Source organism: Amycolatopsis sp. NPDC088138, assembly GCF_044741685.1.
GTDB lineage: Bacteria > Actinomycetota > Actinomycetes > Mycobacteriales > Pseudonocardiaceae > Amycolatopsis.
On sequence record NZ_JBIUTB010000002.1, the window covers coordinates 1,235,033 to 1,290,425 of the forward strand.

The window sequence follows — 55,393 nt, forward strand, 5'->3', positions numbered from 1 at the left end:
GCCACCCCCCCCCCCCACGGCCCCGGGGGGGGGGCCGCCCGTCCCGCGGTGCGGCACCCGCGGGCTTTTGGGGCGGGGGGGTGCCGCCCCCGGGGGGGGGGGGGGGGGGCCGGGCCCCCCCCGCTTCAGGTCAGGGTTTGGGCAACGCCGGCCTCGGTCGCTGCCTGCCGCGGCCAATACGCCGCCGCGATAGCCGACACCCCGCCGGTGATGGCCGACACGCATCCGGTATGGCCAACACGCTGCCGGAAACGGCCGACACACCGCCCGCCGCGGCCAACACGGTGCCGGCAATCCCCGACACGCCGCCCGGAGTGGCCATCACAGCGGCCGGAGTCAGCGGCCGAGCGTGATCGTCGGCGTGTTGGCCGGTTCGGTCGTCATCGCGGCCCGCCCGGCGGCGCCCGGGTGGTCCGGGCACCGCCGCTTCACGCGTGGGGGATCAGCTCAGCAGGGGCCGGCGACCCCGTCGAAGGAGGCGCAGTCGTCCTGGTCCCAGGGGGTCGACTGCCACTGCTGGGCGGTGAGCGAGCGTGAGGTGTCGCCCGCGACGAAGGTCCACGGGCCGTAGTAGGCGTTGCTGAACCAGTAGTTGCCCTGGTCGTGGGTGATCGCGTCCTGGACGACCGTGCCCTGGTAGGGCGACCAGGTCGGGTACGTGCCGTAGTTGGCCAGCAACGCCATCCGGCCGCAGAGGCCGGTGGTGCAGCCGACGTGCGCCGGGTCGAACCGGAACGTGTTGTCGTGCACCTCGACGAGCTGGGTCTTCCAGCGGCAGTCGTCGTAGAGCGGCCGGGTGGCGATGCCGGGCGCGGAACACAGGGTGCGGTCGGCGACCAGCTTGGTGCAGGTGTTGCTGGACGTGTTGGCGGGGCTGTTGCAGAACCGGTCGGCGTTCTCCCACGCCGTGATCCCGGACCAGTTGTCCTCGAACGTGTTGTCGTAGATGTCGATCAGGTGAGTACGGGCCGGCACCCGCCGCTCGCCGCCGGATTCCGAGAGGTACACGCTGGCGACGGGGAAGTTGTCACCCCGGTCGGACTTCAGCTTGCCGGAGACGAGCGCGTTGCGCCGCAGGACGTTGTCGCGGAAGATCAGGTTGTAGCTGATCTCGTAGAACATGCCTTCGGCGTCATTGTCCTCGATGAGGTTGTACTCGACGAGGAAGTCGTTGTTGTTGGTGTCGGCCCACAATCCGGCACCGCGGTTGTCGTGCACCCAGTTCCCGCGGACATCGGCCTTGTTGACCGCCCAGAACTTGATTCCGCCGCTGCAGCCGCAACCGGGCGCGCGGTTTTCCCAGTCGTCGGTGTTGTTTCCGACGATCTCGTTGCTTTCGACGACCAGCCCGGTGATCGTGTTGTCCGAACGGTAGGCGTTCATGCCGTACTGCCCGTTGTTCCGCAGGCAGCTGTGCCGCACCACCTGCCGGGCGCCGGCCATCAGCCCGGCACCGGCGTTGTTCTGCACGGTCGTGTTCTCGATGGTCCAGTGCTCGCCCGAATCGTGGTTGACGACGCCCTGGTCCTGCGGCGGCACGAAGTTCTGGACGGTCAGCCCGCGGATCGTCACGTCCTTCGCCTGCTGGGTGAAGGCGGCCAGGTTGACCCGCTGCCCGTCGAGCACGGCGCCCGGCGCGCCGAGGTAGACGTCCCCGTCCTTGGGGATGACCTGGCCGAACGGGTCGGTGGCGAGGGTGTGCGTGCCCGGCGGGAGCCAGAACGTCGTGCCGGCCGGGGAATCCTGCGTCTTGTGGTAGAGGTCGCCGGGCACCGCGGGGTCGATCACGACGGCGCCGGGTGGCGCCGTGACGTTCGCGACCGGCTGGTGGTCGCACACCGGCCCCGGCGTCGGCGCTTTCGCCGCGCCGGCGGTGCCGGGCGGAACGAGCAGGGCGGCCAGTACTGCGGCTGCGAATACGAAACCGGTGCGGGACATGGGGACGAACTTACGGAGTCCGCCTCGAAATGCGCATAGCCCAGCCGTGTTCGCCTTCGCCGCTTTCGAGTGTACGAGGTAACACAATCCGTCGTGATCAAAGAACGTCGTGACAATTGCCGCAAATCAACCGGGGTCACCTTCACGCGCCGGGAAAATTGCCGTTTCGCGCCGCGGTTCAGACCTGGTCGGTGGGGCGGATGACGATTTCGGCGACGGCCCGGCGGCGCGGGCTGGTGACGATGTATTCCACGGCCTCGGCGATGTCGCCGGGGTGCAGTTGTTCGACGTCGGCGAACCGGGCGGCCATCCGTTCCTGGACGGCGCTCTGCTGGTGGCTCTGCAGCTCGGTCTCGACGAGCCCCGGCTCGACGACGGAGAACCGGACGTTGCGGCGGGCGTACTCCTGCCGCCAGGCCTCGGTCGCGGCGGTGACGCCGAACTTGGTGGCGTTGTAGACCGCGGCACCGGGGATGGTCCAGCGGCCGGCGATGGAACTGACGTTGACGACGTCGGCGACCTGCCGCGGGCTGGTGGCGGCGGCTTCGACGAGGTGCGGCAGGGCGGCCTTGGTGACGTACAGCAGGCCGGTGACGTTGATGTCGACCATCTGCTGCCACTCCGTCAGCGGCGACGCGATCGAGTCGCCGGTGAGCATGACGCCGGCCGCGTTGACCAGGGTGTCCAGCCGGCCGAGCCGGTCGACGGCGGTGCCGACCACGGCGGTGGCGGCGTCGGCGTCGGTCAGGTCGGCCGCCAGCGCGACCGCCTGGCCGCCCTCGGCGGCGATCTCCTTGGCGAGCACCTCGATCCGGTCCTGACGACGGGCGACCAGCACGACGGTGGCGCCCCGGGCCGCGAGCGCGCGGGCGGTGGCCTGGCCGATGCCGCTGCTGGCCCCCGTGACCAGGGCGACCGTCGACAACAAGGGGGTGGGCATGGAGACCTCCGGAAGGGTGACGAGTGACTGAGATCAACTCTCCGCCGCGCGTTATCCAGGTGCCAGAGTGTGCTTATGGGGGTATCCGCACCACCTGGCACCAGGCTCGGCGCGGTGGCACAGTGGACCCGTGACGACGTCCGAGCTGCGGGGCAAGCGCGAGGAACTGGCCTCCTTCCTGCGCAGCAGGCGGGAACGCATCTCCCCGGAGCAGGCCGGCCTGCCGCTCACGGGCCGCCGTCGCACGCCGGGGCTGCGCCGCGAGGAGGTCGCGCACCTCGCGGGCATGGGGGTGACCTGGTACACGTGGCTGGAGCAGGGCCGGGACATCAACGTCTCCGAGCCGGTGCTGGCCGCGATCGCGCGCACGCTGCGGCTCGACCCGTACGAGCGGGCCCACCTCTACACCCTGGCCGGGCACCCCGGGCCGCCGCCGGCCCGCGGCCACGCGGCCGTCCCGGACGCCGTGCTGGTGATGGTGCACCACCTCGAGCCGATCCCGGTCGTCGTGATCGACGCCCGGTTCGACCTGCTCGCCTGGAACCGCACCTACGAGCAGCTGGTCGGCGGGGTCGACCACCTGCCGTTCGAGGACCGCAACTGGCTGCTGCTGGTGTTCACCTCACCCAGGTGGCGGAACGCCATCCTCGACTGGGAGGACGCCGCGGCGCGCCTGGTCGGCCGGTTCCGCGCCGGGATGGCGGCCCACGCCGGCGAGCCCGGCTGGAAGAGCCTGGTCACCCGGCTGCGGCGGGAGTCACCGGACTTCGAGCGCGTGTGGGACCGGCACGGGGTGCGTGGGCCGGAGAACTTCACCAAGCACTACCTCCACCCCGAGGTCGGCCTGCTGAAGCTGGACTACACGCAGCTGTCGGTCGGCGAGGGTTCAGGGCTCAAGCTCGCCACGCACACCCCGGTGGACGACGACACCTGGGCGAAGGTCCGGCTCCTGCAGGAAAAAGCCGAAGGGCGAGCGGACCGGGTCACGGCGCCGGAGTAAGCGTGTCGAGGATCCGCTCGAGGCCGACCCCGAACAGGTCGTCGTCGGACCACTCCTGGTCGACGAAGCCGGACGTGCTGAGCGTCGGGTAGATGTCCCGCCGGGCGGTGATGTGCGCCCGGGCCTTGGTGACGACCTCGGGATCGTCGAGCCGCCGCCAGGTGGCGTCGGTCATCGCCGTGCCGATGACGAAGCCGGTCAGCAGGTGGGTGGCGGACGCGAGCTCGAGGCCGCTCAGCCCGGCGCGGGTCAGCGTCGCCTGCACGAACTCGGTGCGCGCCAGCACGTTCGGGCCCAGCAGGGGGCGGCCCAGCAGGCCGGGTGACCACGGGTGCGCGAGCATCGCGGCGCGCCAGCCGAGCAGCAGCGCGCGCAGTGCGGCGCGGGGTCCGGGGCCGGGCTGGGGGAGCGGCACCTCGCCGAGGACGTGGTCGACCGCCAGGTCGAGCAGGTCCTCCTTGGTCGAGACGTGCCAGTAGAGCGCTGTCGACGTCACGTCGAGGCGCTGCGCCAGCCGCCGCATCGTCAGCCGCTCGGCCCCGTGGGCGTCGAGCTCCGCGACGGCCTCGGTGACGATCCGCTCCAGGGTGAGCGGCGCGGCCCGCCGCGCCGGGCGGTCCCGCTCGCCGCGCAGCCACAGGACGTCGCTGGTGGCGGGCGGCGTTCCGCCGTCGGGGTCTCCCGTGGTCACGAGCAGCCACCTTACTCATCGCGACGGGCTGGGTTACCGTCGGTCGCTTAACTTACCATTGATAAGTTAGACCTACCGATGTTAAGTTGACGGCGGTTCCCCTCACGGATCGAAGGTCGAAATGAACCCTGCCGACGGCTCCCGCGCCCCGCACCGCTGGATCGCGCTCGTGGTACTGAGCCTCGCCCAGCTGATGGTCGTCCTGGACTCGACCATCGTGAACATCGCCCTGCCGACCGCCCAGCAGGACCTGGGGTTCTCGGTCGGCAACCGGCAGTGGGTCGTCACCGGGTACGCGCTCGCGTTCGGCAGCCTCCTGCTGCTCGGCGGCCGGCTGTCGGACTTCTTCGGGCGCAAACGGCTGTTCGTCATCGGGCTGGTCGGCTTCGCGGTCGCCTCGGCGCTCGGCGGGGCCGCGAGCGGGTTCGGGATGCTGCTGGTCTCGCGGGTCGCCCAGGGTGCGTTCGGTGCGATGCTCGCGCCGGCGGCGCTGTCGATGGTGTCGGTGACGTTCGCCGACGACGCGAACGAGCGCGGCCGCGCGTTCGGGGTGTTCGGCGCGATCTCGGGGGCCGGCGGTGCGCTGGGCCTGCTGCTGGGCGGCGTCCTCACGCAGGACCTGTCGTGGCGCTGGTGCCTGTACGTGAACCTGGTCATCGCCGCGGTCGCGTTCGCCGGCGCGCTGGTCTTCCTCACCGAGGGGGAGCGGCCGGAACGCACCCGGCTCGACGTCTCGGGAACGGTCACCGCGATCCTCGGCGTGGTCGGCATCGCCTACGGGCTCGGCAACGCCGCGGCCAAGGGCTGGAGCGACCTCTGGACGTGGGGACCGGTGCTCGCCGGCGCCGTGTTCGTGCTCGTCTTCGTGCTGATCGAGCGCCGCGTCCGGAATCCGCTGCTCCCGCTGCCGGTGCTGCTGGACCGCGACCGGGGCGCGGCCTACCTGTCGATCGGGATCTCCGGCATCGGCGGGTTCGCGGTGTTCCTGTTCCTCACCTTCTACCTCGCGGAAACGCTGAAGTTCACGCCGTTCCAGACGGGCGTGGCGTTCCTCCCCATGGTCGGCCTGGTGATGGTCGGCGCGGTGCTCTCCGGATCGGTGCTGCTGCCGCGCGTCGGGCCGCGCCCGCTCGTACCTGCGGGCTGCCTGCTCGCCGCGCTCGGGATGGCGCTGCTCACCGGGATCGGCACGTCGTCCACCTACACCGGCGGTGTCCTGCCCGCCCTGCTCGTCATCGGCCTCGGACTGGGGCTGGTCTTCGGCCCGGGACAGAACGCGGCGACCAGCGGGGTGCGGCCGCACGAGTCCGGGGTGGCGTCCGCGATGGTCAACATCGCCCAGCAGATCGGCGGGTCCATCGGGCTGGCCGTGTTCAGCTCGCTGAGCGCGACGGCGATCACGAGCTACCTCGGTGACCACGCCGCGACGGCGGCGAACCCGGCCACGATCGTCGATGCCACGCTGGCCAGCTACCACTTCGTGTTCTGGATCGCGGCGGCGCTGTTCCTCGGGGGCGCGGTCGTGTCCGCGGTCCTCTTCCGCAGCGGGCCCCTGCCGGTCACCCAGGATGCCGCACCCGCCGTCGTCCACTGAGCGAAAGCGAGAAACACCATGAAAGCCGCACAGTTCAAGCAGTTCGGCGGTCCCGAGGTCCTCGAGATCGTGGACCTCCCCGACCCGCACCCGGGTCCCGGCCAGGTCCGGATCGTCGTCCACGCGGCCGGGGTCAACGCGACGGAGACGAAGCTGCGCAGCGGCGAACTGTCCTTCGGCGCGGGACTCCCGCAGACGACTGGCCGGGACGTCGCGGGGGTGGTCGACGAGCTCGGCGAGGGCGTGACCGACGTCGCCGTCGGCGACCGGGTGTTCGGCATCTCCGACGACGGCGCCGGCGCGGCCGAGCTGGCCCTGCTGACCTACCGCGCGCCCATCCCGCCGTCACTCGGGTTCGTCGACGCGGCCGCGCTCCCGATCGCCCTCGAAACGGCCACGCGCGCGCTGGACCAGCTCACCGTCGCGAGTGGACGGACGCTGTTCGTCAACGGTGCCACCGGCGGGATCGGCGGCACGGCCGTCCAGCTCGCCCTCGCCCGCGGCGCGCGGGTGATCGGCGCCGCCGGTGCCGCCAACCAGAACTACCTCGCCCTGCTCGGCGCGGAGCCCGTGACGTACGGCGAAGGCATGGTCGACCGGATTCGCGCGCTCGCTCCCGGCGGCGTCGACGTCGCGTTGGACGTGGCAGGCAACGGTGTCCTGCCCGAGCTGATCGACCTGGCCGGTGGCGCGCACAACGTCGTGACGCTGGCCGACTTCGAGGGCGCGGAAAAGCACGGGGTGCACTTCAGCAACGGGTTCGTCGACGGTCACGGCTTCCACGCCCTCGGCGAGATCGGCGCGCTGATCGAGGCCGGCCGGTTCTGGCTGCCGGTCGACCGGACCTTCCCGCTCGCCGGGATCGTCGAAGCCCACCGCGCCAGCGAAACCGCCCACGCCCGGGGCCGGCTGGTGCTGGTGATCGGGTGATCAGCGGCCGGCGACGGCGTTGATCAGGGTGTGGGGCGTGCCCTCGCCCAGCATGACGTAGAGGTCGGGGGCCTCGGCGGCGGCCGTGGCGCTGCGCGTGAACATGGCCTGCTCGTACGTGCCGAGCGCGGTCTCGATGTCGCCGGGGTGCGCGGCGATGGCCCGGCCCAGCTCGGCGCCGTCGTACATGGCCAGGTTGGCCCCTTCGCCGTTGGGGACCGTGAGGTGAGCGGCGTCGCCGAGCAGGGTGACGCCGGGGGTCCGGTCCCACCGGTGCTCGGGGGGCAGGGTGTGGATGGTGCGCAGGACCGGCGCGGTCTCGCCGGCGGTGACCAGCGTGGTGAGCTCCGGCGCCCAGCCGTCGAACTCCCGCACGATCCGGGCGGTGGCCGCGGTGGGATCGGTGAAGTCGACGCCCGCGAACCACTCCCGCGACCGGGCGAGCATCACCCAGGTGTGCAGGTTCCCGTCGCGTTCCCGGTGGGCCAGGATCCCCTTTCCCGGCTCCAGCACCATCATCGCGCCGCCGCCGACGGTCTTCGCGCTGGTCGGGTGCCGGTGGTCGCCGTCGAACAGGTGGGTCTCGACGAACCCGATGCCGGTGTACTCGGGGGTCGCGCCGGACAGCAGCGGCCGGACCCGGGACCACGCGCCGTCCGCGCCGACGAGCAGGCTCGTGGTGACGGTGGTGCCGTCGGCGAAAGCCACCTCGTGACGGCCGTCGCCGAGGGCGCGGACACCGGTGACCTTGTGTCCCCAGTGGACGGTGCCGGCCGGGAGCGAGTCGAGCAGCATCCGCCGCAGTTCACCGCGCTGCACCTCGGGGTTGCCGCCCGTGCCGTCGTCGGGCACTTCGAGCAGGACGTGCCCGTCCCGGTCCAGCAGCCGCATCGCCTGGCGGCCTTCCAGGACGAGGTCGCGGAACTCCTGGGTCAGGCCCGCCGCCTCCAGCGCCGGCTGGCCGTTGTAGTCGCGGATGTCGAGCAGCCCGCCCTGTGTGCGCGCCGACGGCGACGATTCCGCCTCGTGAACGACGGACGGGATGCCGTGGATGTGCAGCACGCGGGACAGCACCAGGCCGCCGAGGCCCGCGCCGATGATCGTGACCGGGGTTGTCATGGTTCCTCCGGAGTCGGATTGGATCGTCACTCCAATCAAGCTAGCACGGGTTTGGATCGGCGATCCAGTCGTGCGATGATGAGCACCATGGGCAAGAACACCGCGCCGCGCTCCCCGCGGCGCACGGACAGCCTGTCCCGGGAGCTGATCATCGAAACCGCGACCGAGCTCCTGGACAGCGGCGGCGAGAGCGCGTTGACGCTGCGCGCGCTCACCATCCGGCTGAGCACCGGGTACGGCGCGATCTACCACCACGTCGCGGACAAGGGCGACCTGCTCGCCGCCGCCACCGACGACATCATCACGCGCGTGCTGTCCGGCGCGGCCCTCGACGAGGACCCGCGTGCGACCCTGCGCCGCCTCGCCCTCGGCCTGTTCGACGCGGTCGACGCGCACCCCTGGGTCGGGGCCGAACTCTCCCGGCAGCCGTGGCGGCCCGCGCTGCTGGACTTCTACGAGAGCATCGCCCGGCTGCTGGACGCGCTGGCGGTCCCCGAACGGGCGCGCTTCGACGCGGCCGGCACGCTCACGAACTACGTGCTCGGTGTCGCCGTGCAGAACGCCGCGAACGCCCGGTACCTGGCCGACACCAAGACGGACCGGGCGTCCTTTTTGGACAACGCCGCCGCGCAGTGGGCGCAGGTGGACCCGGCCCGCTACCCGTTCGTGCACGCGTCGGTCACGCAGCTGCGCGAGCACGACGACCGTGAGCAGTTCCTCGCCGGCGTCGACATCTTCCTGGCCGGCATCGCCACCCTGGACTAGCCGGCCCGGAACTCGTAGGTCCCGGAGCCGACCCGGAAGCGGGCGTAGCCGTTCTGCGTGCCTTCCGCCGTCGCGTCGGCCGGAGCGTTGACCCGCTGCCCCCGGGCGACGGGTACGAAGACCTCACCCGTCGCGCCGACGGGCACGCCGACCCGCAACGTGAAGCGGTTCCGGTTGTCCCGGGTCCAGTCCGAGCGCACCTGGCCGAGCGGGGAGTCGACGTGCGCCGACGCCTGCCGCAGGTCGCCCACGGGGGAGGGCTGGATCTTGACCTTCGTGTAGCCCGGCGCCGCGGGCTCGATCCCGGCGACGTCCTGGTACAGCCAGTCGTCGACGGTGCCCATGAAGGCGTGCTGGTGGGACCGCGACCCGGCCTGCCACTCCTCCCACATCGTCGTCGCGCCCAGTGCCTGGAACCAGTAGCCCCAGCCGGGGTACGTCGGGTTCGTGGCGACGCTGTAGGCGAGCTCCGCGTTCCCCGTTTCGGTCAGCACCGGGAGGATGAGCTTCGTGCCCAGCGCCCCGGTGTTCAGGTGGACCCCACGGCCCTTGATGTCGCCGACGAGGTTCGCGACGACACCGGCGCGGGCCGCGGCCGGCACGATGCCGAGGCTCAACGGCAGCAGGTTGCTGGTCTGGCGGTAGCCCGCCGCGGGATCGTCGAAGTACGCCCCCTTCGAGGCGTCGTAGAACGTGGTGTTGAAGGCACCGGCGATCGTGCCGGCGAGCTTGTCGAAGCGCGCCGCGTCGTCGTTGTGCCCGAGGGCACGCGCGATCTCCGCCATCGTCGTGGTGGTCTTGTGGATGTAGGCGGTGCCGGCGAGCCGGGCGCCCTCGGGCGGCTGGGCGAACCCGGGCGCGAGCCAGTCGGCGTAGCTGCCGCCGGTGTAGATGTAGCCGGTCTTGGCGATGTTCTTCTCGAAGAACCCGAGCCACGCCTTCATCGCCTCGTAGTTGTCCGCGAGGGGCTGGATGTCGCCGTAGTACCAGTAGAGATCCCAGTCGACGAGCACGAAGCTCGCGGACCAGACCGGGTCGATCACCTGCTTGGCCCCGACGGTGCCCGGCACGGTCTGGCCGATGTTCCCCTCCGGCGTCTGGTCGTCGCGGTGGGCCCGCATCCAGTTCTCGTAGAAGTTCTCCATGTCGAAGCTGCCGATGGCGGCGTCGGCGGCCAGGAAGGCGTCGGCGGTGTAGGGCCGCTTCTCGTACATCGGGGTGTCGGTCGGCACCGAGTGCAGGTTGTTGAGGATCGTGTTCGCCTCGGCGGTGTGGTAGCGGTTGAGCAGGTCGCTCGAGCTGCTGAAGTCCCCGGTCTTGGCGACCGCCGTGTGGACCCGCTGCCCGGTCACCGCATCGACGGTGACGCCCGCGGGCGCGGCGACCTGGACGTACTGGAACCCGGCGTAGGAGTAGCTCGGCGTGAACGTCTCCGGCCCGCCGCCCTTCAGGATGTAGGTGTACTTCTGCAGCTCCATCCCGAAACCGCCGATGTTGTCGACGGTGCCGTCGGCCTTCAGCTTCTCGCCGTAGGTGATCGTCACCTGGGCACCGGCCGGCCCGTGCACGCCGACCTCCGCCCAGCCCGCGGTCGGGCTGCCGAAGTCGTGCACCGTCGTCCCGGGGGCGGGGGTGGTCACCTTGCCGGTTCCCAGCGTGTCGGTCACCTTGATCGGCGGGAACGACTGCGCCCGCAGCGTTCCCGCGGGCGCCGGGACGACACGCGCCGGGCGCCAAGCGGAGTCGTCGAAGCCCGTGTTGTTCCAGCCCGGCTGCTCGAGCCGGGCGTCGTGGGTTTCGCCGAACCACAACGATTCCGAGGTGGTGGGGCCGTCGGCGAGCGACCAGCTGCCGTCGCTGACGACGCGCCCGCTCGTGCCGTCGGTGTAGGTGACGTCGAGTTCGAGTTTCAGCTTCGGCTCACCGTGCCACGGCGAACTCAGCCACTCGTCGGGGTTCGTCATCGCGTAGTAGCCGCGGCCCAGGCTCACGCCGATCGTGTTGTCCCCGGACCGCAGGGCCTGGGTCACGTCGTAGGTCGCGTAGAGATCCGTCTTGTCGTAGACGGTGAACGCCGGGTCCAGCTCGTGGTCGCCGACCCGGTTGCCGTTGAGGTAGAGCTTGTAGTACCCGAGACCGGCGACGTACGCGCGTGCGGACTTGATCCGCTTGCCCGCCGTGAAGTCCTTGCGCAGCAACGGTTCCGGCGGCGTTGTCGCGGTGACCGAGTTGCCCCACGGACCCGAGCCGTAGGCGGCGGCCACCAGCGCGGCCGGCCACGCCGAGTCGTCGAAGTCCGGCTGCTGCCACCCCGTGGTGTCCGTGTCGGACGCCTTCCAGGAGGCGTCGGTGACGATGTCGACCGGAGCCCCCGCCGACGTCTCGACGTGCAGCTTGCCGACGAGCCCGGACGGGCCGGGCTGGGCGTTGGCGGCCTGGATCGCGAGGACGTTCCGCCCGGGCCGCAGGTCGGCGGTGAGGTCGACGTCGACGGCCGTCCGCCACGAGTCGGTGACCGGCGGCGAGCTCGCGACCTGCTTCCCGTTGAGGGACAGGACGAAGTTGTCGTCGGCGGTGAGCTGGATGTGGGCCGCCGTGACCGTGGCGCCGACGTCGAACGCCCGCCGGAAGTACCGCGTGCCGACCGGCGCGGAGTCCGCCGGATTGCCCTGGGGGTACCAGATCCAGTTCGCGCCCTGCAGCGACGTGGTGACCGGCTCCGCGCGCGCCCCGATCCAGTCGCCGTGGAAGTCGGCGCCGGTCAGGAACGCCGTCTCGAACCACGCGGCGTCGCTCCAGTCCGATGCGCGGCCGGCGGCGTCCCAGACCCGGACGCGCCAGTAGTACCGCGTGCGCGACCGCAGCCCGGCTCCGGCGTAGGCGACGTCGAACGACTTCGCCGACGGCACCCGGCCGCTGTCCCACACGTCGCCCGTCCGGTTCGGGGCCGACGACACCTGCACCTGGTAGGCCGACTGCCGGGCCCCCGGCTGGTCCGCGTCCAGCACCCAGCCGAGCCGGGGCTTGGCCACGTCGACGCCGAGCGGGTCCGCCTGGTGCTCGACCGTCAGCGTCCCGGCGTCCAGGCCCTTCGTGTGCCCGCCCGGGTCGGCCAGGACCGGAGCCGTTCCCAGGCCGGACATGGCCAGCACGACGGCCAGCACGGCCGAGACTCCCGCTACACGCGATCTCATCGCACATCCTCCATTGGCGGGCGACTCTTGAATCGTTTCAATACCGGTGCCGCGCAACGATATAACGCTTACGGCGAGGTGACAAGGGACACGACTCTCCAAGCGTTAGAACGTTCTAAACGAACGTCAGAGCCAGTCGCGGCGCTTGAACAACACGTAGAGCCCGGCGGAGAACACCACGATGACGACCGTGGACACCCAGAACCCCCACGGCTGGTCGACACCCGGGTAAGGGATGTTCTGGCCGTAGAAGCCGGTGATCGCGGTGGGCACCGCGATCACCGCCGCCCAGCCGGTCACCTTCTTCATGATCGTGTTGAGGCGGTTCGCCTGGAGGTTCAGCTGGGTTTCGCGGATGGTCGTGATGAGCTCGCGCAGCGACTCCGTCCACTCCGACGCGCGCAGCACGTGGTCGTAGACGTCCTGGTAGTACGGCATCAGCCCGCTGTCGCAGACGTTGTGGTCGCGGCGCATCAGCGAGTTGACGACCTCGCGCATCGGCAGCACGACCCGCCGGAGCCGGACCAGGCTCTTGCGCAGGTGCAGGGAGCGGCGGTGCATCTCGCGGTGGTCGACGTCGTCGTCGAAGACGAGGTCCTCGAGGGCCTCGATCTGTTCGTCGAGGGACTGCACGGCCTCGAAGTGACTGTCGACGACGTAGTCGAGCAGCCCGTGCAGGAGGTAACCGACGCCGCTCTTGGCGAGCTCGGCGGTCGCGTCCCAGCGGGTGAGGACCTCGGTGATGTCGAAGTCGTCGTTCTCCCGGACGGTCACCAGCGCGCGTTCGGTGATGAACGCGTCCATTTCGATCGCTTCGAGGTCGCCGGTCTTGACGTCGAGCCGCACCGCGTAGGCGGTGAGGAAGGAGTGCGTGTCGTACCGGTCCACCTTGGGTCGCTGGTGGTCCTGCACGACGTCCTCGACCGCCAGCTTGTGCAGCGAGAGCTCCTCGCTGATCGTGGCGAGGTCCGCCTCGGTGGGGGCGCACAGGTCGAGCCAGACGGTGGCCGCCGGGTCGGCGAGGTGGTCGGACACGTCCGCGGCCGGGAAGTCCTCGGCGACGAGGACCCCGTCGCGGTAGAGACGGGTGCGGGCCATGCCGTGGAGGGTAGCGCGTTGAATTCCCGTCAAAGTGCTGGACGCGGGCTGTCCTGGATGGACAGTGTGGAGGCATGCGCACGACCGCCGGCCTCGAATCCGCCGCCGCCGACCTGGTGTGGCTGACCCGGGCGACCGCGGCCGCGATGGAGCGCGCGACCGTCGCCCTCGAGGAAGCCGACGTGGCGCTGGCGGACGACATCGTGGCCGATTCGGTCCGGCTCGACCGGGAGCGCGAAGAGCTGGCCCGCCGCGTGCACACGGTCCTGGCGCTGCGGGCACCGGCCGTGACGGTCCTCGCGGCGATCCACGCGCTGACCGAGCTGGAGCGGCTGAGCGGGTTCGTCCTCCAGGTCGCGCGGGCCGTCCAGCGCGCCTACCCGCACCCGGTGGTGCCGCACGCGCTGACCCCGGCCTTCGTCGAGCTGGGCCGGCTCGCCGTGTGGCTGGTGGAACTGGCCGCCACCGACGACGGGCACGCCCGAGCGTCGATCGGGGTGGAGGACGACCTGGCCGACCTGCGCCGGATCCTGGCCACGCTGGGCGAGCCGGCCGACATCGCCGCACTGAGCCGCGTCTACCAGCGGTTCGCCGAGCACGCGGTCGTCCTCGGCCGCCTCATGAAGTCCGCGGCGCCCGGCAGCCGGGTGACGGGGACCGCCGCCTGAGCGGTGACTTCGACCGTGCGTGCCACGGGTTTCCGGCCGCGCGGTGATGTCCCGGTACAGCTGAGGTGCCGCCACGGGTTACGCCGATCACCCGCGCCGGATGCCTGCTGGGGATCACGCACCTGAGCTGCGGTAAGTCCCTGGCAGCACGGCCCCGGCCGAGCGCGGGACCCCTCCCGGTTCGCCTGGTTACTGTCCGCTCCCGTGACGAAAACCACTCGGCGGAAGAACTCGTGGCGGACCCGGCTGCCGGTCGTGGCGATCGTCGCCGTGGTGACCGCGGGCGTGGGGGCCGCGGTCACCGGCGCCGCGGACTCACTGCCCGGCCTGCGGGTGGTCCCCGGCGGCCACTGGGTCTACAACTCCGTGCTGCACGTGGCCTTCCACGTCGACGGCGGCACCGCGGGCATCGACGTGCAGGCCGCCGTGCCCGGCGACCCGGGCAGTCAGGTGCTGCAGGGTGACACCAGCGGGTACGTCGTCGGCGGCACGCGGATCACGGAGTTCGGCCGGTCGGACCTGACCGCCGGGCCGTCGGTGGTGCCGCCGTCGGCCGAAGTCCCGGTGGGCGTGGAAACCGCGGGCGGCCCGTACGTCGTCTACCGCCACGCCGGCCGGATCGCCCGGCTCGGCGACCCGGCGGCGACGATGTCCGCCGGCGGCCCGGTCGGTGACCCGGTCGCCACCGCCGACGGCACGCTTTGGCTGCCCCGCACCACTTCCGGCCTGCTCTGCCGGGTCGATCGCGGCGCGGCCGGCGTTTCCGCCTGCCCGGTGACCCTCCCGCCCGGCCACGTCGGCGCGCTGACCCTGGTCGGCGACACCCTGCACTTCGTCGACACGACCGACGGCGCCCTGCGCCAGGTCGAAGGCGGCGGGCTCGGCGCAGCGGTGCCGATGAGCGTCACGGCGAGCGCGGACCTGCGCCCGGCTGCCAACGACGTCGCCGGCCGGGTGCCCGTCCTCGACCCGCCGGGGAACCGGCTGTACCTCGTGGATCCCGCAGCGCACCCGCAGAAGCCGATCGTCGTGGACCTGCCGCCGGGGCAGTACGACGGCCCGGTGGCCGGTGGTTCGGTCGTCGCGCTGGTCAACCGCAGCTCCGGCACGCTGCTCACGTTCGACGCCGCCGGGCGGCCTGCCGACGTCAAGCCGGTGCCGCCCGAGGGAACGTCCCGGCTCGTGCGCGGTGAGGACGCCCGCGTCTACGTCGACGGCGGGCAGGGCACCCACGTCCTGGTCGTCGGCAAGGACGGCAAGGTCACCGACGTCCCGGTCGTACCCCCGGCCGGCAAGCCGGACCAGCCGGTGCCGGACCACCCCACGCCGGGACAGCCGACGCCCGGGCAGCAGCCGGGGACCGGGTCCAAGCCGGACGTCGACGCGGGTAACAAGCCGAAGCCGCAGAACCCGCCACCGCCACCGCCGCGAAAGCCGTCGCCGCCCGCGGTGCCGGCCAGCCCGCCGGGCGCCCCGCCCGGGGTGTCGGCCACCGGCGGCGACAGCTCGGCGACGGTGAGCTGGGGCGCGGCGGCGGACAACCGCGCGCCGGTGACCTCCTACCGGATCAGCTGGGCCGGCGGCTCGAAAACCGTCGGCGGCGGGAGCCGTCAGGTCGCCGTCACCGGGCTGGCCAACGGAACTCGCTACACGTTCACCGTCGTCGCGGTGAACAACGCCGGTACCGGGCCGGGTGCTTCGGCGTCGGCGACCCCGGCGGCGGCCGCGTCGGCACCGAAGCTCACCGCGACCTACCGCAACGGCGGCGCGTCGCTGTCGTGGACCCAGCCGGACCTCGGTGGCGGGCAGCTGGTGCACTACGTCGTCACCGGCACGGGGCTGGCGCAGCAGACGGTGTCCGGCACGACGGCGGCGTACTCCGGGCTGAGCGCCGGGAAGACCTACACGTTCACCGTCCGGGCGGTGACCCGAACGTCCGACGGGCAGACGCGGACCGGCGCCGCGGGGTCGAAGTCGCTCACCGTGCCGTCGCCGAAGATCACCATCAGCGAAGGCCGTCCGACCACGAGCGGCAGCTGTGACGCGCCCGACTGCGCGGCCGTGAACGTGACGATGACCGGGTTCGCGCCGAACACGCGCTACGGGATCAGGCTCAGCTCGAACAGCACCGGCAACGTGCAGACCGAATACGCCACGACCAACTCGAGCGGCTCGCTCACCTACAACGAGCTCGACTACGACGAACCCGGCCAGACGATCTGGGTCAGCGTCGTCACCCCGGACGGCACCGTCGAATCCAACCGAATCAAGTGGAAGAAGCCATGACGCAAGCACTCCCGCCCGGCGCCGTCTACGAGCGCATCGCGGCGAACGTCCACAGTGTACTGCGCGGCAAGCCGCAGGTCGTGCGGCTCACGGTCGCCGCACTGTTCGCCGAGGGCCACCTGCTCCTCGAAGACGTGCCCGGCGTCGGCAAGACGACACTGGCGCGGTGCGTGGCGCGCAGCATCGGCGGCTCGTGGAACCGCATCCAGTTCACGCCCGACCTGCTCCCCGGCGACATCACCGGAGTGCCGGTGTACCACCAGAAGGACGAGCGGTTCGAGTTCCACCCCGGCGGCGTGTTCGCCAATGTCGTGGTCGCGGACGAGATCAACCGCGGCACACCGAAGACGCAGTCGGCGCTGCTCGAGGTGATGGCGGAGCGGACCGTCACGGTCGACGCGGTCCGGCACGAGGTGCCGCGGCCGTTCCTGGTGCTCGCCACGCAGAACCCGATCGAGCTGGCCGGCACCTACCGGCTGCCGGAGGCGCAGCTGGACCGGTTCCTGATGCGGCTCGACGTCGGTTACCCCGACCTCGCGTCCGAGGTCATGGTGATCATGGGCGAGTGCGCCGGGGTCGGGCCGGACGAGCTCTCGCCGGTGGTCGACATCCCGACTCTGCAGCAGACGATCCAGCAGGTCCGCGCGGTGCACGTCGACCGCGCGATCTGCGAGTACGCCGCCCGGCTCGCGGCCGCGACGCGCACGCACGCCGCGCTGCGCTACGGCGCCAGCCCGCGCGGCAGCATCGCGTTGATCCGCGCCGCCCAGGGGTACGCCGCGACCGACGGCCGCGCGTTCGTCACGGTCGACGACGTCAAGGACGTCGCCCACGCCGTGCTGGCGCACCGGCTGATCCTCACCTCCGACGCCGAGCTGAACGGCCGTCGCGCCGACGGCGTCGTCGACGAGGTGCTCGCCGCGACCCCCGCGCCGATGAAGGCGGGGTCGCAGGTCTGATGATCCGGCTGACCCGGCGTGGTACCGGGGTGCTCGCGGGCACCGTCGTGCTCTTCGCCTTCGGCCAGTGGGCCGGTTACCCGTTCTTCCTGGCGATCGCGGGTGCCGGGGCCGGTGCCCTGGTGGCCGCGGTGGTGCTGACCGGACGGCGGCCGCGCGTCGCCGTCACCCGCGAGGTCTACCCGGACCGCGTCGAGCGCGGCCGGCCGGCGATGGCCGCGCTGCGGGTGCGGAACCCGACCGGCCGGCGGCAGGGCGCGTTCAGCGCGGGCGACCGGATCGGCGGCGGCGTGCGCGCGGTCCGGATCCGCGCGCTGGCCCCGAACGCCGAAGCCACGCACCACTACGAGCTGCCGACGGCTCGGCGCGGCCGGCACCAGGTCGGCCCGCTCACCCTGGACCGCGGCGACCCGTTCGGGCTCGGCCACCGCCGCCTGACCGCCGGCGAGATCGCGACGCTCTGGGTGCACCCGCGGGTGCACGTCCTGCACCCGCCCGGCGGCGGCCGCCCACGCCACCACCACGAGGGAACCGCCGTCGACGACCGCCTGCGCGGCTCGTACGACCTGCGCGAAGTGCGCGAATACGTGCCCGGCGACGAAGTGCGCCACCTGCACTGGAAGGCGACCGCGCGGACCGGGCAGCTGATGGTCCGCGACTACGCCGACCCCGACCAGCCGCGGTTCACCGCGCTGCTGGACAGCCGCCTGGAGGGCGCGCTGCTGGAGGAGGCGATCGACCTCACCGCGTCCTTGGTGACATCCGCGGCCCACGCGGACCGCCCGGCGCGGCTGGTGTCCTCCGGCGGTCTGGACCTGGACACCTCGGGGGGTGTGCAAGCGGTGCGGCCGCTGCTGGACGCCCTGTGCGTGCTCGAGCCGTCCGCCGCTGCGGGTCTGGTTCCCGAGCAGCTGGCGCGGGGTGGGGTCGGCGGGTTCGCCGTGGTCACGGCGGGTGGCACGGCCGCCGACCGGGCCGCGCTGGCCGCGTTGCGCGACCGGTACGCGCCGCTCGTGGTCTTCGTGTTCGGGCCGGCCGGATCGCTGGCGGGGATTCCCGGCGCGACCGTGCTCGAGGTCTCCGACGCCGCCGACGCGGCTCGGCGCTGGAACGCGGTGTCGCGATGACTCCACACCGCACGACGATGGTCTTGCTTCGCGCTAGCCGGATCGCTCACCTGCGCGAGGCCTCCGGGACGGCACTGGAACGCAGCCGCCTGATGACTCCACGGTGGACACCACGCAAGGCTGTGGCCCTCCTGCTGCTTGTCACCGGTCTGCCCCGGTTGTTCGCCTTTGTGCCCGGCGCGGCGCTGGAATGCGGTGGCGCGATGAATCCACAATGGACGCAGCGCACGACGGCGGCCCTGCTGCTGCTCGGCAACGGTCTGCTCGGAGCGACCTTGCTTCCGGTGTCCAGCGCCGCCCGCCGTTGGAACGCGGTGGCCCAATGACTCTACAGTGGACACAACGCATGACGGCAGCTCTGATGCTGCTCGACACCGGTCTGCTCAGGGCGACCTTGCTTCCGTTGTCGAGCGCCGCCCGCCGTTGGAATGCGGTGGCGCGATGACTCCACGGTGGATACAACGCACGACGGTAGCCCTGCTGCTGTTCGACACCGGTCTGCTCTGGGCGACCTTGCTGCCGGTGTCCAGCGCTGCCCACCGTTGGAAGGCGGTGCCCCGATGACTCCACAGTGGACACAACGCACCACGACAGCCCTCCTCCTGCTCGCCACCGGCCTCCCTGGCCTGTTGTTCACCCCCGTCTTCGGCTTCGGCCCGCTCCTACTGCCGATCGCCGTAGTGGTAGCGGTGTGCTTCGCCGTCACCGAGCTGTGCGCCCGCGTCACCGCCCTGGCGCCGTGGCGGCCGCTGCTGGCCCTCCTCGCCGGGCTGCTCGCCTTGGGGGAGCTGGAGTTCGGCCCGCGCCTGCCCGACGCAACCCTCCTGCGCGGCCTGCTCGACGGCGTGACCCGGTCCTGGCAGCTGACCCTCCAATCCACCTGGCCGGCGCGCCCGGAGCCGGAGCTGCTGCTCTTCGTCCCGCTCGCGGTGCTGGTCGCCGCGGTGCTCGGGGTCGAGCTGTCACGTCGTCCGGTTGTGGCACTGACGCCCGGCCTGGCCGTCGCGGGGCTGAGCCAGGCCTGCACGCCGCTGTCCGGGCCGGTCGCGACGGCGGCCGGGCTGGCCTACTGCGTCGTCGCCGGTGCGCTGCTCGCCGTCACCCGCCGCGGCGCCGGGCGGCTGCTGCTCGTGGTGCCGTCCGCGCTGGTCGCGGTGGCCCTCGCGGCCGGGCTCACCGCGCTCGACCAGGGGAACCGGCCGTCGCTGGCCATCTCGCACAACCCCGTCTCGCCGCCGACCCTGCGGGTCGACGATCCGCTCGACGACGTCGCGGACCGGCTGACCCACCCGGCCCCGCCGGTGTTCAGCTACACGAGCACCGCGCCGGTCGACCGGTGGCGGACGGCCGTCCTCGACGACTTCGACGGCGTCACCTGGCACGCCGACGCTAACTACCTGCGGCTGGGGTCGTCGCTCGGCGAGGCCGCGTTCCACGCGCGGATCACGGTGCCGGCGGGGTCGGGCGGGCCCTGGTTGCCGAGCCAGGCCGAGCCCGCCGCGGTTTCCGGGGTCGCGCCGCTGGTCGACCCGCGCACCGGCACGCTCCTGCTGCCCGGCCGCCAGGGCGCGGTCGGCTACGAGCTCGGCTGGCGCGAACCGGCCGTCGCGCCGGAGGACCTGCTCGACGCCGGCATCGATCCGGCCGCGGTGGCGGGTGGGGTCGGGGAGGTGCCACCCGGCGTGGCCGACCTGGCGAAGACCGCGACCGGCGGGCTGCGACCGTCGTTCCGGAGCGCGCTGGTGCTGGAGCGCTACCTCGCCGAGCACTACCACCAGGCCGTGGGGCCGGTGCTGCCGACCGGCAGCGGCTGGGCGCAGCTGCGCACGTTCCTGTTCGGCACCCGAGCGGGCACCAGCGAGCAGTTCGCCGCCTCCTACGTCGCGCTGGCCCGGATCGTGGGCATCCCCGCCCGGATCGCGGTCGGCTTCCGGGCGCCGCGGGGGAACGGGACGGTGACCGTCCACAATGGAGACACGCTCGCGTGGCCGGAGGTCGCCGTGGCGGGGGTCGGCTGGGTGCCGCTGGACCCGACCGGCAGTGCGGCCAAGGGCGCGGGTGCGGCGCCGGCCGGCCTGTCCCGCGTCACCGAACAGGCGCGCCACGATCTCCCGCCGCAGCCCCAGCTGCAGGACCCGGACGTCGATTCCGCGGCGCCGACGACCGAGGAGCCGGACCGGCCCGAGAAGGTGCTCGCCTGGCCGGCTTTCGGGCTCCTCGCGCTCCTCCTGGTGCTGACCGTGGCGATCCCGGTCCTGCGCGCCGTGCGCACGGCCCGGCGACGTCGCCGCACCGGCGCGGACGCCGTCGTCGCGGCCTGGAAGGAGGCGCGGGACGTGCTGCGGGCGTACGGCTTCGCCACTCCTCGCGGGGCGACCGTGCGCGATCTCGCCCGTGACCTTCCGTCCATTGTGGACAAATCGGTGGCGGAGGGGCTGGTGTGGCTGGCCCGCCTGGTGGACGTCGCGCTGTGGTCCGGTGACACCGTCGATCACCGGACGGTGGAACAGGCGTGGTCGGCCGTGCGGGCCATCCGCAAGGGCCTGACCGGGACGCCGTGGCGCGCCCGGGTGCGGGCCGCCTTCGACGTGCGCAGCCTGCGTGCGGTGCCGAGCTGAGGTGATGGTGATGAACGCGGTGGTGACCGTGCCGGACGAACGCACCCTCGGTGCCGGTCCGGTGGCGACTGTCCACTCCGGAGTGTTCGACGACGTTCCGGTGGCCCTCAAGATCTTCCCGGCCCGCTTCGACCGCGCGACGCTGGCGGAGGTGGAGGACGACCGCGCCCGGCTCCGGGACCTGCCGTCGGTGCTCCCGGTCGACGGCGTCGAGCAGCTGTCCGACGGACGGCACGCGCTCCGGATGGAGCTGTGCCCCCAGTCCCTCGCCGCGCTGGTCGACGGCGGGCGCTGGCTGCTGCCCGGCGAGGCCGTCGTGCTCGGGCACGTGCTGGCGACCGCGCTCGCCGGGGCGCACGCCGCCGGCGTGGTGCACGGCCGGGTGCAGCCCGCGAACGTGCTGTTCCGCCCGACCGGCGAACCGGTGCTGGCCGACTTCGGCGTCGCCGTGCGGCGGGCGTTCCCGCGGGACGTCGCCGGCGAGCTGGAATACCTGGCGCCGGAGACGTTGCGCGAAGAAACCCTCGACGAGCGAACGGATCTCTACGGCCTCGGCGCGCTCCTGTACCGGGTGCTCACCGGCAAACCCCCGCTGCCCGGGCAGCTCGGCGAGCCGGCCGGGGAGCGGATCCTGCGGCTGCTGCGCAGCCCGGTCCCGGCGATCGACGACCCCGGTGTCCCGGTCATCCTGTCCGCGATGGTGGGCCGGATGCTCGCGCCGCACCCGGACAACCGCCCGCCGGACGCGGCGTGGGTCGCCGAGCGGTTCGCCGAGCTGCTGCCGTCGGAAGCCGAATCCGCCGCGGTGGTCTCCGGGTTCTCGTCGGCCGCACTGTCTCCTTTGGACGCCCCGCCCGCGAAACGGCGTCGCCGGAACTTCGTGCTCGGTGGTGCGGTGGCGGTGGTCTGCGTCGCGGGGATCGTTGCGGCGACGCTCATCCCCGACGCCGAGGACAAGCCGCAGCCGGCACCGCCGGCCCCGGCTCCGGAAGCCGCGCTGGAACTGGCCGAGCCCGTGGACCGCGGCAACGAGGTCGTGCTCACCTGGACCAGTTCCCTGGCCGACGCCGACTACGCCGTGATCGTCGCCCCGGAGGGCGAGCCGAACCACGCGGTGCTGGCGTCACGGCTGCACACCGCGACGGTCAAGGTGGATCCCTTGCAGCGCTACTGCTTCGAGGTCCGGGCGACCGACGGGCAGACCGTCTACACGAGCCTGTCCCACTCGATCCGGGGCGCGGTCTGCAGCCGGTGAACCCGTCAGGGCGAGGGCGTGATCCGGAGCGTGACGGTGCGGTCGGACGCCGGATCGGGGAACGGGGGAGCGCCCTGGTCACCACTGGCCAGGGCGAACCGGGTGAGGGGCAGGCCGCTCGCCGCGGCGAGCTCGCGGGCGGCGGCGCGGGCCCGGTCCCAGGCCACCGGTGAACCACCCGACGGCGGCCCGCCGGGCACGGCCACCGTCCAGCCGACCACGGTGATCGTCCCGTCCGTGCGGGACAACGCCGTGCCGAGGTCCCGCAACCGCTGCCGTCCCTGCTCGGTGAGCTGGTCGCCGGCGCGGTAGAGGCCGCCGGGGAACCGGACCTCCACGGCGTCCGGCGCGGTCCGGACGGTCACGCCGGGCCGCGCCACCAGCCGAGCGGTCGCGTTCAGGGCACCTTCGTGCCGGGCGGCGGCGGTTTCCTGTGCGGCCAGCTGCTGTTCGAGTTCGGTCACCCGCGTCGAGTCGCACCGCGCGGTGGCCGCCACCGGCCCGTCCGCAAACGATCCACAGACGACGATCACCCCCGCGACGACGATCATCCCGGCCGCGGTCACCCAGACCGGCCGGAGTAAGGGTCTCCGCAGCCGTCGCCGGGTGCGGATCGCGGTGATCGTGGCCCGGCCCGCGGCCGCGCCGGGGTGCTCGGGGTCGGTGGCCTGCACCCGCGCCCAGCACAGGTCGGCCTGCTCGAGCTCGCCGAGCTGGGCGTGGATCCGGGCCAGCAGGTCGAGCCCGGCGATTCCCGCCGTTTCGGTCGTCGCCAGCACCGCCGCCGCGCCGGCGAGATCACCGGCTCGAGCCAGCGCGGCCGGGGAATGCGCCGTTGACGGCTCGACGCGGAAAGCGGCGTGCTGGCCGCGCTGGCGCAGGTGCGCGAAGAGGGCACGGGTCCGGCGGCGCATGACGGGACGTTAAGCCGGGAACCGCGGGACCCTTCCCGCGCCGATTGCCCGCCGCAATTCCGGGAATGCGGGTCCGCTATGTTCGGTGAATGGATCGTGGTGATCTGGTCGCTGGCCGTTACCGCCTGGAGGAGCAGATCGGGCGGGGCGGCATGGGGGTCGTCTGGCTGGCGACGGACACCACGTTGCGCCGGCTGGTGGCGCTCAAGGCAGGGGTCGGGGACGCCGAACCCGTGGCCGGTGCCCGGCTCGCGCACCCGAACGTGATCGCCGCGTACGACCTGGTCAAGGACGACGAAGGCCGCAACTGCCTGGTGATGGAGTACCTGCCGTCCCGCAGCCTGCGGCAGCTCCGCGAGGAGGACGGCCCGCTGCCGCCGCAGCAGGCCGCGGCCATCGGCGCGCAGATCGCCGCCGCGCTGGCGCACCTGCACGAACGGAACATGGCGCACCGCGACGTCACCCCGGCGAACGTGCTGGTGACCCGGGACCGCACCGCCAAGCTCACCGATTTCGGCATCGCCACCTGGGCCAGCGACACCCAGGCCGAGGACCCGAAAACCGGCGGCGGAACGCACGGGTTCCAGGCGCCCGAGGTCGTGCGCGGGCACCGGGCGACCGCCGAATCGGACGTGTTCTCCCTCGGCATGACCATCCGGAACGCCGTCGACGGACATCCCGCTCCCGACGCCGCGCTCGGCGAGCTGCTGGCCGGTCTCACCCACCGTGATCCCGACGCGCGACCGACCGCCGAGACGGCCCGGCAGCAGTTCGCGGCGCTGGCCAAACCGCGCGCCCGCCGGCGCCGGCAGCTGGTCGCGGCCGCGATCGTCGTGCTCGTCCTGGTGGCGTCCTCGGTGGCCTGGTTCACGACCCGGGGCGACACCTCGGCGGCCGCGCCGCCGCCCGCCGCGCCCTCCGCGGCTCCCGAGTCGATCATGGGCGATCCGCGCACCGCCGACCCGTGCGCGCTGACCTACGCCAACGCGCTCGCCGGCTACGGCGTCGTCGAAACCTCGCACGACTACGGCAACTTCGACCGCTGCGACGCCCTGGTCTACCTGACCAAGGACCGGCAGAACTACGTCGACGTCAACGTGGAGTTCGCGATCGGCGAGCAGGACGACGCCGCGCCGGTGCAGCAGGTCGGCACGGTCGGGATCCAGCGGCTGCCCGCCGAGGACGGCAGCTGCGCCCGGATCCTGCTGCTGCCCGGCTACCAGGTCGTCATCAACGCGGACCTGACCGGGGACGGGAAGGTCGACCTGTGCGGGATGGCGGAGGCGATCACCAGCAGCGCGCTGGTCTCCCTGAACGCCGGCCGGATCGCCCGCCGCACGGCCCCCGCCGGGGCGCTGGCCGCCAAGGACGCGTGCGCGCTGCTGGACACCGCGGCCGTGACGTCGGCGCTCGGCCCGGGGCCGCTGAACCAGGTCCGCTACTTCGGCGACTGGGAATGCCAGTGGAGCTTCACCGACCGGTCGGGCGTCGCGAAGGTCGTCTTCGACCGGACACCCGCCGAAAGCTTCGCCACCTCCGGAAGCACGCCGCTGAAGGTCGGCGGTTACGACGCCCGGGTGACGCCCCAGGGGCGCAGTGACACCGACTGCGAGGTGGCCATCGCCTACCGCAGCTACGTCGAGGGCACCAAGCCACGGGTTTACGAGCTGGCGCTGGTCGACGTCGAAGACAGCGAGAAGCAGCCCGATCAGCTGTGCGGGCCCGCGCAGCGCCTGGCCGCCACGGTGGCGCAGCGGCTGGCGGACTGAGACGGGAGGGGTCCCGCCGCGGCCGGGGGACCATGGGCTCGTTCGGCAGGGAGCAGCAGGAGGACAGATGAGCGGGACACGGATGAACGCGCGGACGTACGAGCAGCTGCTCGGCGGAGTGACCGATCCGGTGCCGGGCTCCCTCTTCGCGCTGGCCCTTTCGCAGGGCCTCACCGTCACCCCGGCCCCGGGGCGGGAGCTGCGCTTCGGCCGCAACCGGCCGCAGGTGGACCTGTGCATCGGCGAGGACGACCTCCGCGTCAGCCGGCAGACCGGGGTGATCAGCCACCGCGACGGCGGCTGGCAGGTCGCGAACACCGGCCGCCTGCCGATCCGCCTGCCCGGCGACCAGTGGCTGTTCCCCGAGCACGACCCCCTCCCGCTGGTTCCCGGCTACACCCCGATGTTCGTGCGCGGCACCCGCGGCCGCGAGCACGTGATGGAGGTGTACGTGATCGGCCCCGACGGCGCCTGCCCGCCGTCCCTGTTCGACGCCGTCACCCAGCCACCGAAGCGGTATTGGCTGACCCCGGACGAGAAACTGGTGCTCGTCGTGCTGGGCCAGCGTTATTTCGCGCAGGAGGCGTTCGCCCAGCCACTCGGCCGCAAGCAGGTCGCCGAGGAAATGGTGGAACTGCAGCCCGGCGAAGGCTGGAACGAGAAGAAGGTCGACCGCACGATCGCGGCGGTCCGGCTGCGGCTGCACCAGGACGGCGTCCCCGGCATGACCAAGGAAGAACTGGTCGAGCCGATCGGCAACATGCTCAACCACAACCTGATCCAGGCGCTGATGAGCACCTCGACACTGGCCCCCTCGGACCTCAAGCTCCTGGACGGCTGGGACTGAACGGCTGATTCCGTACTACCGCGCCGGGCCGGTGCCGGCGCTCAGCCGCCGTTCCGCGGAGACCGAGTAGGCGTGTGGCCGGAACGCCAGCACGGCGTCGTCCGAAAGCTCGACGCCGGGCGCGACCCTCGTCGGGTCGAAGACCTGGCGCTCCCACTTCGCGGAGTCCGGGGAGAGCCGCTCGATCCGGATCTCGCCGGCCGTCAGCAGGGTGCGCTGTTCGGGCCAGGCGATCGACGGGTCGTGGGTCGGGTCGCCCGGGTCGCCCAGCTGGACGACCAGGGTGAACGAGACGGGCCCGTCGGCCAGCCGGCGGTCGAGGTCCGGCAGCAGGAAGTCGCGGGGCAGGGCGCGTGCCGTTTCGAGGTCGACCTCACCGAGCTGGGGGACGAGCCGGTAGCGGAACGCGCGGCGCCGGCCTTCGGCGTCGGCGAAGTGGAACGCGTGCAGCCCGTCGAACCGCGTGGTGGCGAAGCTCGCCGGCGCGTGCCGGGAGACGAACGCCTTGATCCCGGCGTGGCTTTCCTTGTGCTGGAACAGGAACCCGGCGAGCTTGCCGCCCGCGGCGAGCTTGTCCTTCAGCGCGGTCTCGGTGGTCCCGGCCAGCGCCTCGACGAGTTCGATGAAGCCTTCCGGGGTGCTGCTCGGAAACACCCGGAAGTTGGCGGCGACCAGGTCGTGCACCCCGTTTCCCTCGCCGTCGAGGAACTTGACGGCCATCCCGCGGATACCGCGGGTCCGGTCGTCGGCGTCGTGCTGCGGTGAGCCGTTGGAGAACCGGACGACCAGGGCGGTCTCGCTGGTCAGGTGGGCCGCCGAGGTCAGCTGCGTGAGCCGGCCACTGGGGACGAACCGGCCTTCGAAGACGGCGCCGCGAGCGTGCAGCCTGCGGTCCTGGGGGCGTGGGTGTCCCGCTGCTTCGATCCGGTCGACGGCCTGAACGGCGGTCATCCCGCCCGGTGTGGTCACCCGGGAATCGTAGTCCGTGACGGCCGTGCGGCGGCTAGCTCTTGATGCCGACACCGCCGAGAGCGAACTGGTGCGCCGGTGGCGGGGTGCGCAGCAGCGGGCCGTCCGGCCACCAGTCGGTCAGGCGCACCAGGCCCGGGTCGAGCAGGTCGAAGCCGGAGAACAGGCGCCCGACGGCGTTCTCGGTGCGGCAGCGGATCTTCCGGTGGCACCGGGACGCCCAGGTCCGCTCGATCGCGCCGCTCAGGAGCCTTGCTTCACCCGGCGGTGCCCAGCAGCTGAGCGCTAGAGCCGATCCCGGCGGGAGCAGGGCCCGGTAGCCGGACAGGGCCGCGGCCAGGCGCTCGTCGTCGGGTTCGTCCTGCACGCCGGTGGTCATCAGGACCGCGACCGGCTGGGCCGGGTCGAGCGTTGCGCGCACGGTTTCGTGGGCGAGCAGAGCGTGGGGATCAAGGCCGTCGGCGTGGACGACGTGGACGGTGTCGTTGTCGTCGAGCAGGGCGCGTTCGTAACTGAGGACGAGGTTGTCGGTTCCGGTGTAGACGACCTTCGCGTCGGGGTTCTGGCGTTGCGCGGTCTGGTGGGTGTTGTCTTCGGCGGCGGGCAGTCCGGCGGCCAGGTCGAGGAACTGGCCGAAACCACGCGAGGCGAGATGGCGGACGACCCGGACGTGCCACGCGCGGACCACGCGCAGCAGGTCGGGGAATCCGGGTGCGACCTCGTCCAGTTCCCGGAGCGCGTCGCGGTCGGCGGCGTAGTTGTCCTGGCCGCCGAGGGCGGCATCGCGGATCCGAGCCGGCGACGCGACGGTGTCCGACAGGGAGTCGCAGAGCACGACGGGGTCGACAGCGAGAGTCACGCCACCTCCGGGGGGAATGATGCGAATGGGTAGTTCGCGTCGGCAGCAGTCTAGTCACTGTGGTAATTCCTGTGACCAGACCCTGGTTTACACGAAAGAATGGTCCTTTGTGTGGAGAAAACCACTGGCCGTGAGTATTACTGCGCTGTTCAGGTGACCTGTGCGGCGATACTGATCGGGTGGACCTGAACCCCTGGGTGGTGCGCGACGGTGTCCTCGTCCGGGCGGCGGGTCGCGTCTTGGTGATCGACGGGGAGACGTGGTTCGAACGTCCGCCCTGGCGGGCCATGCCGATGACCCGTCCGCGACGGGCTCCCCGCCCAGGCGCGCACGCCTTGCGCGTGCACGGCGTTGACGTCGATCGCCTCGACCGGCTCGACGAATACCCCGGCGGCGTGGTCGAGGGCTGGGCCACACTGACCGCGACGTGGCGCCACGGTGAACTCCACACCCAGGCCCAAGAACCGATGTCCACGTCGGCGCCGGACGCGGAGGCGGGCCGGTGGACCAGCCCACCTTGCCCGCCTCCCGTCGGCGGCTGGCCGGTCGTCCCGCTCGTGGGTCCCACGACGGCGGCCAACCTCACCGCATCTCCGCCGCCGCAGGACAGGTGGGCGGAGCTGACGATCACGCAGATCACGCAGTTCCGTCCCCATCCGGCGCAGCCGGTGCTGGTCGTCGCCGCGGAGGATCCCGAGCGTGCCGAGCGCGCTCTGCGTCCCACCTTCGGTGCGTCTCTGTGTGTGGTCGGGAGCCGGTACCGGCAGCGCGACATCGACGCGGCGCAGGATCGGCTGCGGCAGGAGCTGCCGGCCCGTCGCTGGCGGCTGACCTCGACCGGCCGGTCGGCCGGCGACGACGGGCAGCCCACCGTGACGGCCGAGTTCGCGTGGATCGAGGCCGAGGTCGCGCGGTGGGCCACGACCGTGCCCGACGGGCTGCTGGACGCGGACGTGTGGCTGACCCCGATCGCGGCGTCGTCGCGTTAGTTTCCAGGGAGAGCGTTTCAACCGATCAAGGAGCCACCCCATGCGCGCAGCCCGCTACCACGACTACGGCCCGGCCGACGTGCTCGTCGTCGAGGACGTCCCGGAGCCGCACGCCGGACCCGGCGAGATCCGGATCCGGGTCGCTGCCGCCAGCGTCAACCCGGTCGACTGGAAACTGCGCGCGGGGGCGACCCGCGGGGTCTTCCCGGTCGAGTTCCCGGCGATCCCCGGCCGCGACGCCGCCGGTGTCGTGGACGAGGTCGGCGAAGACGTCGCCGGAGTCGCCGTCGGTGACCGGGTTTTCGGCCTCGGTGGCCTGTTCGGGGCGTCCGCGGAGTACGCCACGCTGACCGCCTGGGCGCCCGTGCCGGACCGGTGGACCCTGGAGCAGGCCGCCGGGGCCGGGCTGGCCGTCGCCACCGCCGGCCGGGGGCTCAACGCGCTCGGCGACCTGTCCGGCCGCACTCTGCTGATCGAAGGCGCGGCCGGCGGTGTGGGCAGCGCCGCCGTCGCGATGGCCGTGGCGCGCGGCGCCACCGTCATCGGCACGTCGAGCGCGGGCAAGCACGACTACCTGCGCGGGCTGGGGGCGCTGCCCACCACCTACGGCGAAGGGCTGGCCGACCGGGTCCGCGCGCTCGCCCCCGCGGGGGTCGACGCCGTGCTCGACACGGCGGCGTCCGGCTCGCTCGCCGACCTCGTCGCCATCGCCGGCGACGCGGACCGGGTCGTGACGATCGCCGACGCGGCCCGCGCGAGCGAACTCGGCGTCCGCCATTACATGGCGGAGAACGACTCCGCGGTCCTCGCCGAAGGTGCCGCGCTGGGGGCTCGGGGCGAGTACACGCCGCACGTCGCCGCGACGTACCCGCTGGACAAGATCGCCGAGGCGCACCGGGAGTCCGAGCGCGGGCACACCCAGGGGAAGATCGTCGTCACCCTGTGACGGCGGGTGTGGCGCGCGGCCTGAGCAGGTCCTCGAAAAGCGTGTCCACCAGGGTGCGCGGAATGCTCGAACCGGTCAGGGCGCAGTAGACGACGGGGCCGGCGAGAGCGTCCATGGCGGCGTCGGGACCGAGGCGGGGTGAGATCTCGCCGGCGTCCGTCGCGCGCGCGAGCATTTCGCGTTCCTGCGCCCGTCGCGGGCCGAGGTAGCGCTCCTGAAGGCTTTCCGCCGTGGTGGAGTCGTGCTGTGCGTGGGCGATGAGCGCGAGCAGGACTTTGCCGGCCGGGTCCCGGGTGACGAATCGCGCGAAGGCGCGCAAGTAGCCGCGAATGCTTTCCGCCGTGGGGTTTTCCGCCGGGACGGTGAAGCGCTTGGCACTGTCTTCGATGAGCGTGTCGAGGAGGATCTCGACCTTCGAGGGCCACCAGCGGTAGATCGTCTGCTTGGCGACGCCGGCGCGCCGCGCGATCGCTTCGATGGTCAGGGCGCTGAAACCGTGTTCGACGAGCAGGTCGTCCGCGGCGTGGAGCACGGCCAGCCGGGCGGTCTCGTCCCGCCGGTTCCCGGAGTGCGCCCTGCGGGGCTGCGCGTTCGCGGCGGGCATGCGGAACACCCTACCCATCGGCGGCGCGGGACCAGGGCCGCCGTGTCGTGCTACTGTCTAGACGCAACGTCGCGTCTAGGCAAATTCCCCGCGGTGAACGGAGTCCCCGTGTCCGATCGTCAAGCTCTCGTCCTCGGCGCTTCCCGTGGCCTGGGGCTCGTCCTCGCCGGCGAGCTGGTCCGGCGTGGCTGGCGAGTCATCGCCACGACGCGTCAGGAAGGCGGTGAGCTGCAAGCGAAAGCCGACGTCTCACAGGGACGGCTGGAGGTCGAGCGGGTGGAGATGACGAGTGACGGGCAGCTGGCCGCGCTGCGTGAACGCCTCGACGGCCGACGGCTCGACCTGCTCTTCGTCAACGCCGCGATCGACCGGGGGAACCTGCCGATCGACGAGGTCCCGGCCGAGATGTTCACCGAGGTGATGCTCACCAACGCGCTGGGTCCGCTGCGTGCCCTCGAGGCCCTCCGGGGACTCGTCGCGGCCGGGGGAACCGTCGCGGTCATGTCGTCGGAGCAAGGCAGCATCTCACGCAACACCGAGCCGGGCTTCGAGCTCTACAAGGCCAGCAAAGCCGCGCTCAACCAGCTGATGCGCAGCTACGCCACCCGGTACGCCGGCGACGGGCAGACCAAGCTGCTCATCGACCCCGGCCACAACCGGACCCGGCTCGGCGGGTTCGACGCGCCGCTCGCGCCCGAGGAGAGCGTCCCGGCCGTCGTCGACGTCCTCGAAGCCCGGGCCGGCGCCGCCGGGCTGCGGTTCCTGGACCGTCACGGCGAGGTGGTCCCCTGGTAGACGACGTTGGTCAGCCGCTCGGACGCCGTCCACAGGCGCCGCTGGAGGTCGGCGTCGTGGGACAGGTCGCTGGAGGTGACGCGCACCGGGTAGCCGGTGAGCTCACCCCGTCCCGAGGGGCCGTAGAAGTCGCCGCCGCGCGCGTCCGGGTCGGTGGCGGCACGCAGCTGTCCCAGCGCGCCGATGGCCGCGGGCTGGGAGATCGCCCGCGCGATCGGGTTGATCCGGTGGTCGGCCACGATCCGGACCGTCCAGCTCATGTCGCGGCCGCCGTTGGTCCGGGCGAGGCCCGGGTGCCCGGCCACGGCGATGGTGCGTGCCCCGCCCGCTTCGAGACGCCGGTTCAGTGCGTACGTGAAGAGCAGGTTCGCCAGCTTGGCCCGGCTGTACGCCCGGTAGAACTGGTAGTCCCGGCCTCGCTCCGGGTCGAGTTCGGCGGGGTCGAGCACGCCTTTCCGGTGGCTGGTGCTGGAGACCATCACCACGCGCGACCCGGGCGTGCCGGTCATCAGGTCCAGGACGAGTCCGGTGAACGCGAACGGTCCGAGGTGGTTGACGGCCATCGTGGACTCGAACCCGTCCTCGGTGACCGAGTAGCGCGGGCGTAGCCCGCCGGCGTTGTTCACGAGCAGGTCGAGGTGGTCGTACTCGTCGTGCAGCCCCTGGGCGGCGGCGCGGACCGAGGCGAGTGAACCGACGTCCAAGGACAGCGTGCGCACGACGGCGCCCGGCGCGTTCGCCCAGATCCGATCCGCCGCCGCGGCCGCCTTTTCCTCGTTGCGGCAAGCGAGAACGACGTCCGCGCCGCGCCGGGCGAGCGCGTCGGCGATCGCGAAGCCCAGCCCGCTGTTCGCGCCGGTGACGACGGCCGTGCGGCCGTGCAGCCCGGGAATGTCCTGTGCGGTCCAGTGTTTCCGCGTCACGGGTAGTCCTCACCAGCTCTCGGACCGCTTTATGGAGCGATCGATACACGGTGAAACTAGCGGCGGCGCGGAGCGGCTGTCAAGACAGAACGTTCTACCTGCGCGTCGCCTTTGTCCGGTGGACAGAAGATCCGCCTCGAGTTGCCGCCTGGTCACCCGCCCGCACACACTCGATGGCGGAGCCGGTTCCGCCAGGCCGTCCAGACCCCTATCACCGTTGCCGGAGGTCTCATGTGGACTCGTCGTGCGCTCTTGCTCGTGCCGGTTTTGGTCGTGACGCTGGCCGCCGCTCCCGCGGCCGGTGCGGCTCCCGCCGCCGCGGAGTACGTCGCCATGGGCAGTTCGTTCGCCGCCGGGCCGGGAATCCCTTCCCTGCAACCAGGAACGCCGCAGGCGTGCGCGCGGTCGGATCACAACTACGCCAGCCTTGTCGCGCGTGACCTGGGGCTGGCGCTGGCCGACGTCAGCTGCAGCGGCGCGACGACCGCGAACGTCCTGGACACCGGGCAGGCGGGACAGCCGCCGCAGGTCGAGGCCGTCGGCCCCGGAACGCAGGTGGTCACCGCGACCATCGGCGGCAACGACGTGAACTACCTCGGCAGCCTGGGCACCTACTCCTGCCTGACCAGCGGCGGCTCCGGCTGCGGCACCGTCGACCAGGCCGCGATCAACCGCACCTTCGACGATCTGCAGCGGCGCCTGGAAAACGTGGTGCACGCCGTGCACGACCGGGCCCCCGCGGCGAAGGTCTTCCTGGTCGAGTACCTGACCATCGTGCCGGCCGGCAGCGCGTGCACCGGCGTGCCGCTCGACGCCGACCAGCTGGCCTTCGAGCGCAGCATCGCCACCCGCCTCGCCGACTTCACCCGCGCCGCCGCGGCGAACGCGGGCGCCACCGTCGTGGACGTCGCGGGCGCGAGCGCCGGGCACGACTCCTGCTCGGCCGAGCCGTGGGTGGAGAAGTACTCGGTCGCGGCCGGGCGCAGCTCGTACCACCCGAACGAGGCGGGCATGGCCGCCGTCGCCGAGTTGGTGAAGGCGGCGTTCGCGGCCGCCTGATCTCACGGGCGGGACGCCTGCAGGGTTTTCGTCAGCTCGTGGGCTTCCTCCAGCAGGAGGGCGCCCAGCTCCGGCCGGCGACCGGCGCTGAAGCGTGACTCGATTCCGGTGAGGGTCAACGCCCAGGCGGGTTCGCCGCCCTGGTCGAACACGGCGGCGGCCATGCCCCAGCTGCCTTCGACGACCAGCCCGGGGTTGACGGCGTAACCGAGTTCGCGAGTGCGGGCGACCCGCGCACGGACCGCGTCCGGCCCGTGCTCGGGGCCCCACTGGGCGGTGAGGTCCGTCCGGCGGAGGTAGTCGTCGATTTCGCGGTCCGGCAGCATGGCCAGCAGGACCTGGCCGGCGGAGACGACGCCGAGCGGGAACCGGGCGCCCTCGAAGAGGACGAACGAGCGGATCGGGAAGGCGCCGTCCTCGCGCAGCAGGCACACCGTCTCTTCGCCGCGGCGGGCGGAGAAGAAGGCGCTCTCGCCGGTCGCGGCGGCGAGGCGGTGCACGCTCGCGCGGGCGTGCCGGGTGACGTCGTAGCGGTTCGCGGCGACCCCGCCGAGCAGGTACAGCTCCGGCCCGAGGTACCACTGCCCGCTGCGCCGGTCGCGGTCCACGTACCCCTCGTCCGCCAGCGCCACGAGCAGCCGGTGCGCGGTCGGGCGGGCCAGTGCACTCGCCCGCGCGATCTCGGAGGTGGACGCGCCGGTGCGCTGGGCCGCCGACAGCGCGCGCAGGACCGCGGCGATCCGGCCGACCACGTTCGGGGGAGCAGTCACGCCGCCGATCGTACGTTCACTGAGTGAACGCCTGCTGCCCGGATGCTCGCTGACCGAGAAGTTCCATGGGCAATTTCAGGCCGTGGTTGACGGATGAACGGCGCTCGACGTTCACTCGCGAAGGCGTTCACTGAACAGACGGACAGAGGAGGACGATGGACTTCGGCGTCACGCCCCACGACGGCCTCCCACTACCTCCCCGCGTGACCATCTGCGAGGTCGGTCCCCGTGACGGCCTGCAGAACGAGTCCGCGGTGCTGCCCGTCGCGGTCAAGGCCGAGTTCGTCGAGCGCCTGGTGGACGCGGGGCACACGGTCGTGGAGACGACGAGCTTCGTGCACCCGAAGTGGGTACCGCAGCTCGCCGACGCCGAAGAGCTCCTCCGCGCGATCACGCTCGCTCCCGGCGTGCGCTACCCCGTGCTGGTACCGAACTCGCGCGGTCTCGAACGCGCGCTCGACCTCGGTGTCCGCGACATCGCCGTGTTCGGCAGCGTCACCGAGACCTTCTCCCGGCGGAACCTCGGCCGCACGGTCGGCGAGTCCCTCGAGATGTTCGCCCCGGTCGTCGCCCGGGCCCGGGAAGCCGGGATCGGCGTGCGCGGCTACCTGTCGATGTGCTTCGGCGACCCGTGGGAAGGCGAGGTGCCCGTGCCTCGCGTCCTGGACGTGGCCACCCGCATGCGCGCGCTGGGGTGCACCGAGCTCAGCCTCGGCGACACCATCGGCGTCGCCACCCCCGGCCGGGTCGCGGCCGTGCTCGACGCCCTGATCGCGTCCGGCATCCCGGTCGACGCGCTCGCCGTGCACTTCCACGACACCTACGGCCAGGCGCTGGCCAACACCCTGACCGCCGTGCGCAAGGGCGTCACCCTCGTCGACGCGTCCGCCGGCGGCCTGGGCGGCTGCCCGTTCGCCGGCAGCGCCACCGGCAACCTCGCCACCGAGGACCTGCTCTGGCAGCTGCACGGTCTCGGCGTCGAGACCGGCGTCGACCTGCGGAAGATGGTCGACACCAGCACCTGGCTCGCCGGGCACCTGGGCCGGCCCAGCCCGTCCCGCACCGTCACGGCACTCGCCGGCTGACCCACTCCCGAGGAGGAGAGGCATGGACAAAGCAGTCACCGCCGAGCAGGCACTGGCCGGGATCGCCGACGGCGCGACGCTCGCCGTCGGCGGGTTCGGCCTGTGCGGCATCCCCACCACCCTGATCGAGACGCTCTACAAGCGGGGGACCAGCGACCTGCGGGTCGTGTCGAACAACTGCGGGGTCGACGACTGGGGGCTCGGGATCCTGCTGGGCGACCGGCGGATCAGCCGCGTCACCGGGTCGTACGTGGGGGAGAACAAGGAGTTCGCCCGCCAGTACCTCGGTGGCGAGCTCGAGGTCGAGCTCTGCCCGCAGGGCACGCTGGCCGAGCGCCTGCGCGCCGGCGGCTGCGGGATCCCGGCGTTCTTCACCCCGGCGGGGGTCGGCAGCCAGATCGCCGACGGCGGGCTGCCGTGGCGGTACGCCTCCGACGGCTCGGTGGCCGTCGCGTCGCCGCCCAAGGAGACCCGGGAGTTCGGCGGCGTCACGCACGTCCTCGAGGAGGCCATCGTCACGGACTTCGCGCTCGTCGCCGCGGCGAAGGGTGACCGGCACGGCAACCTCGTGTTCGAGAAGTCCGCGCAGAACTTCAACCCGCTGTGCGCGATGGCGGGCCGCGTCACGATCGCCGAGGTCCAGGAGCTGGTCGAACCCGGCGAGCTCGACCCGGCCGAGGTGCACCTGCCCGGGGTGTTCGTCCAGCACGTCGTGTACGCCCCCGACCTGGAAAAGCGGATCGAGAAGACGACTGTGACGGAGGTCGGCCGATGAGCCTCACCCGTGCCGAGATGGCCGCGCGCGCGGCCGCCGAGCTGCGTGACGGCGAGTACGTCAACCTCGGCATCGGCCTGCCGACGCTGATCCCCGGCTTCCTGTCCGAGGACGTGCACGTGGTGCTGCACAGCGAAAACGGCATCCTTGGCACCGGGCCCTACCCGGCACCGGACGCGGTCGACCCGGACCTGATCAACGCCGGCAAGGAAACGGTGACCGTCCGCCCGGGCGCGTCGTTCTTCGACTCCGCGCTCTCGTTCGGCATCATCCGCGGCGGCCACCTCGACGTCGCCGTCCTGGGCGCCATGCAGGTCTCCGAACACGGCGACCTGTCCAACTGGGCCGTGCCCGGCAAGATGGTCAAGGGCATGGGCGGGGCGATGGACCTCGTCCACGGCGCCCGCCGGGTCATCGTGCTGATGGAACACACCACAAAGGACGGTTCACCCAAGATCCTGCGCGAGAACACGTTGCCCTACACCGGGTTGCGCGTGGTGAACCGCATCATCACCGACCTCGCCGTCATCGACGTGACCGCCGAGGGCCTGGTGCTGGTCGAAACGGCGCCTGGCGTCACGGAGGACGAGGTGCGCGCGGCCACGGGTGCACCGCTGAAGGTCGCCCTGTCGGCATGACCCGTCGTGAAACGCGGCGCCCGGCTCCGGCGACGCCGTCTCAAGCTATGCGTCGTCGCCGCCGCGTGCCGGGACCGCCCGGACCCCGGTCTCGCGCTGCCGGGTTGCCTGCAGGGACGCCAGGAGCTGGACGCGTTCGGCGTCCGCCGAGCCGGGTTCGGTGGTGTAGACGAGAAGCACCGGCCCCGGGCTGCCGGGCAGGGGATAGGTGTCCCACGTGAGGGTGACGTCGCCGACCTCCGGGTGCCGGAACAGCTTGGTTCCGTGTACCGCCTCGCGCACGTCGTAGCGGGCCCAGAGCCGCCGGAAGTCCGCGCTGCGGATGCTGAGTTCCCCCACGAGCTCCGTGGCGCGCGGGTGCGCCGGGTCGGCGGCGACCGCGGTGCGCAGCATGCCCAGGTACTGCAGGGCGAACCCTTCCCAATCCGCGCAGCGCAGCCGGGATTCGGGATCCAGGAACAGGCCGGCGAGCAGGTTGCGCTCGGTCCCGGACCGGCCGGCGGGGGCACCGAGCAGCGCCTCGGCCAGCGGGTTCCAGGCGAGCACGTCGAGGTGCCTGCCGAGCACCAGCGCCGGGGTCGCCAGGGCGTGCAGGAGGTGCCGGGTGCTGACCGGTACGCGTTCCGGGCCGCGGCGCCGGGAACCGGGTGCCGAGCGCCGTGCCGCGTGGGCGAGGGTGAACAGGTGGCGTCGTTCCTCCTCGCCGAGGACCAGCGCGGTGGCGAGGGCGTCGAGGATGTCGTCGGAGGGCCGTACGTCGCGGCCCTGTTCCATGCGCTGGTAGTAGTCGGTGCTCAAGCCGGCCAGCAGCGCGAGTTCTTCGCGGCGCAAGCCGGGCACCTTGCGACGGCCTCCCGGCTGCAGCCCGACGTCCTCCGGGCGCAGCCGGTTGCGCCGGGCCCGGAGGAACTCGCCCAGCTCGCGAGCGTGGGGGTGCTCGTTGGCCATGTCGATCAGTGTCCCACCGGGGACGGCCCCGAAGGTAGGACCGTCATTCCCAGTGAACGCCGGTCTGTATGTAGTGATCACTACGATCGACGGAAGCGGGTAGAACGTTCGGTCTTGACTCGGCCCGGCCGGCCGATCATGCTGGTCATCGTGACAACCCGGCCGCGCTCGAAATGACCTGTGACGACAACACGGTTCTCCGATACGCCGAGAGCCTCGCCCTGACGCTCTCGCGAATCGGCCTGAGGCGGATGCCCGCGCGGGTGCTCGCGGCGCTGGTGACCACCCATGACGGCCGCCTGACCGCCGCCGAGCTTGCCGCACGGCTGTCCGTGAGCCCGGCGGCCGTCTCCGGCGCCGTGCGCGACCTCGAACGGATCCGTTTGGTCGCCAAGGAGCGCGAGCCCGGCGAACGCCGCGTCCACTACCGCGTCGACGGCGTCCTCTGGTACACGATCCTCTTCAAGCGCGACCGCATGACCCTCCGGTGGCGCGACGCCTCCGAGAACGGAGTCGCGGCCCTCGGCCCGGACTCGCCTGCCGGGCGGCGGGTGGCCGAAATGCGCGACTTCCTGTCGTTCATGCTCGACGAGGTGGGGGTCATGCTCGAACGCTGGAACGAACTCCGCGAGGAGCGAAACGCCTGACCTGCTCGTTTCAGAGGTACCTGACGTCGGTCAGGGCTTCGGCGGCGCGCCACAGTCGACGGCCGAAGTCCGGGTCGGCGGCCCGGGCGCTCGCCCGGACCTCGACGGCGTGCCCGCGGTACTCCCTGCGGCCGGACGGCCCGAAGAACTGCCCGCCACGCACCCCCGGCGCGGTCGCGGCGTACAGCTGGGGCAGGGTTCCCCGCCCGGCCGGTTGCGCGCTCACCGCGTAGATCCGCGCGAGGATCCGCTTGGCCAGACCGCTTTCCCCGAACGCGCGCGGGGTCAGGTTGGTCCTGGTCACGCCCGGATGGGCGAGCACGCTGACGACCGGTGAACCGGCGGCGCGCAGGCGCCGGTCGAGTTCGAGGCCGAACGCCGTGGTGGCGAGCTTCGAACGACGGTAAGCGGTGCTGCCGTCGAAGCCGCGTTCGGACATCAGGTCGTCGAGGTCGAGGGTGGCGGTCTTGTGCACGATCGAGCTGAGGCTGACGACCCTCGGCGCCGCCGCCCGGCTGACGGCGTCGAGGAGCAGGCCGGTGAGCGCGAAGTGCCCGAGCATGTTGGTGCCCATGTGCAGTTCGAACCCGTCGGCGGTCGTGCTGCGCGGCCCGAGGATGACCAATCCGGCGTTGTTGACCAGCAGGTCGATCGCTTCGTGGTCGGCGGTCAGCTTCCCGGCGAACGTCCGGACCGACGCCAGCGACGCCAGGTCCAGCCGGCGCACCTCGAGTTCGGCGCCGGGGGCGGACTGCCGGATCCCCGCGGCCGCTTTCTCCCCCGCGTCGGTGTTGCGCACGGCGAGCACGACCTTCGCGCCGTGCCGGGCGAGCTCGGTCGCGGTGACCAGCCCCAGTCCCGAGTTCGCGCCGGTGACGACGGCCACCCGGTGCCGCAGATCGGGAATGTCCTCGGCGGTCCAAGCGGACATGGTGACGCTCCTTGGATTGGTCGAATCCTGTTCGGCACCAACGTAAGCGCGGTCCGCGAAACCAGCGTGGTAACCGGGAACCAGGGACGGGAAAACCCACCTTGGCGAGCGGTGGTGCCCGGTCGTCAGCGGGCCTGGATCTTCAGGTCGCCGCGGGTCTGGACCCGGATGTGGTCGCTCGCGAGCATGGCGTGGGGGAAGCCGGGGTCGATCGCGCTGACCTCGTCCAGGCGCGCCAGCTGGGACGGGGTGAGGTCGACCTCCAGCGCTCCCAGGTTCTCCTCCAGCTGCGCGGCCGTGCGGGCCCCGATGATCGGTGCGGTCACCGCCGGGTTCCGCAGGGTCCAGGCGAGTCCCACCTGGGCCGGTGTGCGGCCCAGCTCACCGGCGACCTCCTTGACCACGTCCACGATGGCGAGACTGCGCTCGGTCACGCCGCCGAGGGCCAGGTTGAACCCCTTGCGGGCGCTCTCGCCCTGGCCGGACGGCGCCGCGGTCAGGTCCTCGCGGCGGTACTTGCCGGTGAGCACGCCGCCCGCCAGCGGAGACCACAGAACGGTGCCCAGCCCCAGTTCCCGCGCCATCGGGATCAGGTCGCGCTCCCCGGTGCGCTCCACCAGGTTGTACTCCAGCTGCAGCGCCACCAGCGGCGACCAGCCGCGCAGGTCGGCGATCGTCTGCATGCGGGCGATCTGCCAGGCCGGGGTGTTGGAGATGGCCACGTAGAGGACCTTGCCCCGCTGGACCAGGTCGTCCAAGCCGCGCAGGATCTCCTCCACGGGTGTGGTGTCGTCCCACACGTGCAGGTACAGCAGGTCGATGTAGTCCGTGTCCAGCTGCCGCAGGCTGGTTTCGACCGCGCCGAAGAGGCTCTTCCGGCTCGCGCCACCGGAGTTGGGGTCGCCGGGCCGGCGCAGGGTGGTGTACTTCGTGGCCAGGACCAGGCTGTCGCGCCGGTCGCGGGCGAACTCGCCGAGCAGGCGTTCCGACGTGCCGTCGGTGTAGGTGACGGCGGTGTCGATGAAGTTCCCGCCGCGTTCGACGTAGAGGTCGAACAGCTTCCGCGCCTCGTCCTGCTCCGCGCCCCAGCCCCAGTCGTTGCCGAAGGTGGCCGCGCCGAGCGCGAGTGGCGAGACCCGCAGTCCGGAACGCCCCAGCTGCCGGTAGGTGTCGAGCGTGAGTGTCATCGTTTTCTCCTGTTCCCGTAAGCGGCGAGGTCCCCGCTTAGCTCACGGTACACTAACCGGAGACATCCCCGATTAGTTCGGTCCCGACCCGCCAACCCGATCGCGAAGGCCATGACACCTCCACGGAGCACCCTGAGAGCCGATGCCCAGCGCAACCGCGAGCACCTGATCGCCACGGCCGCCGAGGCCTTCGCCTCGGGGCAGACGATTTCCCTGGACGCGATCGCCAAACGCGCGGGCGTGGGGAGTGGCACCCTCTACCGGCACTTCCCCACCCGGGAGGACCTGGTCGAGGAGGTCTACCGCGACCAGATCCGCCCGCTGCGTGACGACGCGCGCGTTCTGCTGGCCACCGAGCGGCCCGCGCAGGCTCTGCACGCCTGGATGCGCCGCTTCGCCGAGTGGGCGGCCGAACGGCGCGGCATCTGTGAAGCCCTGGTGGCCATGAGTGCCTCCGGGCGCTTCGGCACCGGACCGGTCTGCGACGAGGTCCTGCAGATCCTGGGGATGGTGCTCGACGCCGGCGCCGAAGCGGGAGAGCTGCGCGGCGACCTCGATCCGGTCGACGTCGGCGGCATCCTCGCCGGCGTGCTCTCCGTGGCCGGCGCGCCCGGGCAGCGCGCCCAGCTCAGCCGCATGCTCACCGTCGTCGTCGACGGGTTGAGGCCGCGATAAGGAGAGAGTCGACACAGTGTCGATTTTTCTGGACACGGCGTAGAGTCGTGGGCATGACGAATCGAACGTTTCTCATCACCGGGGCGAGCAGCGGCCTCGGCCGCGCCTTCGCGCAGGCCGCGCTGGCGGCCGGGCACACCGTCGTCGGCACCGTGCGGAAGGCCGAAGACCTGGCGAAGTTCGAGGCGCTCGCGCCCGGGCGCGCCCTTGCGCGGCAGCTCGACGTGACGGTCGACGAAGCCGTCTTCGACGTGGTGGGCGAGGTCGAGCGCACCGTCGGCCCGATCGAGGTGCTGATCGCGAACGCCGGCTACGGGCACGAGGGCGTGTTCGAGGAGGCCACGATGGCCGACCTGCGAGCGCAGTTCGACGCCAACGTGTTCGGCGTCGCGGCCACGGTCCACGCGGTGCTGCCGGGCATGCGGCAGCGGCGCTCCGGGCACATCCTCGCCGTCAGCTCGATGGCCGGGCTGATGACGGTGCCCGGGATGGCGTACTACTGCAGCAGCAAGTACGCGGTGGAGGGGATGCTGGAAGCGCTGTCCAAGGAGGTCGCGGGCTTCGGGGTCCGGGTGACCATCGTCGAGCCGGGTTCGTTCCGGACGAACTGGGCGGGCCGCTCGATGGTCCGCAGTGACCGGTCGATCGCCGACTACGACGAGCTGTTCGAGCCGATCCGTGCGGCTCGGCAGGCCGCCAGCGGCCACCAGCTGGGCAACCCCGCCAAGGCCGCCGAGGCCGTGCTCGAGGTGATCGACGCGGAAAAGCCGCCGGTGCACCTGGTGCTCGGTTCGGACGCGCTGAGGCTCGTCGGCAACGGCCGGGCCGCCGTGTCCGCGGACATCGAAGCGTGGGAAGAGCTGTCCCGCTCGACGGACTTCCCGGACGGTCACCAGATCGCGGCGAACTGATGCCCGATCCGGTCAAGGCGGGCCGGCGGCGCTCCGCCGCACCGTCCAAAGGGGACTTACGTGAGCAGGAGATCCTCGAAGGGCTGGAGGATCTCCTGGGCGTCAAGAGCTTCGACGCGCTCACGACCAGCGACATCGCCGAACGCGCCGGGCTCTCCCGGGCATCGACCTACTTCTACTTCAGCTCCAAGCAGGAGGCGCTGGTCGCGCTCTTTGCGAAGATAGTGGAGTCACTGCGCGAGAAGTCCCGTGCGGCGGCCGATGATCCCGCCGCACCCCGCGACGCGATCGCGACGGCGATGACGCGCACCCGCGACCGCTGGCACGAGCACGGCCTGATCATGCGCGTGGCGATCGACCAGGCTTCGGCCATCCCCGAACTGGGTGCACTGTGGACGGAGACCGCGGACATCTTCATCGACGCCATCACGGCGATCCTGGTGCGGGCCGGTGTCGCGTCCCACGAGGGACCCGACGGCGCCCGGGCCCTGGCGGGCGCGGTCTGCTGGATGGTCGAGCGGACGTTCTACCACGCGTCGGCGGTCTCTCCCGAGGCGCTCGACCAGGCGTCGGAGACCTGCCGGGTGGTCTGGCTTCGCGCCGCGGGACTCGAGCCCTGAGGTGACACCGTGCTGGGCTGATCGCGTCACGACTCGATGATCGCCACGAGAGCGGTGACGAACGGGGCCGGGTCGAGGTCGCCGCGGACGGCGAGCTGCTGGGAGTAACCGCCGCACAGGGTCACGAACGCTTCGGCGATCCGGTCCGCTTCGGCCGGCTCGCGGCCGGGCAGGAGCCCGGCCACCGCGGCGCGCAGCTCGGCGAGCTGGCGGCGGACGAGGTCGGCGAGCGGCGGGGAGACGGCGGCCTCGGCGTAGATCTGGGCGACCAGCCGGGCGTGGTCCTCCTCGCGCGCCATGGTGCGGACGTGCTCGAGGAAGTCGTGCGCGGACTCGGCCGTCAGCTCGGTGGGGAGCGCTTGGTTCGACTGCTCGCAGATGGCGGCGACGATCTCGTCCTTGCCCTTGAAATAGCGGTAGATCGCCCCGGTGGACAGGCCCGAGGCCTCGACGAGGTCGGTCATGGACGTCCGCGCGAAGCCGTGGCTCGCGAAGCGGGCACGGGCCGCGTCGAGGATCTGCTGACGTCGTGCGTCGAGGTGGGCCTGGGTGACTCTCGGCATAAAAGAACGACCATTCGTTTTTTGTGGTAGCGTCCGAACCCTACCCCACCGCTCGTGCCCTCGAGGAGATTCCGTGCGCTACCAGACATTCGGCCGGCAGAGCGGGTTGCGGGTCTCGGAGTACGTCCTGGGCACGGCCACGTTCGGCACGGCCCCGGCCGCCGCGGGCCTGGCGGGCGCCAAGGCGATCTTCGAGGCGTTCGTCGCGGCCGGCGGCACCACGTTCGACGTCTCGAACATCTACCAGAACGGTGAGGCCGAGACCGTGCTCGGTGATCTCCTCGGTCGTGAGCGCGACGAGTTCGTGGTGATCACCAAGTACAGCGGGACCAGGCAGGCCCAGGTCCGGCCGGGGACCACCGGCAACAGCCGCAAGACCATGATCCGCTCCCTGGAGGAGAGCTTGCGGCGGTTGAAGACCGGCTACGTGGACGTCTTCATGCCCCACTTCCCCGACGGCGTGACCCCGGTGGCGGAGATCCTGGCCGGCTTCGAAGACCTGGTCCGCGCGGGCAAGATCCGCTACGGCGGCCTGTCGAACTTCCCGGCCTGGCGGGTCGCGGGCGCCGCCGTCCGGTCGGAGCTGAGCGGCTCTTCGCCGCTGGTCGGCATCCAGACCGAATACAGCCTGGCCGAACGCTCCGCGGAGCGGGAGCTCCTCCCGATGGCGCAGGCCCACGGGCTGGGGGTCGTCCTGTACTCCCCGCTGGCGGGTGGGCTGCTGACCGGGAAGTACCGGCAAGGTGCGCAGGGCAGGCTCAGCGCCCGGGCCGATGCGGACACCGGGCAGCGTGCCGCCGTGCTCGACGCGGTCCTCGCGGTCGCCGAGGAGATCGGGACGGGCCCGGTCCAGGTCGCGCTGGCCTGGCTGCGCCGTCGCGCCGGGCGGGCCCAGACCTCGATGATCCCCATCGTCGGCCCCCGCACCCCGGCCCACCTGCAGGGCTACCTCGACGCCCTGGACGTCGAGCTCAGCCGGGAGCAGTACGAACGGCTGGACGAGGTCAGCGCGATCCGCCTGGGCACCCCGCACGAGGACGTGGCGGCCGCGTTGGCCCACGGCCTCGACGGCGACCGCGGCCTCCTCGACACCTCGCTCGTCCCCGTGCACTGACCTCCGATCCGACCCTCGATTCCCCTGGAGCACCCCGTGCCCGTAGCCACCATCGCCGCGATCAACCTCGAATGCGCCGACCCCGCCGCGCTGGCCCGCTTCTGGGCCGACCTGCTCGGCGGCGAGCTGGCGTTCGAGACACCGGGCTTCTGCGCGGTCAAGGCCGGCCCGATCCACCTCGGCGCGGCCCTGGTCGACGGCTACCGGCCGCCGACCTGGCCGTCGGACGAGCGCTCGCAGCAGCTGCACCTCGACCTCGCGGTCGAAGACCTCGACACCGCCGAATCCGAAGCGATCCGGCTCGGTGCCACGAAAGAAGCGCACCAGCCCGACCCGGAACGCTTTCGTGTGCTTCGTGATCCGGCCGGCCACCCCTTCTGCTTGCGAGCTTGAGAGGGAGAACGTTCGGTCTTGACAGCGACGAGCGGAGCTCTCATGATGGAAAGCGATAGAACGTTCGGTATCGCGAACTCGCGATCGAGAAGGGACTTCCCGTCATGAGCAAACCCCTGTACGTCGGCATCGCCACCTCGACCGGCGACGGCCGGGCGGGAGGGCAGGCGCGGTCCGACGACGGCCTGCTCGACATCACCCTGGCGATCCCCAAGGACATGGGTGGTCCCGGTGGGGCGACCAACCCGGAGCAGCTGTTCGCGGCGGGCTGGGCCTCGTGCTTCCACTCGGCGCTCAAAGCCGTTGCGGCACAGCGGAAAGTCCCGGTGACCGACTCCGCGGTCGTCGCCGAGGTGCAGGTGCACACGACGCCCGAAGGCGGGTTCACCCTCAGCGCCGCGCTGCACGCCGAACTGTCCGGTGTGGACCAGGCGGCAGCCGACCAGCTCGTCGAGGCCGCCCACGCGGTCTGCCCGTACTCCAACGCGACGCGCGGCAACATCCCGGTGACGGTCGACGCGACCGTCGCCTGATCACTCCGTGAAGGCGACCGTCGCCGCGAGGTCCTTCTGGGCTTCGAGCGCGGTGAGACGTTCGCTCAGCGCCGCGTGGACGGCGTCGTAGGTGTCGGCCCCGAGGGCGAGGCGCACGGGCGGGTTCGGGTCGCGGGTGGTCCGGAAGACAGCGGCGGCCAGCTTCGCCGGGTCACCGGTCAGGTCGTCGTCGCCGATCGCTTCGAGCCGGCGCCGCGTCCGGCCGACGACGTTGTCCCGATAGGCGGTCGTTTCCTCGGTGTACCGCAGGGCCGAAGCGAAACCGGTGCGAGTGCCGCCGGGCTCGACGATGGTGAGGTGGACGCCGAAGTCCGCGACCTCGCGGGCGACGCTTTCGGTGAAGCCTTCGAGTCCCCACTTGCCCGCGTGGTAGGCGCTGTGCGTGGGGATGGCGACCTGCCCGCCCATGCTGGAGATCTGGATGATCCGGCCGCCGCCCCGCTCGCGCATCGACGGCAGGAACGCCCGCGTGATCAGCATCGGGGCGAGCAGCAGCACCTCGATCTGGTCCCGCACCTGCTCGGCGGTCATCTCCTCGGCGGCGCCCACGACCGCGTAGCCGGCGTTGTTGACCACGACGTCCACCGGGCCGGACCGCAGGGTCCGTTCGACCACCGCGGTGACGTCGGCCGGCCGGGTGAGGTCCAGGGTTTCCACGGTCAGCCGGTCGCCGTGGGCCTCGGCCAGGTCGTCCAGCGCGGCCGCGCGGCGGGCGGTGGCGGTGACGCGGTCGCCGTGCCGCAACGCCTCCTCGGCGATGTGGTGACCCAGTCCGCCGGAGGCGCCGGTGACGAACCAGTGGCGCACGGGCTTGTCCGGAATGGACATGTGAGCTCCTGACGTAGGATGCTAACCGGAACAGATTCCGCTAACGACTTTAAGCGGAATCCGTTCCGGTATGCAAGCGGAGAAGGGACTCGCATGGCCGCCGCGCCCCGCCGGACCAGGAGTGACGCGCTCCAAAACCGGGCCCGTCTCCTGGAGGTCGCCGCGCAAGCGTTTGCCGACGAGGGCCTGGACACCGCGCCGGCCGCGATCGCCCGGCGTGCCGGGGTCGGTGTCGGCACGCTCTACCGGCACTTCCCGACCCGGGAGGTCCTGGTCGACGCGGCCTACCGGCACCAGCTCGCCCGGGTGTGCGAGACGGTCGCCGAGCTGGTCGGCCGGTACCCGGCCGCCGAGGCCACCCGCCGGTGGGTGGCCCACTTCCTCGACTACGCCGCGGCCAAGAGCGGCATGTCCGCGGCGCTCGACGCCGTCGTCGCCGCCGGAGCCGATCCGTTCGCCGACAGCCACACGCTGCTCACCGGCGCGGTCGGCCGCCTTCTCGAGGCCGGCGCCCGCGACGGCACGCTGCGCGCCGACCTCACCCCCGACGTCGTCCTGCTGCTCATGGGGGGCACCGCCTACTCGGTCCGGCACGGCACACCGGCCCAGGCCGGTCAGCTCGTCGACCTGCTGATGGACGCGCTGGCCCACGGCACGGCCCCGCGCCCGGTGGGGGAGTGACGCCGAAGCGGACCTATCATGACCGCATGGTGAGGGATTCCGGCTCCGCGCCGACCGCTGCCGGACTGAACAGCCGGGAAGTCATCTTGAACGCGGCCCGCGCCCTCGTCGGCGAAAAGGGTTACGACGGCATGGCCATCTCGGACCTGTGCGCGCAGGCCGGCCTTCCGCCGAGCTCGATCTACTACCACTTCGGCAACAAGCTCGGCGTCCTGGCGGCCCTGCTCGAGCGCACCTTCGAAGAGCTGCACGCCTTGTTCCCCAACCCCTCCACGTACGACGACCTGGCGCCGCTCGAACGTCTCGAAGCGTGGTTCTCGGCGGCCTGCAGCTCTCTGGACCGGCGGCCGGACTACCTCCAGCTGCTGGTCGCCATCAGTGTCGGCCCGCAGAAGGACGCCGAGGCGGTCCAGGCGACCGTGCGCCGCATCCGTGACTACGCCCACTCGTCCTGGGTGGCGGCGCTCACGCCGATCTTCGCGCCGAACGGCGGCAAGAACAACGAAGCCCTCGTCCAGCAGCTGGCCGTCCTCGGGCGTGCCCTGACGGACGGGCTTTCGGTGACCAACAGCTTCGACGGCATGAGCTACAGCTCGCAGGTCGTCCCGTTCGTCTCGCTGGTCCGCGGTTTGGCGGAGCACCGGGACGCGGCGAAGCGGAAGCGCTGAAACCGCAATACTCGGAGCGCCACCCGACCTTGAAAATGCTGCCGTCCGTCGTATAGTGAGCGCTACATACACTCGAACGAGGACGGCACAGTGACGAGCACCTTGGATGCCGGAGACGCCCGGCTGGCCTACATCGACGCCGGTTCGGGCACCCCCGTCGTGTGGCTGCACGGCTCCGGGCCGGGCGCCACCGGGATGAGCAACTTCGGCGGCAACCTGCCCGCCTTCGGGGACTTCCGGAACATCGTGGTCGACCTGCCGGGCTGGGGCCGGTCGCCGCGGCCCGAGACGGACGAGCCGCTGATCTTCCACGCCGCCGACCGGGTGTGCCGGTTGCTGACGGCGCTGGGGATCGAGCGGGCCCACCTGGTCGGCAACTCCTACGGCGGTGCCGTGGCCATGCGGATCGCGATGCGCCACCCGGACCGCGTCGACCGGCTCGTGCTCATGGCGCCGGGCGGGGTCCTCCCGGCCGACGCGCCGCCGTGGCCGGTCGGGCTCGACCGCCTTTTCGGTTACATGGCCGCGGAAAAGCCTTCGCGCGAGGCCATGGCCGAGTTCGTGCGCCTGATGGTCTTCGACGAGTCGCTGGCGACCGAGGCGCTCATCGACGAGCGCTACGAGTCGAGCCTCCGGGCCCACCCCGAGCTGCCGATCCCGCCGAACTTCGGTGACCTGACGCCTGACCTGGGCCTCGTCGCCGCCCCCACGCTGCTCGTCTGGGGCCGGGAAGACCAGACCGTTCCGCTGACCTGGGCGTCCAGGATCCTTGGCGGGATCCCGAACGCGGAGCTGCGGGTGCTGCCGCATTGCCGGCACTGGGTCCAGTACGAGCGCGCGCCCGAGTTCAACCACATCGTCCGCGAGTTTCTGCAGGGCGGCGCGGCCGCCGCATCGGAGGGATGACACACCGTGGGTATCAGGAAACTGGGCTACGTCGGCCTGAACGTCACCGACGTCGACGCGTGGACCGGCCTGCTCGGGCGCACGCTGGGGATCGGCGTCACGCGCGCCAAGTCCGGCACGGACGAGGTCACGCTGGCCGAAATGGACGAGTTCAAGTACCGCGTCGCGCTCTATCCGTCTACTGAGGACAGTCCGCGCGAGCTGGGCTGGATCGTCGACACACCGCAGGAGCTGGACCGGCTGACCCAGCGCTTGGAGGACGCCGGTTTCGGCGTGTCGGACGGCTCCGCGGAGGAGCGGGAGCTGCGCGGCGCCACGCAGCTCCGCTGGTTCACCGACCCGGTCGGGTACCGCGTGGAGCTGGCGGTCGGCGAAGCCAAGGTGCGTCTGGGCGTCGAGCGCCCGGCCGGCGGCCCCGGTGTCACCGGTCTGGGCCACCTCGTGCTGGCCAGCCCCCAGGTCGCGGAACTGCGTGCGCTCTACGAGTCGGTGCTCGAGTTCAAGCTGACCGACTACCGGGCCCCCGGGCTGTTCTTCTTCCGCTGCAACCGCACCCACCACAGCATCGCGCTCGCGAGCGCGGAAACGCCGTCGATCCACCACCTCGAGTTCGAGCACGGCTCGATCGACGACGTCGGGCGGGCCTACGACCGGGCGAAGGCCAATGACGTGCCGATCTCGATCAGCCTCGGCAGGCACATGAACGACAAGGCGATCTCCTTCTACGTCCGGAACCCCAGCGGGTTCCACCTGGAGATCGGCTGCGGTGGCATCGAAGTGGGGGACGACTGGGTCCCGCACGACTTCGGGCGCTCGGACGAGTGGGGCCACCACCACGCCGAAGCCAATCCGTTCGCCGCGCCGAAGTAGAGGACCGAACGTTCTATCTGTTACACTCGGTCCAATGGTGCACAACACGCGAGGTCAGGTGTCCGAAGCGCGGTCGAGGCTGCTCGCGACGGCGACCCGGATCTTCTACGCGGAGGGTCTGCACTCCGTGGGGATCGACCGGATCGTCGCGGAGGCGAAGGTCACCCGCGCCACGCTGTACCGGCACTTCCCCAGCAAGGACGACCTGGTCGTCGCGTACCTCCAGGGCGTTCACGAGATGGAGCGCGAGGGGGCCGACAAGGCTCTCGCCAGCGGCCTTTCGGCGGCCGACATCCTGCGTACCATCGCCAAGTCGATCGCCGAGGGCATCCAGTCGGCCCACTTCCGCGGCTGCGCCTTCCTCAACGCGGTGGCGGAGTACCCGGACCCCGAGCATCCCGTGCACAAGACCGTCCTCGCCCACCGCGAATGGTTCCTGGGCACCGTCACGGACCTGCTGGCGCAGGTCGGAACGACGCCGCCGGGGCTCGCGGGCCGGCACTTCGTGATGCTTCGGGACGGCGCGATGGCCGCGGGCTGCCTGTCGGACCCGCCCGAGGTCTGTGACACGTTCCTCCAGGGTGTCGACGGGATCCTGCAGTTCCGCATCGACGCCGCGTCGAAGTAACACCCGGCCGGCACCGGACCGGGCACGACGCCCGGTCGCGGTAGCCAACTCGTCTTCGCGGTTGTAGAGTGAGCGCTACATACACAACGGCCGAGGTTCTTCGACCCGAACCCGGAACCGTCGGAAGGCGGTGGCTGAAGCATGAACAGTCCGGTGCTCGACGCGGCCCGCACCGCGGTGCTCGTCATCGACATGCAGAACGACTTCGTGGAGGAGGGCGCGCCGCTGGAGTTCCCGGAAGGGCGGCGCGTGATCCCCGCCATCCAGCGGGTGCTCGACGCCGCGCGCCGCCGGGACATGCCGGTGATCCACGCCGCGCACGTCCACCGGCCCGGCGGGGCGGACATGGGCGTCCACCGCGAGCTGTACCCGCCGGTGGCGGCCGGGGAGGCCCTGGTCGACGGCGAGCGCGGCGCGGAGATCCACCCCGGGCTCGCGCCGCTCCCGGGCGAACCCGTCGTCAAGAAACACCGCTACAACGCCTTCTACGCCACCGATCTCGAGATCATCCTGCGCGGACTCGGTGTGGAGACCGTGGTCCTCACCGGGATGACGACCGAGTGCTGCGTGCTCGGCACGGCCCGCGGCGCCCTCGAACGCGGGTTCCGCTCCGTGGTGCTCTCGGACGCCTGCGCGTCCTGCGACTACCCCGACCTCGGCGCCGGTCCCATGTCCGCCGGGGAAATGCACCTGGCCGCCCTGCGCGTGATGTCCCTGACTTCGTCGCGGTTGAGCGGCACCGACGAGTTCCTCTCGCTGCTGCCGTAACCGGCGACCCGACCCACGATCCCTTGAGGAGGCTGCAGGTGCCGGCCACATCCCAGGCAGACCCGGTCCTCGTGCTGCTGCACGGCGGCGGCCCGGGTGTCGACGCCGCGAGCAACTGGGCGAGCGTGAACTCCCGGCTGTCCGGCGACTTCCGGTGCCTGGCCCCGGATCTCCTCGGGTTCGGCACGCAGATCGCCGGAACGGGCGGGCTCAAGGGCCCGCAGGCCTGGGCGCTGGCCCGAGCGCGGCAGGTGCTGGACGTCCTCGATCGCCACGGCCTCGAACGCGTGCACGTCCTCGGCAACTCGGCCGCGGGCGGCGCCGCGGCCTTGGCCCTGCTGTCGGTGGCCCCCGGCCGGGTCGGCCGCGCCGTCGTCATGGGGGGAGCGGGCACCGGGCCGCTGCCGCCGGCGGTTCCCTTCTACGACAAGCCGACCAAGAAGACCATGCGAGCCACCCTCGGCCGGCTGGTCGCCGACGAGAGTGTCCACGAAGGACTCCTCGACGAGCTCGCCGAGATCCGGCTGGGGAAAGCCCTGCGCCCCGGCGCCGAGTCGGCGTTCCGGTCGATGTTCGCCGACGTCGTGGGCGGCCCGCCGCCCGTCGACCTCACGAAGATCACCACCCCCGTCCTCGCGCTGCACGGCGAGCGTGACCGGGTGTCGCCGGTCGAGGTCTCCGAACGCCTCGCCGACGCCCTGCCGCACGGTCGCCTGCACGTGGTGGCCGGGGCCGGGCACTGGATCCACGTCGACCGGCCGGACGAGTTCTGCAAGCTGGTGGGGGAGTTCCTGAGCTCATGACACCGCAACCTGCCACGCACGAGGTCCTGATCGTCGGCGCCGGTCCCGCCGGCCTGACCCTCGCGATCGACCTGGCCCAGCGCGGCGTGGCGTGCCACGTCGTGGAGGCGACCGACGAGCGGGGCGTCAACCCCCGGTGCAACACCACGTCCGCACGGTCGATGGAGATCTTCCGCCGGCTCGGGCTGGCCGAAGAAATCCGGCGGGCCGGGCTGCCGGCGGACTACCCCACCTCGATCCAGTACCGGACGACGTTGAGCGGCGAGGAGATCTTCCGCATCGACCTGCCGTCGTCCGGTGACGTCCTGGCCGGTGTGGGTCAGGACGGCTGGCCCACCCCGGAGCCGCAGCACCGGATCTCGCAGCTGTACCTCGAGCCCATCCTGGAGCGGCACGCGCGCCGGTTCCCCGGCCTGACCCTCGAACGCGGCACCCGGCTGGTCGAGCTCCGGCAGTACGACGACCACGTCGACGCGGTCGTGGAGACCGCCGGGAAGCGTCGCGCCCTGCACTGCGCGTACGTGGTCGGCTGCGACGGCGCCCAAAGCGCCGTCCGACGGCAGCTGGGAATCCGTTACGAAGGGGTCGACGCGATCCAGCAGTTCGTGTCGACGTTCGTCCGCTCGCCCGAGCTGGGCCGGCTGGCCGCTCGCGACCGGGCCTGGACGTACTGGACCTACGGCCGCCGGATCGCGTCGCTGATCGCCATCGACGGGAAGTCCTTGTGGCTCAACCACGTCGCTTTCGCCCCCGGCCACGACACCGAGAACGAAGACCCCGAGCAGTTGCTGCGGGAGTCGGTCGGGGCCTCCGTCGAGCACGAGGTGCTCGGCGTGGTGCGCTGGACCGGCCGCCGGCTCGTCGCCGAGCGGTACCGCACCGGGCGCGTGTTCCTGGCGGGCGACGCGGCCCACATCTGGATCCCCGTCGGGGGGTTCGGCATGAACGCCGGCATCCAGGACGCGGCGACGCTGGGGTGGATGCTGGCGGCGGTCCGCCGCGGGTGGGCGCCACCGGAGCTGCTCGACGCGTACGAGCAGGAGCGCAAGCCGGTGGGTGAGCAGTTCGCCACCGCGGTGGGCGCGCAGGCCCGCACGTCGTTCGCGGACGTCTCACCGGACATCCACCGGGGAGACGCCGAGGGCGAGCGGGCTCGCGCGGAGTTCGCCGAGCGGCTCGCGATCTCGGAGCCGCACCGCTATTCGCCCGACGGCTTCAGTTTCGGTTACCACTACGCGGGCTCGCCGCTCGTGGTCGGCGGCGAGGACCAAGCCGTGATCACCATGGGCGACTACCAGGACCGGGCGAGGCCCGGTTTCCGGTTGCCGCACGTCTGGTTCGACGACGGCCGGTCGGTGTTCGACGTGCTGGGGCCCGGCTTCACGCTGCTGCGGACGGATCCGCACGCCGCCGTGACGCCGTGGACCCTGGCGGCCCGCGAGCTCGGGATTCCCCTGACCGTCGTCGACCTGCCCGGACGGTGGCCGGACCGCTACCCCGCCGAGCTGCTGCTCGTGCGCCCCGATCAGCACGTCGCCTGGATGGGCGGATCGGACGCCGCGCCCGGCGAGCTCCTCCACACGGTCACCGGGCGCGTCCCGGCCCACCAGCGGTAAAGATCACCAGGAGAGCACCAATGCCATACGCACTGGGCATCGACGTGGGGGGCACCTTCACCGACGCCGTGGCCTCGGACGGGGCCGGCCGGATCGTTTCGGCCAAGACGCCGACCACCCCGCCGAACCGCGAGGCCGGCGTCATGCGGGCGATCGACGACCTGGCGGCCGAGCTGGGCATCGGCGTCGGCGAGCTGCTCGCGCAGACCGACTACATCGCCCACGGCACGACCGCGTCGATCAACGCGCTCGTCCAGGGCGAGGTGGCCGACGTCGGGCTGATCGCCACCAAGGGGCACCGGGACGCGATCTACATCATGAACGCCGAGGGCCGCACCCTCGGCCGGTCGGCCCACGAGATCCAGGACACGCTCCGGCAGCGCAAGCCCGCGCCGCTGATCCCGAAGTACCGGGCGCTCGAAGTCACCGAGCGGATCGACCACGCCGGGAAGGTGCTGGTGCCGCTGGACGAGGACGAGGTCCGCCGCGTCGCACTGTCCCTTGTGGACCAGGGCGTCGAGGCGATCGCCGTCTGCCTGCTCTGGTCGTTCAAGAACGGGTCCCACGAACGGCGCGTCCGCGAGCTGATCCACGAGATCGCCCCGGACCTGTACGTCACCCTCTCCTCGGAGGTCAGCCCGCGCATCCGCGAGTTCGCCCGCACCTCGACGACGATCATGAACGCCCAGGTCGGGCCGCGGCTGCGCACCTACCTGCTCCCGCTGCAGAAGCAGCTCGAGGAGGGCGGCCTCAAGGGACCGCTGCTGGTCATGCAGAGCGAGGGCGGCACGATCACCGCCGACCGGGCCCCGGAGCACGCCATCACCACCGTCGGGTCCGTCCTGTCCGGCGGCGTGATCGGCGGGATGCGGCTGGCCGAGCAGCTCGGGCACCGCAACGTCATCACCACCGACGTCGGCGGCACGACGTTCCTCGCGGGGCTGATCGTCGACGGGGAGCCGGTCATGGCGCCGGGCTCCATCGTCAACCAGTTCCCGATCAACGCGGCGACGATCCGGGTGCACACCATCGGCTCGGGCGGCGGGGCGCTCGCGTCCGTGGACGAGGGCGGGAACCTGCGCCTCGGCCCGCAGAGCGCCGAAGCCGTCCCCGGCCCGGCCTGTTACGGCAACGGCGGGACGCGGCCCACGAACACCGACGCCAACCTGGTGCTCGGCATCCTGAGCGAGCGCGGCCTGCTCGGCGGCCGGAAGCCGCTGCGCATGGACCTGGCGCGGGAAGCGATCCGGGAGCACGTGGCCGAGCCGCTCGGCCTCACCGTCGAGGAAGCCGCGATCGCCATCCACGAAGTGCAGAACGCGCAGGCAGGCGACCTCCTGCGCCGGGCCGTCGTGCAGGCCGGCTACGACCCCCGCGACTTCGTCGTCTACGCCTTCGGCGGCGCGGGGCCGGCCCACTGCGCCGGCTACTGCCAGGACCTGGGCGTCGGCGCGGTCGTCGTGCCACTCGGTCCCGTCGCGTCCGCCTTCTCGGCCTACGGTCTCGCGGCCTCGGACGTCGCGGTGAGCGCGGAACTGTCCGACCCGTCCTCCTTCCCGGTCGACCACACGGTGCTCGAGTCCCACTTCGCGCGGTTGGAAGCCGACCTGCAGCGCGCGCTGGACCGGCAGAAGGTGAAGTTCCACGACGTGTCCCTGCACCGCGAGATCGACCTGCGGTACTCGATGCAGGTGACCGAGCTCGCGACGGCGGTGCCGGACGCGAAGTTCACCGAACGCACCGGTGACGAGATCCTCGAACGCTTCGAGGACCAGTACGAGCGCATCAACGGCAGCGGCGCCGGCTACCGCGAGGCCGGCGTCCAGGCGATCACCTACCGCGTGCGCGCCAAAGCCAGCCTCGGTTTCCCGGTCGGGCTGCCGGAGATCCCCCAGGCCGATAGTCCCGATCCCGCGGAGGCCCTGCTCGGGGAGCGTTCCGTCTGCCTCGACTCGCAGGCCGGTTTCGTGCCGACCCCCGTTTACGACTACGCCCGGCTGCGCGCCGGCCACGAACTCGCCGGGCCGGCGGTCGTCGACGTGCCCACGACGGTGGTCGTGGTGCCCGCCGGGGTCACCGGCCGCGTCGACCACCTCGGCAACCTCGTGCTGCGCTACCAGTGAGGACAGCTCCCATGCCATCCAGGATCCCCGGGGCGGACGAGTTCACCAGCCGTCCCATGCCCCGCGAAGAACTGCTGCGGCAGATCTCGCCCAGCCTCCCGCTGCACCAGATCGGCGACGCAGAGGTCGACGCCCTGACCTACGAGGTCGTCCGGCACCGGCTCTGGGCGATCACCCAGGAGATGGGCGAGACGCTGCGCCGGATGTCGGGCTCGCACGTCGTCACCGAGTCCAACGACTTCAACTTCTCCATCTGCGACGAGCTCGGCGAGCAGGTCCAGGTCGGCACCTACAACATCGGCCTCATCGGCTCGATGGACCTGGCCATCACCTGGACGTTGCGCCACCGCAGTGACAACCCCGGCATCGCCGAGGGCGACATGTTCCTGTGCAACGACCCGTGGATCGGCGGCGGGCTGCACCAGAACGACGCCGCGATCCTGGCGCCGATCTTCCACGACGGCAAGCTGTTCGGCTGGACGACGGCCATCGCCCACCAGGTCGACCTGGGCGGGCCGCGCCCGGGCTCCTTCAGCCCGTCCGCGCAGGACGTCTTCGGCGAAGCGGTCCCGACCCCGCCGATGAAGGTCGTCCGCGGTGGTGTGCTGCAGCGCGACATCGCCGACGCCTGGGTCCGCCGGTCCCGGCTCCCGCACCTGGTGGGCCTCGACCTGCGCGCCAAGATCGCCGCCAACAAGAACGCGGCCGAGCAGGTCCTCCGGCTCATCACCAAGTACGGCGCCGACACCGTCAAGGCCGTGATGCGCCGGATGATGGACGACGCCGAACGCCGGCTGCGCGCCAAGCTCGAGACCCTGCCCGACGGGACCTGGAG

54 protein-coding genes (1 of these 54 only partly in view) are annotated in these 55,393 nt (G+C 71.9%); 37 read left to right on the forward strand and 17 right to left on the reverse strand.

Annotated elements, in window-relative coordinates; genetic code table 11:
* Positions 1-447: 447 nt before the first annotated feature.
* Both ACIOD2_RS13415 and ACIOD2_RS13420 read right to left on the reverse strand, forming a co-directional pair.
* Positions 448-1,938, reverse strand: a complete 1,491-nt coding sequence (locus ACIOD2_RS13415; RefSeq protein ID WP_400537392.1) for a right-handed parallel beta-helix repeat-containing protein — start codon at positions 1,936-1,938, stop codon at positions 448-450.
* Between the two features lie 178 nt (positions 1,939-2,116).
* A complete protein-coding gene (locus ACIOD2_RS13420; protein ID WP_400537394.1) occupies positions 2,117-2,878 on the reverse strand; it encodes an SDR family NAD(P)-dependent oxidoreductase in 762 nt (253 codons plus the stop codon).
* Positions 2,879-3,008: 130 nt separating this feature from the next.
* On the opposite strand from ACIOD2_RS13420, the gene ACIOD2_RS13425 reads away from it, so the two are divergent.
* Complete coding sequence (locus tag ACIOD2_RS13425; protein ID WP_400537396.1) at positions 3,009-3,878, forward strand: helix-turn-helix transcriptional regulator; 870 nt, start codon at positions 3,009-3,011, stop codon at positions 3,876-3,878.
* On the opposite strand, the gene ACIOD2_RS13430 is transcribed toward ACIOD2_RS13425, so the two are convergent.
* Positions 3,862-4,569, reverse strand: coding sequence for a TetR/AcrR family transcriptional regulator (locus ACIOD2_RS13430; protein ID WP_400537398.1), 708 nt, complete (start codon positions 4,567-4,569; stop codon positions 3,862-3,864). The genes ACIOD2_RS13425 and ACIOD2_RS13430 overlap by 17 nt on opposite strands.
* Before the next feature lie 121 nt (positions 4,570-4,690).
* Between ACIOD2_RS13430 and ACIOD2_RS13435 the strand changes: the two genes are divergently transcribed.
* A complete protein-coding gene (locus ACIOD2_RS13435) occupies positions 4,691-6,163 on the forward strand; it encodes an MFS transporter (protein ID WP_400537399.1) in 1,473 nt (490 codons plus the stop codon).
* 18 nt (positions 6,164-6,181) lie between these two features.
* Positions 6,182-7,093 carry an NADP-dependent oxidoreductase gene (locus tag ACIOD2_RS13440; RefSeq protein ID WP_400537401.1) on the forward strand — a complete coding sequence of 304 codons (912 nt, stop codon included), beginning with the start codon at positions 6,182-6,184 and terminating at the stop codon, positions 7,091-7,093.
* Here ACIOD2_RS13440 and ACIOD2_RS13445 read toward each other — a convergent pair whose 3' ends face one another.
* Entirely contained in the window at positions 7,094-8,212 is a 1,119-nt protein-coding gene (locus tag ACIOD2_RS13445) for an FAD-dependent oxidoreductase (protein WP_400537403.1), read from the reverse strand.
* A 75-nt stretch (positions 8,213-8,287) separates the two neighbouring features.
* Here ACIOD2_RS13445 and ACIOD2_RS13450 point away from each other — a divergent pair, with 75 nt between their 5' ends.
* Complete coding sequence (locus ACIOD2_RS13450) at positions 8,288-8,977, forward strand: TetR/AcrR family transcriptional regulator (protein ID WP_400537405.1); 690 nt, start codon at positions 8,288-8,290, stop codon at positions 8,975-8,977.
* Here the strand turns inward: ACIOD2_RS13450 and ACIOD2_RS13455 are convergent.
* Complete coding sequence (locus ACIOD2_RS13455; RefSeq protein WP_400537407.1) at positions 8,974-12,171, reverse strand: family 78 glycoside hydrolase catalytic domain; 3,198 nt, start codon at positions 12,169-12,171, stop codon at positions 8,974-8,976. The two genes, ACIOD2_RS13450 and ACIOD2_RS13455, sit on opposite strands and share 4 nt — an antisense overlap.
* A 126-nt stretch (positions 12,172-12,297) precedes the next feature.
* Entirely contained in the window at positions 12,298-13,269 is a 972-nt protein-coding gene (locus ACIOD2_RS13460; RefSeq protein WP_400537409.1) for a magnesium transporter CorA family protein, read from the reverse strand.
* A 74-nt stretch (positions 13,270-13,343) separates the two neighbouring features.
* Between ACIOD2_RS13460 and ACIOD2_RS13465 the strand changes: the two genes are divergently transcribed.
* The 7 genes from ACIOD2_RS13465 (at position 13,344) to ACIOD2_RS13495 (ending at position 22,182) form a co-directional block, all read left to right on the forward strand.
* Complete coding sequence (locus ACIOD2_RS13465) at positions 13,344-13,937, forward strand: PhoU domain-containing protein (RefSeq protein WP_400537411.1); 594 nt, start codon at positions 13,344-13,346, stop codon at positions 13,935-13,937.
* Positions 13,938-14,141: 204 nt separating this feature from the next.
* On the forward strand, positions 14,142-16,223 hold the full coding sequence (locus tag ACIOD2_RS13470; protein ID WP_400537413.1) for a fibronectin type III domain-containing protein: 2,082 nt from the start codon (positions 14,142-14,144) through the stop codon (positions 16,221-16,223).
* The gene (locus tag ACIOD2_RS13475; protein ID WP_400537415.1) at positions 16,220-17,182 is read left to right on the forward strand and encodes an AAA family ATPase; all 963 of its coding nucleotides are present in this window, start codon (positions 16,220-16,222) and stop codon (positions 17,180-17,182) included. The genes ACIOD2_RS13470 and ACIOD2_RS13475 overlap by 4 nt, the downstream gene beginning before the upstream one ends.
* On the forward strand, positions 17,182-18,309 hold the full coding sequence (locus tag ACIOD2_RS13480) for a DUF58 domain-containing protein (protein ID WP_400537417.1): 1,128 nt from the start codon (positions 17,182-17,184) through the stop codon (positions 18,307-18,309). The genes ACIOD2_RS13475 and ACIOD2_RS13480 overlap by 1 nt, the downstream gene beginning before the upstream one ends.
* On the forward strand, positions 18,306-18,635 hold the full coding sequence (locus ACIOD2_RS13485; protein WP_400537419.1) for a hypothetical protein: 330 nt from the start codon (positions 18,306-18,308) through the stop codon (positions 18,633-18,635). The genes ACIOD2_RS13480 and ACIOD2_RS13485 overlap by 4 nt, the downstream gene beginning before the upstream one ends.
* A gap of 234 nt (positions 18,636-18,869) precedes the next feature.
* On the forward strand, positions 18,870-20,927 hold the full coding sequence (locus ACIOD2_RS13490; protein WP_400537421.1) for a transglutaminaseTgpA domain-containing protein: 2,058 nt from the start codon (positions 18,870-18,872) through the stop codon (positions 20,925-20,927).
* A 10-nt stretch (positions 20,928-20,937) separates the two neighbouring features.
* On the forward strand, positions 20,938-22,182 hold the full coding sequence (locus ACIOD2_RS13495) for a protein kinase (protein WP_400537423.1): 1,245 nt from the start codon (positions 20,938-20,940) through the stop codon (positions 22,180-22,182).
* Between the two features lie 5 nt (positions 22,183-22,187).
* Here the strand turns inward: ACIOD2_RS13495 and ACIOD2_RS13500 are convergent, their stop codons facing one another.
* Entirely contained in the window at positions 22,188-23,096 is a 909-nt protein-coding gene (locus ACIOD2_RS13500; RefSeq protein ID WP_400537425.1) for a hypothetical protein, read from the reverse strand.
* Positions 23,097-23,185: 89 nt separating this feature from the next.
* On the opposite strand from ACIOD2_RS13500, the gene ACIOD2_RS13505 reads away from it, so the two are divergent.
* Positions 23,186-24,865 (forward strand): protein kinase, encoded by a 1,680-nt coding sequence (locus ACIOD2_RS13505; RefSeq protein ID WP_400537427.1) that lies wholly within the window; start codon positions 23,186-23,188, stop codon positions 24,863-24,865.
* 67 nt (positions 24,866-24,932) lie between these two features.
* On the forward strand, positions 24,933-25,712 hold the full coding sequence (locus ACIOD2_RS13510) for an FHA domain-containing protein (RefSeq protein ID WP_400537429.1): 780 nt from the start codon (positions 24,933-24,935) through the stop codon (positions 25,710-25,712).
* 15 nt (positions 25,713-25,727) lie between these two features.
* Here the strand turns inward: ACIOD2_RS13510 and ACIOD2_RS13515 are convergent, their stop codons facing one another.
* Positions 25,728-26,681: a catalase gene (locus tag ACIOD2_RS13515; RefSeq protein WP_400537431.1), complete on the reverse strand. Its 954-nt coding sequence runs from the start codon at positions 26,679-26,681 to the stop codon at positions 25,728-25,730.
* Between the two features lie 34 nt (positions 26,682-26,715).
* Positions 26,716-27,540 carry an SAM-dependent methyltransferase gene (locus ACIOD2_RS13520; RefSeq protein WP_400537433.1) on the reverse strand — a complete coding sequence of 275 codons (825 nt, stop codon included), beginning with the start codon at positions 27,538-27,540 and terminating at the stop codon, positions 26,716-26,718.
* Between the two features lie 179 nt (positions 27,541-27,719).
* On the opposite strand from ACIOD2_RS13520, the gene ACIOD2_RS13525 reads away from it, so the two are divergent.
* Together ACIOD2_RS13525 and ACIOD2_RS13530 are read left to right on the forward strand one after the other, a co-directional pair.
* Entirely contained in the window at positions 27,720-28,529 is an 810-nt protein-coding gene (locus ACIOD2_RS13525; RefSeq protein ID WP_400537435.1) for a hypothetical protein, read from the forward strand.
* A gap of 40 nt (positions 28,530-28,569) precedes the next feature.
* The gene (locus tag ACIOD2_RS13530) at positions 28,570-29,475 is read left to right on the forward strand and encodes an NADP-dependent oxidoreductase (protein ID WP_400537437.1); all 906 of its coding nucleotides are present in this window, start codon (positions 28,570-28,572) and stop codon (positions 29,473-29,475) included.
* On the opposite strand, the gene ACIOD2_RS13535 is transcribed toward ACIOD2_RS13530, so the two are convergent.
* Positions 29,465-30,079: a TetR/AcrR family transcriptional regulator gene (locus ACIOD2_RS13535; RefSeq protein ID WP_400537439.1), complete on the reverse strand. Its 615-nt coding sequence runs from the start codon at positions 30,077-30,079 to the stop codon at positions 29,465-29,467. The genes ACIOD2_RS13530 and ACIOD2_RS13535 overlap by 11 nt on opposite strands.
* Positions 30,080-30,187: 108 nt before the next feature.
* Between ACIOD2_RS13535 and ACIOD2_RS13540 the strand changes: the two genes are divergently transcribed.
* The gene (locus tag ACIOD2_RS13540; protein WP_400537441.1) at positions 30,188-30,874 is read left to right on the forward strand and encodes an SDR family NAD(P)-dependent oxidoreductase; all 687 of its coding nucleotides are present in this window, start codon (positions 30,188-30,190) and stop codon (positions 30,872-30,874) included.
* Here ACIOD2_RS13540 and ACIOD2_RS13545 read toward each other — a convergent pair.
* Positions 30,850-31,797, reverse strand: coding sequence for an oxidoreductase (locus ACIOD2_RS13545; protein WP_400537443.1), 948 nt, complete (start codon positions 31,795-31,797; stop codon positions 30,850-30,852). The two genes, ACIOD2_RS13540 and ACIOD2_RS13545, sit on opposite strands and share 25 nt — an antisense overlap.
* A gap of 258 nt (positions 31,798-32,055) precedes the next feature.
* Between ACIOD2_RS13545 and ACIOD2_RS13550 the strand changes: the two genes are divergently transcribed.
* Positions 32,056-32,856, forward strand: coding sequence for an SGNH/GDSL hydrolase family protein (locus ACIOD2_RS13550; RefSeq protein WP_400537445.1), 801 nt, complete (start codon positions 32,056-32,058; stop codon positions 32,854-32,856).
* A gap of 2 nt (positions 32,857-32,858) precedes the next feature.
* On the opposite strand, the gene ACIOD2_RS13555 is transcribed toward ACIOD2_RS13550, so the two are convergent.
* Positions 32,859-33,626, reverse strand: a complete 768-nt coding sequence (locus ACIOD2_RS13555) for an IclR family transcriptional regulator (RefSeq protein WP_400537447.1) — start codon at positions 33,624-33,626, stop codon at positions 32,859-32,861.
* 155 nt (positions 33,627-33,781) lie between these two features.
* On the opposite strand from ACIOD2_RS13555, the gene ACIOD2_RS13560 reads away from it, so the two are divergent.
* The 3 genes from ACIOD2_RS13560 to ACIOD2_RS13570 are packed head-to-tail and all read left to right on the forward strand — an operon-like array spanning position 33,782 to position 36,124.
* Positions 33,782-34,711: a hydroxymethylglutaryl-CoA lyase gene (locus ACIOD2_RS13560; RefSeq protein ID WP_400537449.1), complete on the forward strand. Its 930-nt coding sequence runs from the start codon at positions 33,782-33,784 to the stop codon at positions 34,709-34,711.
* Between the two features lie 22 nt (positions 34,712-34,733).
* Positions 34,734-35,486: a CoA transferase subunit A gene (locus tag ACIOD2_RS13565; protein WP_400537451.1), complete on the forward strand. Its 753-nt coding sequence runs from the start codon at positions 34,734-34,736 to the stop codon at positions 35,484-35,486.
* Positions 35,483-36,124, forward strand: coding sequence for a 3-oxoacid CoA-transferase subunit B (locus ACIOD2_RS13570; RefSeq protein ID WP_400537453.1), 642 nt, complete (start codon positions 35,483-35,485; stop codon positions 36,122-36,124). Before ACIOD2_RS13565 ends, ACIOD2_RS13570 begins: the two co-directional genes overlap by 4 nt.
* A gap of 45 nt (positions 36,125-36,169) precedes the next feature.
* Here ACIOD2_RS13570 and ACIOD2_RS13575 read toward each other — a convergent pair whose 3' ends face one another.
* Positions 36,170-37,072: a helix-turn-helix transcriptional regulator gene (locus ACIOD2_RS13575; RefSeq protein ID WP_400537455.1), complete on the reverse strand. Its 903-nt coding sequence runs from the start codon at positions 37,070-37,072 to the stop codon at positions 36,170-36,172.
* A gap of 173 nt (positions 37,073-37,245) precedes the next feature.
* Between ACIOD2_RS13575 and ACIOD2_RS13580 the strand changes: the two genes are divergently transcribed.
* The gene (locus ACIOD2_RS13580) at positions 37,246-37,719 is read left to right on the forward strand and encodes a GbsR/MarR family transcriptional regulator (protein WP_400537457.1); all 474 of its coding nucleotides are present in this window, start codon (positions 37,246-37,248) and stop codon (positions 37,717-37,719) included.
* Between the two features lie 10 nt (positions 37,720-37,729).
* Here the strand turns inward: ACIOD2_RS13580 and ACIOD2_RS13585 are convergent, their stop codons facing one another.
* Together ACIOD2_RS13585 and ACIOD2_RS13590 are read right to left on the reverse strand one after the other, a co-directional pair.
* Entirely contained in the window at positions 37,730-38,650 is a 921-nt protein-coding gene (locus tag ACIOD2_RS13585) for an oxidoreductase (protein ID WP_400537459.1), read from the reverse strand.
* Between the two features lie 125 nt (positions 38,651-38,775).
* Positions 38,776-39,837 (reverse strand): aldo/keto reductase, encoded by a 1,062-nt coding sequence (locus ACIOD2_RS13590; RefSeq protein ID WP_400537461.1) that lies wholly within the window; start codon positions 39,835-39,837, stop codon positions 38,776-38,778.
* Positions 39,838-39,948: 111 nt separating this feature from the next.
* On the opposite strand from ACIOD2_RS13590, the gene ACIOD2_RS13595 reads away from it, so the two are divergent.
* From ACIOD2_RS13595 to ACIOD2_RS13605, 3 genes are read left to right on the forward strand one after another with little or no spacing between them, the layout of a single operon-like run.
* Positions 39,949-40,512: a TetR/AcrR family transcriptional regulator gene (locus ACIOD2_RS13595; RefSeq protein ID WP_400537463.1), complete on the forward strand. Its 564-nt coding sequence runs from the start codon at positions 39,949-39,951 to the stop codon at positions 40,510-40,512.
* A gap of 53 nt (positions 40,513-40,565) precedes the next feature.
* A complete protein-coding gene (locus ACIOD2_RS13600; RefSeq protein WP_400537465.1) occupies positions 40,566-41,423 on the forward strand; it encodes an oxidoreductase in 858 nt (285 codons plus the stop codon).
* A complete protein-coding gene (locus tag ACIOD2_RS13605) occupies positions 41,423-42,043 on the forward strand; it encodes a TetR/AcrR family transcriptional regulator (protein ID WP_400537467.1) in 621 nt (206 codons plus the stop codon). Before ACIOD2_RS13600 ends, ACIOD2_RS13605 begins: the two co-directional genes overlap by 1 nt.
* Positions 42,044-42,069: 26 nt before the next feature.
* Here ACIOD2_RS13605 and ACIOD2_RS13610 read toward each other — a convergent pair whose 3' ends face one another.
* On the reverse strand, positions 42,070-42,606 hold the full coding sequence (locus tag ACIOD2_RS13610) for a TetR/AcrR family transcriptional regulator (RefSeq protein ID WP_400537469.1): 537 nt from the start codon (positions 42,604-42,606) through the stop codon (positions 42,070-42,072).
* Positions 42,607-42,679: 73 nt separating this feature from the next.
* Between ACIOD2_RS13610 and ACIOD2_RS13615 the strand changes: the two genes are divergently transcribed.
* The 3 genes from ACIOD2_RS13615 (at position 42,680) to ACIOD2_RS13625 (ending at position 44,646) form a co-directional block, all read left to right on the forward strand.
* Positions 42,680-43,720 (forward strand): aldo/keto reductase, encoded by a 1,041-nt coding sequence (locus ACIOD2_RS13615; RefSeq protein ID WP_400537471.1) that lies wholly within the window; start codon positions 42,680-42,682, stop codon positions 43,718-43,720.
* 36 nt (positions 43,721-43,756) lie between these two features.
* On the forward strand, positions 43,757-44,113 hold the full coding sequence (locus tag ACIOD2_RS13620; protein WP_400537473.1) for a VOC family protein: 357 nt from the start codon (positions 43,757-43,759) through the stop codon (positions 44,111-44,113).
* A 104-nt stretch (positions 44,114-44,217) separates the two neighbouring features.
* On the forward strand, positions 44,218-44,646 hold the full coding sequence (locus ACIOD2_RS13625) for an organic hydroperoxide resistance protein (protein WP_400537475.1): 429 nt from the start codon (positions 44,218-44,220) through the stop codon (positions 44,644-44,646).
* On the opposite strand, the gene ACIOD2_RS13630 is transcribed toward ACIOD2_RS13625, so the two are convergent.
* A complete protein-coding gene (locus ACIOD2_RS13630; RefSeq protein ID WP_400537477.1) occupies positions 44,647-45,495 on the reverse strand; it encodes an SDR family oxidoreductase in 849 nt (282 codons plus the stop codon).
* Positions 45,496-45,588: 93 nt separating this feature from the next.
* On the opposite strand from ACIOD2_RS13630, the gene ACIOD2_RS13635 reads away from it, so the two are divergent.
* The 10 genes from ACIOD2_RS13635 to ACIOD2_RS13680 form a co-directional block, all read left to right on the forward strand.
* Positions 45,589-46,176, forward strand: coding sequence for a TetR/AcrR family transcriptional regulator (locus ACIOD2_RS13635; protein ID WP_400537479.1), 588 nt, complete (start codon positions 45,589-45,591; stop codon positions 46,174-46,176).
* A gap of 26 nt (positions 46,177-46,202) precedes the next feature.
* Positions 46,203-46,844, forward strand: coding sequence for a TetR/AcrR family transcriptional regulator (locus ACIOD2_RS13640; RefSeq protein WP_400537481.1), 642 nt, complete (start codon positions 46,203-46,205; stop codon positions 46,842-46,844).
* Positions 46,845-46,934: 90 nt separating this feature from the next.
* On the forward strand, positions 46,935-47,750 hold the full coding sequence (locus tag ACIOD2_RS13645) for an alpha/beta fold hydrolase (RefSeq protein ID WP_400537483.1): 816 nt from the start codon (positions 46,935-46,937) through the stop codon (positions 47,748-47,750).
* A 6-nt stretch (positions 47,751-47,756) separates the two neighbouring features.
* Complete coding sequence (locus ACIOD2_RS13650; protein WP_400537485.1) at positions 47,757-48,620, forward strand: VOC family protein; 864 nt, start codon at positions 47,757-47,759, stop codon at positions 48,618-48,620.
* A 34-nt stretch (positions 48,621-48,654) separates the two neighbouring features.
* On the forward strand, positions 48,655-49,248 hold the full coding sequence (locus ACIOD2_RS13655) for a TetR/AcrR family transcriptional regulator (protein ID WP_400537487.1): 594 nt from the start codon (positions 48,655-48,657) through the stop codon (positions 49,246-49,248).
* 141 nt (positions 49,249-49,389) lie between these two features.
* Positions 49,390-50,016 carry a cysteine hydrolase family protein gene (locus ACIOD2_RS13660; protein ID WP_400537489.1) on the forward strand — a complete coding sequence of 209 codons (627 nt, stop codon included), beginning with the start codon at positions 49,390-49,392 and terminating at the stop codon, positions 50,014-50,016.
* Positions 50,017-50,054: 38 nt separating this feature from the next.
* Positions 50,055-50,819, forward strand: a complete 765-nt coding sequence (locus tag ACIOD2_RS13665) for an alpha/beta fold hydrolase (protein WP_400537491.1) — start codon at positions 50,055-50,057, stop codon at positions 50,817-50,819.
* A complete protein-coding gene (locus ACIOD2_RS13670) occupies positions 50,816-52,435 on the forward strand; it encodes an FAD-dependent monooxygenase (protein ID WP_400537493.1) in 1,620 nt (539 codons plus the stop codon). Before ACIOD2_RS13665 ends, ACIOD2_RS13670 begins: the two co-directional genes overlap by 4 nt.
* A 20-nt stretch (positions 52,436-52,455) precedes the next feature.
* Complete coding sequence (locus ACIOD2_RS13675; RefSeq protein ID WP_400537495.1) at positions 52,456-54,558, forward strand: hydantoinase/oxoprolinase family protein; 2,103 nt, start codon at positions 52,456-52,458, stop codon at positions 54,556-54,558.
* A gap of 11 nt (positions 54,559-54,569) precedes the next feature.
* Positions 54,570-55,393 carry the start of a hydantoinase B/oxoprolinase family protein gene (locus tag ACIOD2_RS13680; RefSeq protein WP_400537497.1) on the forward strand. It continues 1,477 nt past the right edge of the window, so the window shows 824 of its 2,301 coding nt (coding positions 1-824); its start codon is at positions 54,570-54,572; the stop codon falls past the right edge of the window.

Coding starts and splice junctions, on each gene's coding strand:
- ACIOD2_RS13415 (WP_400537392.1), bottom strand. CDS start 1,938: ATGTCCCGCACCGGTTTCGTATTCGCAGCCGCAGTACTGGCCGCCCTG.
- ACIOD2_RS13420 (WP_400537394.1), bottom strand. CDS start 2,878: ATGCCCACCCCCTTGTTGTCGACGGTCGCCCTGGTCACGGGGGCCAGC.
- ACIOD2_RS13435 (WP_400537399.1), top strand. CDS start 4,691: ATGAACCCTGCCGACGGCTCCCGCGCCCCGCACCGCTGGATCGCGCTC.
- ACIOD2_RS13440 (WP_400537401.1), top strand. CDS start 6,182: ATGAAAGCCGCACAGTTCAAGCAGTTCGGCGGTCCCGAGGTCCTCGAG.
- ACIOD2_RS13445 (WP_400537403.1), bottom strand. CDS start 8,212: ATGACAACCCCGGTCACGATCATCGGCGCGGGCCTCGGCGGCCTGGTG.
- ACIOD2_RS13450 (WP_400537405.1), top strand. CDS start 8,288: ATGATGAGCACCATGGGCAAGAACACCGCGCCGCGCTCCCCGCGGCGC.
- ACIOD2_RS13455 (WP_400537407.1), bottom strand. CDS start 12,171: ATGAGATCGCGTGTAGCGGGAGTCTCGGCCGTGCTGGCCGTCGTGCTG.
- ACIOD2_RS13460 (WP_400537409.1), bottom strand. CDS start 13,269: ATGGCCCGCACCCGTCTCTACCGCGACGGGGTCCTCGTCGCCGAGGAC.
- ACIOD2_RS13465 (WP_400537411.1), top strand. CDS start 13,344: ATGCGCACGACCGCCGGCCTCGAATCCGCCGCCGCCGACCTGGTGTGG.
- ACIOD2_RS13475 (WP_400537415.1), top strand. CDS start 16,220: ATGACGCAAGCACTCCCGCCCGGCGCCGTCTACGAGCGCATCGCGGCG.
- ACIOD2_RS13480 (WP_400537417.1), top strand. CDS start 17,182: ATGATCCGGCTGACCCGGCGTGGTACCGGGGTGCTCGCGGGCACCGTC.
- ACIOD2_RS13485 (WP_400537419.1), top strand. CDS start 18,306: ATGACTCCACACCGCACGACGATGGTCTTGCTTCGCGCTAGCCGGATC.
- ACIOD2_RS13490 (WP_400537421.1), top strand. CDS start 18,870: ATGACTCCACAGTGGACACAACGCACCACGACAGCCCTCCTCCTGCTC.
- ACIOD2_RS13495 (WP_400537423.1), top strand. CDS start 20,938: ATGAACGCGGTGGTGACCGTGCCGGACGAACGCACCCTCGGTGCCGGT.
- ACIOD2_RS13500 (WP_400537425.1), bottom strand. CDS start 23,096: ATGCGCCGCCGGACCCGTGCCCTCTTCGCGCACCTGCGCCAGCGCGGC.
- ACIOD2_RS13505 (WP_400537427.1), top strand. CDS start 23,186: ATGGATCGTGGTGATCTGGTCGCTGGCCGTTACCGCCTGGAGGAGCAG.
- ACIOD2_RS13510 (WP_400537429.1), top strand. CDS start 24,933: ATGAGCGGGACACGGATGAACGCGCGGACGTACGAGCAGCTGCTCGGC.
- ACIOD2_RS13530 (WP_400537437.1), top strand. CDS start 28,570: ATGCGCGCAGCCCGCTACCACGACTACGGCCCGGCCGACGTGCTCGTC.
- ACIOD2_RS13535 (WP_400537439.1), bottom strand. CDS start 30,079: ATGCCCGCCGCGAACGCGCAGCCCCGCAGGGCGCACTCCGGGAACCGG.
- ACIOD2_RS13560 (WP_400537449.1), top strand. CDS start 33,782: ATGGACTTCGGCGTCACGCCCCACGACGGCCTCCCACTACCTCCCCGC.
- ACIOD2_RS13565 (WP_400537451.1), top strand. CDS start 34,734: ATGGACAAAGCAGTCACCGCCGAGCAGGCACTGGCCGGGATCGCCGAC.
- ACIOD2_RS13570 (WP_400537453.1), top strand. CDS start 35,483: ATGAGCCTCACCCGTGCCGAGATGGCCGCGCGCGCGGCCGCCGAGCTG.
- ACIOD2_RS13575 (WP_400537455.1), bottom strand. CDS start 37,072: ATGGCCAACGAGCACCCCCACGCTCGCGAGCTGGGCGAGTTCCTCCGG.
- ACIOD2_RS13580 (WP_400537457.1), top strand. CDS start 37,246: ATGACCTGTGACGACAACACGGTTCTCCGATACGCCGAGAGCCTCGCC.
- ACIOD2_RS13585 (WP_400537459.1), bottom strand. CDS start 38,650: ATGTCCGCTTGGACCGCCGAGGACATTCCCGATCTGCGGCACCGGGTG.
- ACIOD2_RS13590 (WP_400537461.1), bottom strand. CDS start 39,837: ATGACACTCACGCTCGACACCTACCGGCAGCTGGGGCGTTCCGGACTG.
- ACIOD2_RS13595 (WP_400537463.1), top strand. CDS start 39,949: ATGACACCTCCACGGAGCACCCTGAGAGCCGATGCCCAGCGCAACCGC.
- ACIOD2_RS13600 (WP_400537465.1), top strand. CDS start 40,566: ATGACGAATCGAACGTTTCTCATCACCGGGGCGAGCAGCGGCCTCGGC.
- ACIOD2_RS13605 (WP_400537467.1), top strand. CDS start 41,423: ATGCCCGATCCGGTCAAGGCGGGCCGGCGGCGCTCCGCCGCACCGTCC.
- ACIOD2_RS13610 (WP_400537469.1), bottom strand. CDS start 42,606: ATGCCGAGAGTCACCCAGGCCCACCTCGACGCACGACGTCAGCAGATC.
- ACIOD2_RS13625 (WP_400537475.1), top strand. CDS start 44,218: ATGAGCAAACCCCTGTACGTCGGCATCGCCACCTCGACCGGCGACGGC.
- ACIOD2_RS13630 (WP_400537477.1), bottom strand. CDS start 45,495: ATGTCCATTCCGGACAAGCCCGTGCGCCACTGGTTCGTCACCGGCGCC.
- ACIOD2_RS13635 (WP_400537479.1), top strand. CDS start 45,589: ATGGCCGCCGCGCCCCGCCGGACCAGGAGTGACGCGCTCCAAAACCGG.
- ACIOD2_RS13640 (WP_400537481.1), top strand. CDS start 46,203: ATGGTGAGGGATTCCGGCTCCGCGCCGACCGCTGCCGGACTGAACAGC.
- ACIOD2_RS13655 (WP_400537487.1), top strand. CDS start 48,655: ATGGTGCACAACACGCGAGGTCAGGTGTCCGAAGCGCGGTCGAGGCTG.
- ACIOD2_RS13660 (WP_400537489.1), top strand. CDS start 49,390: ATGAACAGTCCGGTGCTCGACGCGGCCCGCACCGCGGTGCTCGTCATC.
- ACIOD2_RS13670 (WP_400537493.1), top strand. CDS start 50,816: ATGACACCGCAACCTGCCACGCACGAGGTCCTGATCGTCGGCGCCGGT.
- ACIOD2_RS13675 (WP_400537495.1), top strand. CDS start 52,456: ATGCCATACGCACTGGGCATCGACGTGGGGGGCACCTTCACCGACGCC.